The organism is Dyadobacter sp., assembly GCF_039919315.1.
GTDB lineage: Bacteria > Bacteroidota > Bacteroidia > Cytophagales > Spirosomataceae > Dyadobacter.
Genome location: NZ_JBDSFX010000039.1, coordinates 1 through 57,671 on the forward strand (window position 1 = coordinate 1; position 57,671 = coordinate 57,671).

At 43.5% G+C, this 57,671-nt stretch carries 55 protein-coding genes and 1 tRNA gene (1 of these 56 running past the window's edge); 30 read left to right on the plus strand and 26 right to left on the minus strand.

All coding sequences use genetic code 11. The features are described 5' to 3' along the window. The 9 genes from ABIO93_RS10830 to ABIO93_RS10870 all read left to right on the plus strand — a co-directional run. Positions 1–554 (plus strand): aminotransferase class IV (locus ABIO93_RS10830; protein WP_348067404.1); only part of this gene is annotated, 554 nt, incomplete at its 5' end. Positions 555–642: 88 nt separating this feature from the next. After that, a complete protein-coding gene (locus tag ABIO93_RS10835; protein WP_348067406.1) occupies positions 643–864 on the plus strand; it encodes a hypothetical protein in 222 nt (73 codons plus the stop codon). Beyond that, positions 864–1,331 (plus strand): type II toxin-antitoxin system VapC family toxin, encoded by a 468-nt coding sequence (locus ABIO93_RS10840; protein WP_348067408.1) that lies wholly within the window; start codon positions 864–866, stop codon positions 1,329–1,331. Before ABIO93_RS10835 ends, ABIO93_RS10840 begins: the two co-directional genes overlap by 1 nt. A 14-nt stretch (positions 1,332–1,345) precedes the next feature. Further along, positions 1,346–3,841: a primosomal protein N' gene (gene priA / locus ABIO93_RS10845; protein WP_348067410.1), complete on the plus strand. Its 2,496-nt coding sequence runs from the start codon at positions 1,346–1,348 to the stop codon at positions 3,839–3,841. Positions 3,842–3,868: 27 nt separating this feature from the next. After that, positions 3,869–5,308, plus strand: coding sequence for a pyruvate kinase (gene pyk, locus ABIO93_RS10850; protein WP_348067412.1), 1,440 nt, complete (start codon positions 3,869–3,871; stop codon positions 5,306–5,308). Between the two features lie 137 nt (positions 5,309–5,445). Next, complete coding sequence (locus ABIO93_RS10855) at positions 5,446–6,090, plus strand: Uma2 family endonuclease (RefSeq protein WP_348067414.1); 645 nt, start codon at positions 5,446–5,448, stop codon at positions 6,088–6,090. A gap of 149 nt (positions 6,091–6,239) precedes the next feature. After that, positions 6,240–6,614 carry a BlaI/MecI/CopY family transcriptional regulator gene (locus ABIO93_RS10860; RefSeq protein ID WP_348067416.1) on the plus strand — a complete coding sequence of 125 codons (375 nt, stop codon included), beginning with the start codon at positions 6,240–6,242 and terminating at the stop codon, positions 6,612–6,614. A gap of 12 nt (positions 6,615–6,626) precedes the next feature. Continuing rightward, entirely contained in the window at positions 6,627–8,087 is a 1,461-nt protein-coding gene (locus ABIO93_RS10865) for a M56 family metallopeptidase (RefSeq protein ID WP_348067418.1), read from the plus strand. Positions 8,088–8,202: 115 nt separating this feature from the next. Then, complete coding sequence (locus tag ABIO93_RS10870) at positions 8,203–9,228, plus strand: Gfo/Idh/MocA family oxidoreductase (RefSeq protein WP_348067420.1); 1,026 nt, start codon at positions 8,203–8,205, stop codon at positions 9,226–9,228. 72 nt (positions 9,229–9,300) lie between these two features. On the opposite strand, the gene ABIO93_RS10875 is transcribed toward ABIO93_RS10870, so the two are convergent. Together ABIO93_RS10875 and ABIO93_RS10880 are read right to left on the minus strand one after the other, a co-directional pair. Next, positions 9,301–9,693, minus strand: a complete 393-nt coding sequence (locus tag ABIO93_RS10875) for a biopolymer transporter ExbD (protein WP_348067422.1) — start codon at positions 9,691–9,693, stop codon at positions 9,301–9,303. A gap of 63 nt (positions 9,694–9,756) precedes the next feature. Beyond that, a complete protein-coding gene (locus tag ABIO93_RS10880; RefSeq protein ID WP_348067424.1) occupies positions 9,757–10,437 on the minus strand; it encodes a MotA/TolQ/ExbB proton channel family protein in 681 nt (226 codons plus the stop codon). 280 nt (positions 10,438–10,717) lie between these two features. Between ABIO93_RS10880 and ABIO93_RS10885 the strand changes: the two genes are divergently transcribed. The 11 genes from ABIO93_RS10885 to ABIO93_RS10935 all read left to right on the plus strand — a co-directional run bounded on the left by ABIO93_RS10885 (position 10,718) and on the right by ABIO93_RS10935 (position 22,204). After that, positions 10,718–11,152 (plus strand): hypothetical protein, encoded by a 435-nt coding sequence (locus ABIO93_RS10885; protein ID WP_348067426.1) that lies wholly within the window; start codon positions 10,718–10,720, stop codon positions 11,150–11,152. A gap of 81 nt (positions 11,153–11,233) precedes the next feature. Next, positions 11,234–12,058 carry an MbnP family protein gene (locus ABIO93_RS10890; RefSeq protein WP_348067428.1) on the plus strand — a complete coding sequence of 275 codons (825 nt, stop codon included), beginning with the start codon at positions 11,234–11,236 and terminating at the stop codon, positions 12,056–12,058. A 15-nt stretch (positions 12,059–12,073) separates the two neighbouring features. Then, positions 12,074–13,204 (plus strand): cytochrome c peroxidase, encoded by a 1,131-nt coding sequence (locus ABIO93_RS10895; protein ID WP_348067430.1) that lies wholly within the window; start codon positions 12,074–12,076, stop codon positions 13,202–13,204. A 43-nt stretch (positions 13,205–13,247) separates the two neighbouring features. Continuing rightward, the gene (locus ABIO93_RS10900) at positions 13,248–13,586 is read left to right on the plus strand and encodes a hypothetical protein (protein WP_348067432.1); all 339 of its coding nucleotides are present in this window, start codon (positions 13,248–13,250) and stop codon (positions 13,584–13,586) included. A gap of 53 nt (positions 13,587–13,639) precedes the next feature. Next, complete coding sequence (locus tag ABIO93_RS10905) at positions 13,640–15,994, plus strand: TonB-dependent receptor (RefSeq protein WP_348067434.1); 2,355 nt, start codon at positions 13,640–13,642, stop codon at positions 15,992–15,994. Next, positions 15,991–17,523 (plus strand): PepSY-associated TM helix domain-containing protein, encoded by a 1,533-nt coding sequence (locus ABIO93_RS10910; RefSeq protein ID WP_348067436.1) that lies wholly within the window; start codon positions 15,991–15,993, stop codon positions 17,521–17,523. The genes ABIO93_RS10905 and ABIO93_RS10910 overlap by 4 nt, the downstream gene beginning before the upstream one ends. A gap of 106 nt (positions 17,524–17,629) precedes the next feature. Continuing rightward, complete coding sequence (locus tag ABIO93_RS10915; protein ID WP_348067438.1) at positions 17,630–17,959, plus strand: DUF6787 family protein; 330 nt, start codon at positions 17,630–17,632, stop codon at positions 17,957–17,959. Between the two features lie 202 nt (positions 17,960–18,161). Further along, the gene (locus tag ABIO93_RS10920; RefSeq protein WP_348067440.1) at positions 18,162–18,983 is read left to right on the plus strand and encodes a mechanosensitive ion channel domain-containing protein; all 822 of its coding nucleotides are present in this window, start codon (positions 18,162–18,164) and stop codon (positions 18,981–18,983) included. A gap of 45 nt (positions 18,984–19,028) precedes the next feature. Then, positions 19,029–20,351 carry a signal recognition particle protein gene (ffh, locus tag ABIO93_RS10925; RefSeq protein ID WP_348067442.1) on the plus strand — a complete coding sequence of 441 codons (1,323 nt, stop codon included), beginning with the start codon at positions 19,029–19,031 and terminating at the stop codon, positions 20,349–20,351. Positions 20,352–20,364: 13 nt separating this feature from the next. Beyond that, entirely contained in the window at positions 20,365–20,865 is a 501-nt protein-coding gene (locus ABIO93_RS10930; protein ID WP_348067444.1) for a hypothetical protein, read from the plus strand. 97 nt (positions 20,866–20,962) lie between these two features. After that, positions 20,963–22,204 carry an alkaline phosphatase family protein gene (locus tag ABIO93_RS10935; RefSeq protein WP_348067446.1) on the plus strand — a complete coding sequence of 414 codons (1,242 nt, stop codon included), beginning with the start codon at positions 20,963–20,965 and terminating at the stop codon, positions 22,202–22,204. On the opposite strand, the gene ABIO93_RS10940 is transcribed toward ABIO93_RS10935, so the two are convergent. Further along, a complete protein-coding gene (locus tag ABIO93_RS10940; protein WP_348067448.1) occupies positions 22,205–22,870 on the minus strand; it encodes a hypothetical protein in 666 nt (221 codons plus the stop codon). A gap of 103 nt (positions 22,871–22,973) precedes the next feature. On the opposite strand from ABIO93_RS10940, the gene ABIO93_RS10945 reads away from it, so the two are divergent. Next, positions 22,974–24,431: an NADH-quinone oxidoreductase subunit N gene (locus tag ABIO93_RS10945; RefSeq protein WP_348067450.1), complete on the plus strand. Its 1,458-nt coding sequence runs from the start codon at positions 22,974–22,976 to the stop codon at positions 24,429–24,431. Between the two features lie 447 nt (positions 24,432–24,878). On the opposite strand, the gene ABIO93_RS10950 is transcribed toward ABIO93_RS10945, so the two are convergent. From ABIO93_RS10950 to ABIO93_RS10995, 10 genes are all read right to left on the minus strand, one after another. Next, positions 24,879–24,955 (minus strand) — tRNA-Asp (locus tag ABIO93_RS10950). 257 nt (positions 24,956–25,212) lie between these two features. Further along, positions 25,213–26,643, minus strand: a complete 1,431-nt coding sequence (locus ABIO93_RS10955) for a T9SS type A sorting domain-containing protein (RefSeq protein WP_348067452.1) — start codon at positions 26,641–26,643, stop codon at positions 25,213–25,215. Positions 26,644–27,057: 414 nt separating this feature from the next. Then, the gene (locus ABIO93_RS10960) at positions 27,058–27,960 is read right to left on the minus strand and encodes a carbon-nitrogen hydrolase family protein (RefSeq protein WP_348067454.1); all 903 of its coding nucleotides are present in this window, start codon (positions 27,958–27,960) and stop codon (positions 27,058–27,060) included. A 13-nt stretch (positions 27,961–27,973) separates the two neighbouring features. Then, positions 27,974–28,570 (minus strand): GNAT family N-acetyltransferase, encoded by a 597-nt coding sequence (locus ABIO93_RS10965; RefSeq protein WP_348067456.1) that lies wholly within the window; start codon positions 28,568–28,570, stop codon positions 27,974–27,976. Next, the gene (locus ABIO93_RS10970) at positions 28,563–28,976 is read right to left on the minus strand and encodes a nuclear transport factor 2 family protein (protein ID WP_348067457.1); all 414 of its coding nucleotides are present in this window, start codon (positions 28,974–28,976) and stop codon (positions 28,563–28,565) included. Before ABIO93_RS10970 ends, ABIO93_RS10965 begins: the two co-directional genes overlap by 8 nt. A 47-nt stretch (positions 28,977–29,023) precedes the next feature. Continuing rightward, a complete protein-coding gene (locus tag ABIO93_RS10975) occupies positions 29,024–31,009 on the minus strand; it encodes a glycosyltransferase family 39 protein (protein WP_348067459.1) in 1,986 nt (661 codons plus the stop codon). Beyond that, entirely contained in the window at positions 31,006–32,043 is a 1,038-nt protein-coding gene (locus tag ABIO93_RS10980) for an ABC transporter ATP-binding protein (RefSeq protein WP_348067460.1), read from the minus strand. Before ABIO93_RS10980 ends, ABIO93_RS10975 begins: the two co-directional genes overlap by 4 nt. Further along, positions 32,040–33,134, minus strand: coding sequence for an iron ABC transporter permease (locus tag ABIO93_RS10985; RefSeq protein ID WP_348067462.1), 1,095 nt, complete (start codon positions 33,132–33,134; stop codon positions 32,040–32,042). Before ABIO93_RS10985 ends, ABIO93_RS10980 begins: the two co-directional genes overlap by 4 nt. Next, positions 33,131–34,297 carry an ABC transporter substrate-binding protein gene (locus ABIO93_RS10990; RefSeq protein ID WP_348067464.1) on the minus strand — a complete coding sequence of 389 codons (1,167 nt, stop codon included), beginning with the start codon at positions 34,295–34,297 and terminating at the stop codon, positions 33,131–33,133. The genes ABIO93_RS10985 and ABIO93_RS10990 overlap by 4 nt, the downstream gene beginning before the upstream one ends. A gap of 51 nt (positions 34,298–34,348) precedes the next feature. Beyond that, positions 34,349–34,744, minus strand: coding sequence for a DUF5618 family protein (locus tag ABIO93_RS10995; RefSeq protein WP_348067466.1), 396 nt, complete (start codon positions 34,742–34,744; stop codon positions 34,349–34,351). Between the two features lie 134 nt (positions 34,745–34,878). Here ABIO93_RS10995 and ABIO93_RS11000 point away from each other — a divergent pair, with 134 nt between their 5' ends. Together ABIO93_RS11000 and ABIO93_RS11005 are read left to right on the plus strand one after the other, a co-directional pair. Further along, entirely contained in the window at positions 34,879–35,991 is a 1,113-nt protein-coding gene (locus tag ABIO93_RS11000) for a ligase-associated DNA damage response exonuclease (RefSeq protein ID WP_348067468.1), read from the plus strand. Continuing rightward, positions 35,988–37,586, plus strand: coding sequence for an ATP-dependent DNA ligase (locus tag ABIO93_RS11005; RefSeq protein ID WP_348067470.1), 1,599 nt, complete (start codon positions 35,988–35,990; stop codon positions 37,584–37,586). The genes ABIO93_RS11000 and ABIO93_RS11005 overlap by 4 nt, the downstream gene beginning before the upstream one ends. A gap of 11 nt (positions 37,587–37,597) precedes the next feature. On the opposite strand, the gene ABIO93_RS11010 is transcribed toward ABIO93_RS11005, so the two are convergent. Next, positions 37,598–38,629, minus strand: coding sequence for an acyltransferase (locus ABIO93_RS11010; RefSeq protein WP_348067472.1), 1,032 nt, complete (start codon positions 38,627–38,629; stop codon positions 37,598–37,600). Between the two features lie 177 nt (positions 38,630–38,806). Here ABIO93_RS11010 and ABIO93_RS11015 point away from each other — a divergent pair, with 177 nt between their 5' ends. Further along, positions 38,807–41,269, plus strand: coding sequence for a ligase-associated DNA damage response DEXH box helicase (locus ABIO93_RS11015; RefSeq protein ID WP_348067474.1), 2,463 nt, complete (start codon positions 38,807–38,809; stop codon positions 41,267–41,269). Beyond that, positions 41,259–41,900, plus strand: coding sequence for a ligase-associated DNA damage response endonuclease PdeM (gene pdeM, locus ABIO93_RS11020; RefSeq protein WP_348067476.1), 642 nt, complete (start codon positions 41,259–41,261; stop codon positions 41,898–41,900). Before ABIO93_RS11015 ends, pdeM begins: the two co-directional genes overlap by 11 nt. Before the next feature lie 104 nt (positions 41,901–42,004). Here pdeM and ABIO93_RS11025 read toward each other — a convergent pair whose 3' ends face one another. From ABIO93_RS11025 to ABIO93_RS11070, 10 genes are all read right to left on the minus strand, one after another. After that, the gene (locus ABIO93_RS11025; RefSeq protein WP_348067478.1) at positions 42,005–42,295 is read right to left on the minus strand and encodes a hypothetical protein; all 291 of its coding nucleotides are present in this window, start codon (positions 42,293–42,295) and stop codon (positions 42,005–42,007) included. A 129-nt stretch (positions 42,296–42,424) separates the two neighbouring features. After that, complete coding sequence (locus ABIO93_RS11030) at positions 42,425–42,637, minus strand: hypothetical protein (RefSeq protein WP_348067480.1); 213 nt, start codon at positions 42,635–42,637, stop codon at positions 42,425–42,427. A 39-nt stretch (positions 42,638–42,676) separates the two neighbouring features. Then, positions 42,677–43,327 (minus strand): HIRAN domain-containing protein, encoded by a 651-nt coding sequence (locus ABIO93_RS11035; RefSeq protein WP_348067482.1) that lies wholly within the window; start codon positions 43,325–43,327, stop codon positions 42,677–42,679. Beyond that, positions 43,317–44,330: a hypothetical protein gene (locus tag ABIO93_RS11040; RefSeq protein ID WP_348067483.1), complete on the minus strand. Its 1,014-nt coding sequence runs from the start codon at positions 44,328–44,330 to the stop codon at positions 43,317–43,319. The genes ABIO93_RS11035 and ABIO93_RS11040 overlap by 11 nt, the downstream gene beginning before the upstream one ends. Positions 44,331–44,586: 256 nt before the next feature. After that, entirely contained in the window at positions 44,587–45,522 is a 936-nt protein-coding gene (locus ABIO93_RS11045) for an alpha/beta hydrolase (protein ID WP_348067485.1), read from the minus strand. 39 nt (positions 45,523–45,561) lie between these two features. Further along, entirely contained in the window at positions 45,562–47,565 is a 2,004-nt protein-coding gene (locus tag ABIO93_RS11050; RefSeq protein WP_348067487.1) for a response regulator, read from the minus strand. A gap of 16 nt (positions 47,566–47,581) precedes the next feature. Continuing rightward, positions 47,582–47,989, minus strand: a complete 408-nt coding sequence (locus ABIO93_RS11055) for a response regulator (protein ID WP_348067489.1) — start codon at positions 47,987–47,989, stop codon at positions 47,582–47,584. A 67-nt stretch (positions 47,990–48,056) separates the two neighbouring features. Next, entirely contained in the window at positions 48,057–49,397 is a 1,341-nt protein-coding gene (locus ABIO93_RS11060) for an ATP-binding protein (protein ID WP_348067491.1), read from the minus strand. A 1-nt stretch (position 49,398) separates the two neighbouring features. Further along, the gene (locus ABIO93_RS11065; protein ID WP_348067493.1) at positions 49,399–50,523 is read right to left on the minus strand and encodes an FIST N-terminal domain-containing protein; all 1,125 of its coding nucleotides are present in this window, start codon (positions 50,521–50,523) and stop codon (positions 49,399–49,401) included. 108 nt (positions 50,524–50,631) lie between these two features. Next, complete coding sequence (locus ABIO93_RS11070; protein ID WP_348067495.1) at positions 50,632–51,978, minus strand: deoxyguanosinetriphosphate triphosphohydrolase; 1,347 nt, start codon at positions 51,976–51,978, stop codon at positions 50,632–50,634. A 160-nt stretch (positions 51,979–52,138) separates the two neighbouring features. Here ABIO93_RS11070 and ABIO93_RS11075 point away from each other — a divergent pair, with 160 nt between their 5' ends. The 5 genes from ABIO93_RS11075 to ABIO93_RS11095 all read left to right on the plus strand — a co-directional run bounded on the left by ABIO93_RS11075 (position 52,139) and on the right by ABIO93_RS11095 (position 55,687). Further along, positions 52,139–53,188 carry a DUF3500 domain-containing protein gene (locus ABIO93_RS11075; RefSeq protein ID WP_348067497.1) on the plus strand — a complete coding sequence of 350 codons (1,050 nt, stop codon included), beginning with the start codon at positions 52,139–52,141 and terminating at the stop codon, positions 53,186–53,188. A gap of 50 nt (positions 53,189–53,238) precedes the next feature. Continuing rightward, positions 53,239–53,475 (plus strand): hypothetical protein, encoded by a 237-nt coding sequence (locus ABIO93_RS11080; protein ID WP_348067499.1) that lies wholly within the window; start codon positions 53,239–53,241, stop codon positions 53,473–53,475. A gap of 123 nt (positions 53,476–53,598) precedes the next feature. Further along, the gene (locus ABIO93_RS11085) at positions 53,599–54,261 is read left to right on the plus strand and encodes a pseudouridine synthase (protein ID WP_348067501.1); all 663 of its coding nucleotides are present in this window, start codon (positions 53,599–53,601) and stop codon (positions 54,259–54,261) included. Positions 54,262–54,318: 57 nt separating this feature from the next. After that, entirely contained in the window at positions 54,319–54,687 is a 369-nt protein-coding gene (locus ABIO93_RS11090; protein ID WP_348067503.1) for a YccF domain-containing protein, read from the plus strand. Between the two features lie 22 nt (positions 54,688–54,709). Next, positions 54,710–55,687 carry an NAD(P)H-quinone oxidoreductase gene (locus tag ABIO93_RS11095; protein WP_348067505.1) on the plus strand — a complete coding sequence of 326 codons (978 nt, stop codon included), beginning with the start codon at positions 54,710–54,712 and terminating at the stop codon, positions 55,685–55,687. 13 nt (positions 55,688–55,700) lie between these two features. Here the strand turns inward: ABIO93_RS11095 and ABIO93_RS11100 are convergent, their stop codons facing one another. Together ABIO93_RS11100 and ABIO93_RS11105 are read right to left on the minus strand one after the other, a co-directional pair. After that, positions 55,701–56,477, minus strand: coding sequence for an alpha/beta hydrolase (locus ABIO93_RS11100; RefSeq protein WP_348067507.1), 777 nt, complete (start codon positions 56,475–56,477; stop codon positions 55,701–55,703). A 58-nt stretch (positions 56,478–56,535) separates the two neighbouring features. Then, positions 56,536–57,671, minus strand: partial view of a TonB-dependent receptor gene (locus tag ABIO93_RS11105; RefSeq protein ID WP_348067509.1) — the 3' portion only. It continues 826 nt past the right edge of the window; only the last 1,136 of its 1,962 coding nucleotides appear in the window; its start codon lies beyond the right edge, outside the window — the gene reads right to left on this strand; the stop codon is at positions 56,536–56,538.

Here is a 57,671-nt window from a genome sequence, read left to right on the forward strand (position 1 = left end):
TAATTAATTTATCTTATCACGAAGCGCGTCTGAATAAAACCAGAACAGAGCTGTTTGGTTTTACTGATTCCTGGAATTTATCAGAATTGATTTCGATTCCTGATGATGTTACTGATGCATATTACAAATGCAGATTAGCTTATTCAAAAACAATCGATAACATAAAATGGGAACCCTATAATTTTCGGACGATCACAAAAATCCAGCGCGTGTATGATGATGCAATTAATTATTCATACAAATACGATGATCGAACTTCGTTGAATAATCTTTTTGAAAAGCGAGGTGATGCCGAGGAAATTCTGACCATCAAAAATGGAATGGTTACGGATACGTTATACTGTAACGTTGCTTTTTTGAAAGATGGTCGATGGTTCACACCTGATACGCCTTTGCTACCAGGAACACAAAGAGCATTTCTTTTAGATTCCGAAATTATTGAAGAAGTCCAAATTCCGGAATCTGGTATTTCTCAGTATAGTCATATCAGATTATTTAATGCGATGGTTAACTGGGACAATTCGACTGTTTTAGGAATCAAAACAATATTCTAATCGTGATAATAGCTGAAAGACATCATTAACTAACATCCTTAATTGATTTACATTTTTGTATATTTGATTATAAAACAACTAAATCAACATGAGAACTAAGTTGTCTTCGTCTAAAACCAGTCTGTTTAAAACACATACTTCACATTCTCCTGAGGAAATTCTGGCTTCGGGAGGTGCTACCGCTTTTGGTAGGAAGACTGGAAAAAGTAATGAAACATTAATTAGCGCGCTTAAAAACGCGGAACCGGCCGAACCCTTTACAGCAGAAGAATGGGGGAAAATAATGACCCAGCTTGATGCTACCAAATAATGAATCTTCTATTTGATACCAATATCATCCTTGCCATTGTAAGAGCTCTTGACAGGCCAGGCATAATTCAATTTCTCAATCCGGAGAACTTACCAATTTACATTTCGGTTGTTTCAGAAGGAGAAATTAAATCCATAGCATTACAGAATAACTGGGGAAGTAAAAGAAGAGCATTACTTGACACTTTTTTAGAAGAGATCACCATTGTTGACATTAGTCATTTTAACGTTGATATTTACACGGAGATTGACGCATATTCTCAGGTATCAAATTCTGCATTTAAAAGTTTCCCCTTTGAAACCCCTAGAAATATGGGCAAAAATGATCTTTGGATTGCTTCTCTCGCTGCCCTTCTAGGACTTCAGCTTATCACAACAGATTCCGATTTCGATCATTTGAACAATGTCTTTTTTGATATTAGAAAAATTGATCAGAAGGATCTTTTACCCTTTTTTAAAAGTAAATAAACTAGATTTTGCCAATGACCTCCCTTTTTGAGGACGAAATTACCTTATTCGCCGATTTGATTCTTCCTGTTCCTGTGCCCCGGCTCTTTACTTACAGAGTTCCGCGGACGATGGCTGAGATGATTAAGGTTGGTGCTAGGGTAATTGTACAATTTGGCAAAAAGCGGGTGATTACAGCCGTTGTTGCCAATATTCACGCTAATCCTCCCGCCTTATACCAGGCAAAATATATTCTTGAATTACTGGATGACGAACCGATTGTCACGACCAAACAGCTCGAACTTTTCAACTGGATTTCAGAATATTACCTATGTAATATCGGCGAAGTTTTAAATGTTGCGTTACCGGCAGGACTGAAAATCACCAGTGAGTCACGGATACAGCACAATCCTGAATTTGATTATGAAGAATTGCTAACGGATCAGGAGCGGTTTATTCTGGATGAAATAAAAAAATATGCTACGCTTTCCTATGAAGAAGTGGCCAGGCTGGTCAATCAGACTAACATTACGTCCGTAATAAAATCTTTGGTTGGAAAACGTGCGATTATTCTTTTTGAAGAGGTAAAAGAAAGATATAAGCCAAAAGTTGTCAAGAAAATACGTTTGACTTCTGCATTTGTTTCTGAGAAATCATTGGTTGAATTAACCTCTTCTCTTGACAAAATCCCGAAGCAGCAGGATATTCTGATGCGTTATTTAAGCCATGTACCGGTCTATAATCACGAAGAACTAAATCAAAAAGGACTCGACAAATCGATCTTTTCGCAAGACGATGGTTTATCAGATTCTGCGTTACAAACACTTATCAAAAAAGGTATTTTCGAACAATTTGACATTATCGTTTCCCGCTTTGCTGATATTCCACTTGGCCCGCCAGCGGTTGTCAACTTAACGGAATCACAGCAAACTGCTTTCAAGGAAATTCATGAAGCTTTTTCTGAAAAAGAAGTTGTGCTTTTGCATGGTATTACCGGAAGCGGAAAAACGGAAGTGTATATTGAACTGATCAAACAGGCCATGGAAAGCGGATCGCAGGTTTTGTTTTTGCTGCCAGAAATCGCTTTAACAACACAAATCGTTACCCGTTTACGAAAAGTATTCGGTGATGCGATGGGCATTTATCATTCCAAGTTCTCCGATAACGAACGTGTAGAAGTCTGGAAAGGAATCCTGGATGGAAAATTCCAGTTTGTAGTCGGTGTTCGTTCTGCCATCTTTTTACCTTTTGACAATCTGGGATTGATCATTGTGGATGAAGAACATGAAACTTCCTACAAACAACACGATCCGGCTCCGCGCTATCATGCCCGTGATGTAGCCGTATTTATGGCCTATATGCATAAGGCAAAAACTTTGCTTGGCTCTGCGACACCTTCACTTGAAAGTTACTACCACGCCCGAAATGGTCGTTACGGATTGGTTGAAATAACACAACGATTTGGTAATGCAGCTTTGCCTACTTTTGTTTTAATTGACACGAAAAAAGAAAAAAAGCAGAAAAAGATGAAAAATGAATTTTCATCCGTTTTGCTAGAACATCTTGAATCGAATTTAAATAATAAAGAACAAACGATATTATTTCAAAATCGTCGTGGCTATTCTCCTTATATGCAATGTGAGGAATGTAGCTGGATTTCCGAATGTGCAAATTGCGACGTAAGCCTTACCTATCACATGAAGGTGCGGGAACTGCGCTGTCATTATTGCGGACATAAAGAGGAAGTGCCAAGAACGTGTCCGGCTTGTGGTTCCACACGTGTGAAAACCGTTGGATACGGAACGGAAAAAATTGAAGAAGAATTGCATTTGCTATTGCCAACCGCGAGAGTTCAACGAATGGATTTTGATACCACGCGTGCAAAAAACGCTTATCAGCAGATTATTCAGGAATTTGAAGAAGGCGGAACTGATATTTTAGTTGGCACTCAAATGGTTAGTAAAGGCCTGGATTTTGATAATGTAAGTATGGTTGGTATTTTTGATGCCGACAGGATCATTCACTTTCCGGAATTCAGAGCTTCCGAACGCGCTTTTCAGATGCTGACCCAGGTAAGCGGAAGAGCTGGACGACGAGCTGATAAACCTGGAAAAGTTTTAATCCAAACCGCAAATCCGGCTCAGAAAATTCTGGAAAGAATTATCCAGAATGATTACACAGGCATGTATGACGCGGAAATTGTGGAACGTGAACAATATCATTATCCGCCGTTTACACGGTTAATAAAGATTACAATAAAACATATGGATGAGGCGACTTCAAAGCGTGCCGCAGTCGTTTTGGCAGAAAAACTAACAGCCAATTTAGGCGCCAGCCGTGTACTCGGACCGGAGCCTCCGTTGGTTGAAAGAGTAAGAAATCAGTTTTTGTTCGACATTCTCATTAAACTTGAGCGAGAAAAGATTAATTTTAAGGCGGCAAAGTCATTTATACAGGAAAAAGTGATCGACACTTTAACCGATAAGACGCTAAAAAGCATCCAGGTCGTGATCGACGTGGACTGTTTATAAAAAATCATTCTTACTGCATATTCATCTATGTCTTCCAAAAAAACCAGAATTGTTGCTACCGTAGGTCCGGCCTCAGAAACTAAAGAAACATTACACGCATTGGCAAAAGCCGGAGTTAACGTTTTTCGCCTAAACTTCTCCCATGGAACCCACGCAGATCACCTTTTAAGATTAAATACCATTCGGGAACTCAATGCAGAATACGGACTGAATCTTGCAATATTACAGGATTTGCAAGGTCCTAAAATTCGTATCGGGTTGGTTGCCGAAAAGGATGGCGTTCTTCTTGAACCTGGTAAAAAACTGATCCTTTCCAATACAGAAGTACTTGGTACTGCCGAAAAAGTAAGTACACCTTACGATGGTATGTACAACGATGTAAAAGTCGGAGACCGTATTTTGATGGATGATGGTAAGCTGGAAGTACTGGTAACCGGAATGGACGGTACTGACGTGGTTACAGAAGTAATTTACGGAGGTTACCTGAAATCAAAAAAAGGCGTTAACCTGCCTAACACGAAGGTTTCTATGCCATCGGTAACTGCAAAAGATTACGAAGATCTGGATTTCGGCCTTGAACATAATGTTGAATGGGTCGCACTGTCTTTCGTTCGCACTGCTGCTGAGGTTATTAAAGTAAAAGAATACATTGCCAATAAAGGTAAAACTGCTCGTCTTGTTGCTAAAATCGAGAAGCCGGAAGCTATCCTGAATATTGACGAGATCATTGAAGCAACTGACGCTATCATGGTAGCCCGCGGTGATCTTGGCGTTGAGCTTCCTGATGAAGAAGTACCGATGATCCAGAAAATGATCGTTGAGAAATGTAACAAAGCAGGCAAGCCTGTTATCGTTGCCACACAAATGCTGGAAAGCATGATCGACAGCCCGCGCGCAACCCGTGCCGAGCTCAATGATGTCGCGAACTCAGTGTTGGACGGCGCTGACGCGGTAATGCTAAGTGCTGAGACTGCTTCCGGTAAATATCCTTTGCTGGCCGTTGAAAGTATGACCCGTACGATTGAGAAGGTAGAGTCTTCTACCAACAGTGTTTACTTTAAACACCACGCTGCCGTAAATGAGAATGTAAGTGCTAACAAACTGAACGACAATGTTGTGATGAGCGCCTGCCGTTTGGCCCGCGATACGCATGCTACTGCGATCATTGGTATCACACGTTCGGGATATACCTCTTTCCGTCTTTCACATCACCGTCCGAAGGCAAGTTTGTTCATCTTCACATCCAATCGGGTGTTAATGAATCAACTAGCATTGTATTGGGGAACGAAAGTATACTATTACGACCGTGACCAGGATGTATCGACTGATGATCTGATCGAAGATATCAAACAAATTCTGGTTGAAAAAGGTGAATTGACAAAGGGAGATGTTTTCATCAATACCCTGAGTATCCCGGTTTCAAGACAACGTAAGACTAACACTGTGAAGTTGAGCGTAGTAGAATAGGAACTCCATTTTTTGGAATAGAAGGCAGCCGGAAGATTTTTCCTGCTGCCTTTGTTTTTTGTTACCGTTTGAAAATTTGAACCAGGCCGATGACAAATATATTTCATACTGGAAAGTCAAATTGATTATATTTACTTATGAGCAAATCGACCGGCATCATGATAGCTTCAACTACTCCGCGCAAGGTTTTACCAAAAATCCCTGCAAGTAAAATACCTAACGTTCTGATCCATGAAATAATCGACGGAAAACCTTTATACCGCAAGGGCTACCGCGACGTATTGGCCAAAACGAAAACGGTAGAAGATATTATGGGTTCAAGTTCATTACAGGCATTTTTAATTACTTATCTGACCATTTGGATCGGAAAACAAATTGATGACGACAAGTACCATATATTGACCAATGAAGCCGGCCTGCATTTAGATCGAAAGAACAATCTTGCCGGAGATTTATTGATTTTTGACAGTCAAAAGCTGACAATTGATAAAATCAATAAAAACTACGCCGATGTAGCTCCTAAGATTTCGATTGAGGTAGATATTGACATTGCATTGGAAGAGATTTCAGAATACAGCTATATGACAATTAAAACCAATAAACTGCTCGATTTCGGTGCAGAAAAGGTAATCTGGTTTTTGACAGAATCAAAAAAAGTGATGATCGCAACGCCAGGTGGTGACTGGCAGATGCGGGACTGGGACAAGGACGTTGAGATCACGGACGGCATTAGCTGCAATATTGGAAAATACCTGAAAGAAAAGGGCTCAGAGTTTGCCTGATATATTACACACACAGAGCCAAAACAGCGATTTAACATCTCGCTGTTTTTTTATTTTTGATATAACTAATAAAATAGTTTTGAAACTAAATGAATAGTATTAACTTTGAATTACCCACTGACACATATAGTAATCAAATAGTAACAACAATGGAGATTAGAACCCTGACACGCGCTGAAGAAGAGATCATGAGGATACTTTGGCAATTAAAAAAAGCATTTGTAAAAGACATACTGGCCGAAATGCCCGAACCCAAACCGGCGTACAATACCGTTTCAACCATTATCCGGATTCTTGAAAAAAAGGAAGTGGTAGGTTACAATGCTTATGGCAAGACGCATGAATATTTCCCGTTGATTAGTGAGGAGGAGTATAAGCGTTACGAGATGAAGCAGCTGATGGTCAACTACTTCGATAATTCCCTCCCCAACCTGGTTTCCTTTTTCGTAAAAGACAATGATCTCAAAACCAAAGATCTAGACGAGATCATGAAATTGATAAACGATCATAAAAACGAACAATAAAATCTGTTAGCCATGAAACTGCTACTATATGCCGGAGAAGTAAGTCTGTATTGGATCATGCTGTACGCCTGTTATTGGCTGATGCTTCGTAGCCATACTTTTTTCAAATGGAACCGGTACTATCTGGTCGGTTCTCTGTTCGCAGCTTTTGCTTTACCATTCGTGATCTACCCGGAAACAGCCCCGCAACTTCCTGCTATCTACGGCATTAATGCGGAGGCGTTTACAGTTTCAGGATCTGAGCCAGAACAGAGTGATACACTCAGCTGGATTCAGGCGATCGGCATCATTTATGGAATTGGGCTCATCATAGCTATATATAAACTCACACTCAATTTTGTCCAACTTAAAAGCTATTTGTCTGCTGGGGAATTGATCGAACTTGATGACTGCAAAGTGGTAATCATGGACTCCAATCACATCGGATCCTTTTCTTTTCTACAATGGATCGTCATCAATCGTAATGACTATGAAAACCATTTCGATGCCATCTTACGACATGAAATGGTGCATACCAGGCAACTGCACAGCATTGATATCCTGCTGATTGAGTTGTTCAAAACGATTTTCTGGTTTAATCCTGTGCTCCTGCTTTACAAACATTCATTACAGGAAGTGCATGAATACCTGGCCGATGCGCAAGCCCCTAACCGGGAGTATTATGCCAAATTCCTGGTAGCCTACGCATTGAATGCCCCGACAGTTTCGGTTACCAATCATTTTTTCAATCCGTCGCAGATCAAAAATCGCATTCAGATGATTTACAAAAATAGAACTTCGAAATGGTTGCTTAGTACTTATGTATTTTCAGTTGCAATGATCGGAACAGCGGCCATACTGATCGCTGGATGTGAGGGCAAAGAATACAACGAGCTCACATTTGAAAAGAAAGTCCTGACCAAGGAAGACCTTGCTAATAAACCGATTTTTACGGTTGTAGAAGAGCAACCTGAGTTCCCGGGTGGTATACAGGAAATGTATAAGTTCCTCGGGGAAAATATCAAATATCCGGAAAAGGCGACGAGGGCTAATGTAAGCGGCCGCGTATTTCTTTCTTTCGTTGTGACGGAAGATGGGGCCATAGGCGATATCCAGGTTTTGAAAGGGCTTGGTTTCGACTGCGACGAAGAAGCAGTACGCGTACTTTCAAAATTTCCAAAATGGACACCAGGTAAACAGAATGGCATACCTGTAAACGTAAGATATAATCTGCCCATCAATTTTCAGTTGGAAGAAAGCGACAAAACCTCAGCAGCTAAGCCGGATGCCAACATAGAATTGCGCAACACCACATCTCTGAACAAACCTTTAATTATTGTCAACGGTGTTGTTGCAACGGATCACGATATTGTAAAAAAGCTGGATCCGAATAGTATTAAGTCGGTTTCGGTACATAAAGATCAGGATGCTCTTGATGCGTACGGAGAGAAAGGTAAAAATGGCGTGATCAGTATTATAACTAACAAGATCTAACACCTGACTTTCCATTATATTTATCCAAATGCCCGCTCTGTTTCGAGTCGGGCATTTTTTGTTTATGCATCTTTCAATACTTTTACCGTCAACGACATCACTAAACCTGACCCAAATGCCAATTCTAAAAGCAGCCATCATCGGTGGAGGTAACATTGCTGATAAAAACCATATCCCTACATTAAAAGAACTATCTGAACAGGTGGAGGTGGTAGCTATTTGCAGCAGGGACATTCAAAAAGCCCGCGCGCTAGCCGACAAACATAGCATTGCGCATGCCTTTGATAATGCAGAGGAAATGTATCAAAGTGATAGCAAACCCGATGTAATCATCAATTGCACGGCGAATAACCTTCACTACCCGTTCACGATGCAGGCATTGGAACATCATTGTCATGTACTATGCGAGAAACCACCTGCTATCAGCTCACAGGAAGCACGTGAAATGGCTCAACTTGCAGCTAGTAAAGGGAAAGTGCTTGCTTACAATTTCCAGTTAAGGCAAACCCCTGAGTATACATTATTGAAGAAATGCCTCACGAGCGGTCAACTAGGTGAGATTTATCATATCAAAGCGCGATTCTTGCGCCGGAGAGGTATTCCAGGTTGGGGAAATTTTACTAATAAAACGATTCAGGGCGGCGGAGCGCTGATGGACTTAGGCGTGCACATTCTGGATCTCGCGCTTGGCTTGCTCGACTACCGCATGCCGGATAAGATTTTGGCCAATACCTACGATTTTATCGGTAAAGCAGGCGGAAAAGGATTGATGGGAAGCTGGGATGCTTCTAAATTTGAAGTAGAAGATGCGTGCTTTGCACATTTGTCATTCCCTGATAACGCCAGCATTGAGCTTTCAACATCATTTGCATTAAATACCAAAGAACAAAAAAATGTGAACCTGGAAGTATTCGGCACCCACGCCGGCGCTGTACTGAACCCATTTTCGCTATACGGTGAATTAGCTGGTGAACTGACTGATACCGAATTTCCGCACCTGGAAGAAATAGACATTCAACTTCAAAATACGAAAGCATTTCTGGATGCCTGCAATGGACAGCCCAGCAACATTTGTACAGCCGAACAGGGCGCCGTGTTGCAGGAGATCATTGAAAAAATATACCAAAGCGCTGAGAAATAGCTCTTATTAAAACAGTAATGCCCTGGAAGTGGTATTTCCAGGGCATTACTGTTTTATACTTAATCGCTAAAATTACTTAGCAGTGGCCATGACCATTTTGATCTCGTTTTTTGCGCCAATTTCCAAAACGTCCACCAGGTCCTGAACAGCAAGATTTTTATCTACTCTCAATACAATAGTCTTATCCTCCACATTGGCAAAAATATTTTGCAATTCTGCTTCCAGACGATCAAACGGAATAGGTTCTTTATCAATGAAATAACCCTTGTTTTCGTCGATCGATAACGTAATTTGTTTCTTATACATCTGCTGCGTCGCCGATGCCTTAGGAAGCATCAACTTGATCACATTCGGATTTGACATCGTTGAAATGATCAAAAAGAACAGCAGAAGGAAAAACATAATGTCGTTGAGTGAGTGCGTGAACACCTCAGGGGCAAAACGAGCCTTACGACGTATTTTCATAATTGGGGGAAATATTTAGTGTCTAGACTTGGTAAGTTTTAAACTTGCCAAGTCTCAGCAAATCTATTTAGCAGCAACTGGCTTTTGCAGGACGTCCAGGAAGTCGGAAGCTGCCATTTGCAATCTCAAAGCGAAACGGTCAATTTTCATGTTCAGCAAGTGATAACCTGCGTATGCGATCAAACCAATGATCAGACCGGAACCTGAGGTAATCATTTTCTCGTACATACCTCCCGCAATGGTACTGATATTGAAGTCATTAGAGATCGATATATCGTAGAAAATACGAATAATCCCAGAAATCGTACCCACAAACCCAAGCATAGGCGCGATACCCGCGATCACACCCAGGTAAGGTAAATTACCCTCCATTCTCTGTATTTCGATCTGGCTGGCGTTTTCAATGGTTGTTTCAATGTCCTTGATAGGGTACCCGATACGCCCGATAGCACGTTCAAGGATCCTACCTGATGCATTGCGCTGATTCCGGCACAATGATTCGGCAGATTTAAGATTTCCCTGCTGGATAAAATCCTTCACATTATCTATCACCTGCGGCTCTATTTTTCCATTAGCGCCGATTCCCAGAAAACGTTCGATGATCAGGAAAAGAGTTGCCAGAAATAACAGTCCCAAAGGCAACATTACCCATCCCCCTTTTGCGAGCAGATCAATAATAGAAAGCCCCTGAGCAGCAACGGGCGCAGCCGCAGTAGAGTCTGTAAGTGCTTGTAGAAGCATCATATTAAATATAAAAAGTGAAAGTTAAGCTAATGAAACAGAGGTCCGTTTTGCGTAAAAACAACTACGAACATAAACGGCACAAGTGCCCCCTTATTGTTTAAAGGGCAAATATAGAAAAATTACTCTTTGGGAGCAGCCCCGCGGCAACCTTAATCCCATCGATATCTTCATTCCCGGAGCATAAAATCCCAATGGGCTTGACAGGCCGATTATTTCAACTCATAAAAAAACACAACTAGGAAAGTTATCCTGACGGTTCTTGCTTACATTTGAAGTGTGAATGGAATGCGTATTGAAAATTCCGCCAACCAATGCTACTTTGAGCAGTTCAAAAAACACATGGATCTCCCTAAGCCTGCTGAGCCTCATGCTTGTGAAAGTGTGGGTGATACCGTTGTTGTACCTGGACTTTGAAATTCGCCGCGACTACATTGTGGCCAATCTCTGCGAAAACCGCAATCGTCCACAACTCAATTGCGATGGCAAATGTTATCTGGCCAAGCGTATAGCCGCGCTCGACGAGCAGGAAAAGCGCCAGGCTGAAAAGAATTACATGGCCCAGCTGCTTGATCATGTGATGGATCAGCGTACCTATTATAGTTTTGATTCACAGGTTGCCACATTTGAAGACTTAATTAGTTTAAATTTCAATTATTCCTCTCCTTTCGCGGCATTAGTCACCGCCGATGATATTTTTCATCCGCCGCTGGGCTGATTTTCGCATAAATCCTACCATTCTTCAGTTCTATGAACTGAGTAGGTCTCTTTTTATCTTCTTTTTATAAACCATAGAATCATGAAAAGGATATTTTCATTTCTATTGCCGCTCTCATTGATAGCTGCGGTTAGTCTATTTGTATGGTCCTGCGATAACGATGACGATCCGGGCACTACGCCTACCGAAAATGGGCGGCTCCGGGTAGCATTCAGCAACAAAATGGGTTCCAAAGAGTTGAAATTAGGTACCGAAACCTATGTAAATCAAGCAGGAGAGCCATTTACGGTTAGTAAACTCAATTATTTCGTTTCCAATATTAAGCTGATCAAAACTGACGGAAGTAATTTCGTTGTACCACAGGATTCGAGCTATTTTCTGATCAGAGAGGCTAATGAAGCGTCCCAATTGGTCACCATTAATCACGTACCTGTCGGCGAATATTCTGGCATTGAATTCACTATTGGTGTCGACAGTTTGAGAAGCGTGTCTGACATCTCGAAACGAAAGGGTATTCTGGATAAAGACTCAGGACCTACCAATCAGGAAGAGATGTACTGGGACTGGAATCCGGGCTATATTTTTCTAAAACTGGAAGGAAGTTCCGACTCCGCAACTTCCTCAAATGGTAAATTTTACTACCATATTGGTGGATTTGGCGGTCTGGTCGAAAAAACGTTGAACAACATTCGTACAACGAAAATCGATTTCGGAAGTAAAAAAGCGAAAGTAACTGACACGGCAATTCCGGAAATTCATTTAAATGCGGACATTTTGAAAGTTTTCAATGGCCCTACAACGCTGAGCATTAAAGCGAATACCAGTGTGATGTATTTGCCAATTTCCAAAAACATTGCAGACAATTATGTGAATATGTTCAGTCTGGATCAAATAGATGCCAATTAGGAACCTGATCATTGCATGAAAAAAGTTGTATTTCTTTTTGGTCTTTTGATTTTCCTCTCGCAGGTAATGAACTCCTGTGGCAAGAGATCCGAAAACCCCGAACCTGAGCCGACCGGAAACACACCTACGCTGCTGCAATGGACTAAGCCTGCCTATTTTCCTGACCCTGTTTATGATCTGTCTAAAAATCCATTAACCGTTGAAGGTGTCGAGCTGGGCCGCTTTCTGTTTTACGATGGTATCCTCTCCCGGACGGACAAGATCGGTTGTGGAACCTGCCACCAGCAGGTTGCCGCGTTCACACATCACGGACATGACCTTAGCCACGGTGTCGATGATCAGTTGGGAACCAGAAATTCGCCATCAGTTCAAAACCTGGCTTGGAATAAGTCATTCTTTTGGGATGGAGGCGTACATGATATGGATCTTGTTCCGCCAGTACCGATCCAAAACCCGGTAGAAATGGGTGAGCGTGTTGGTAATGTCATTGAAAAACTCCGTAAAACGCCAGTAGCCGGTGCAGCTAAACAGGTTAACTACCCTAAAATGTTTAAAGCAGCATTTGGCACCGACGAAATCAATGCGGACCGAATGATGAAAGCATTGTCGCAATTTATGATGACGATCGTTTCAGCTACTTCTAAATACGATTATTACCTGAAAGGCGATGCCTCTGCATTAACCGCTCAGGAAAAAGCGGGAATGACGCTTTTCAAACAAAAATGTGGTTCCTGCCACAGCAGCGAACTATTTACAGATTTCAGTTTTCGGAATAATGGATTGATCCCAAACAAAATCAATGACCAGGGAAGGTACGCGATCACATTGAATGAGAATGACCGGCTTAAATTTAAGGTGCCGAGCCTGCGCAATGTCGGGTTGACGGCGCCGTACATGCACGACGGACGTTTCACAACTTTGCAGGAGGTGCTGGACCATTATGCCAATGATCAGAACAGTGGACAAGACAGCATTTATATGTCGCCCACATTAGATCCTATATTAAATGCAGCAGGCCAGAAACATGGAATAGCGCTTTCAAATGCAGAAAAGCAATCCATTATTGCATTTTTGCGAACGCTCAATGATGATCAGTTAATGAATGATAAACGTTTTTCAGATCCCGGAGTAGGGACATCCTTTTAGGCTGTTGAGACCCATTATATCCTACATATTGCTCTTTTCAATCATGCTACCCACGCTCAGCCCGTGGGGAACGATCGCGTATTTCAAATTGAACCGGGATTACATTGCCAAAGTGCTGTGCGAGAACCGTGCGAGGCCACAATTGAATTGTAACGGTAAATGTTATCTCGCCAAAAAACTGAAACAGCAACAGGAAAAACAAGACAAGGAAACTTCGGAAAAAGTACAGAATACACCTATTATTCAGTTGTTTAGTTCATCTTTCCATTCTTACAGTTTTGAAGCTTCGCCGGTTGTTTTTCTGGAAAAAGTCCGGTTTTTCCATCAGCTTCAATTTTACACTGCTCCTGCAGCCAAGCTTCTGCGTCCGCCCAAAAGATAAATTCAAAGGTCAAATAACACCTAACTGAATTTTTATCTTTTATTCAAATCTCAATGAACCTGAAAATATTTTTACAGGCCATAATCCTGTATACCTGCGCCTTAACAACACATGCCCAGACCATAGAAGGCAAAGTGTTCGACTCGCAAACCAAAGAACCCGTACCAGGAGCAACCGTGCAACTAACCACTTCCAAAGTCGGTACTACGACGGATAACAATGGTCATTTCCTGCTAAATAGCGACCAGACAAATGTGACCATCAAGATTTCAAGCATTGGTTTTTCTGCCAGAGAAATCGTCGTCAATGATTCTAAACCTATTACGATCGGGCTGGAAGCTGCTTCGGAAAATCTGCAATCCGTTGTGGTAACCGGTAACCGGGAGGCTGCATTGCGGACGGAGAGTCCGATAGCGATCTCCAAACTGACGCCGAGAATGATTGACGAAGCAAAACCTACCGCCATGTACGAGATCGTCAATAAAGTACCGGGCGTGATGATGGTAAACCTTGGAAACGAGCAGCATTCCATGGCCATTCGTCAGCCGTTCACGACCAATTCCTACTTTCTTTATATGGAAGACGGCGTACCGATTCGGCCGATGGGCGTTTTCAATCACAATTCCATTCTGGAATTCAACCAGTTTGCGATCAGTTCTGTGGAAGTGGTGAAGGGACCGGTCTCCTCCATTTATGGTCCGGAAGCCGTGGGTGGTGCGATCAACTTTATTACCCAGCGTCCTACCATTTTACCGGTTGCCAAAATCGGCATTCAGGCTGATCAATGGGGTTACCAGCGGCTGCAATATGGTGCCGGCGCGATGATGGGCAAATTTGGAGTGTACGTGGGTGGCTTTACCGCGCGTCAGAGAGACGCCTGGATGAAAAGCTCTGACTATGACAAGAACTCGATCAATGCGAGACTGGAATATCATTTCTCGCCTTCAACACGGCTCATTTACACGCTGGCTTACAGTAAATATGATTCGCAAACCAGTGGAAGTGTAGACAGCGTGGCTTTTTATTCAAGGCAATATGTGAGTACCACGGATTTTACTTACCGCAAATCCAATTCTTTGCGAAGCAGATTAACTTTTGAAAAAGACTGGAAAAATGGTTCTCAATCATTCATTACGGCTTTTGCCAGAAAAAATGAGCACGGACAAAATCCCAATTACGGGATCAGATGGACAACCGGGCAAACAACGGCCCGTGGCGAGATCAATTCCAGTGATTTTAAAAGTCTGGGCCTGATTGCCCAGCATAGCCACCGATTCAATTTCCTGAACTCCAAACTAATTACCGGGGCAGTTTTCGATTTCTCACCATCCAGCTACTGGTCCTATCAGGTTGATATGGCCGCTCAGTTGAGGCCGGACATGAAATCGGTTGAGAAATATACCATTATTAAGGAACGCCCGGAAATCAGGAATTCGGATTATGATGCTGATATCAAAAATACGGCGGCTTATGCGCAGTATGATTTCGAGATTTTGCCAAAGCTGCGGATTTCTGCCGGGGTACGTTACGACCGGATGTCATTCAGCTATACCAATTTTCTGGACAGCACCTCAGGTAGTAAATCTTACAGCAAAGTCACGCCGAAGATCGGGGCTACCTATGATCTGGGTAAAGGAAAAGGTATTTATGCTAATTATTCCAGAGGTTTTTCACCTCCCGGTTTGACTTCTGTTTTCAGGAAACGTACAGTTCCGCTGCCAAATGGCGATTTGTTTTATTACAATCTGCAACCTGCTCAGTTCAACAATGCTGAAATCGGTGGCTGGGCTTCTGTTTTGAACAACAAAATCTATCTTGATCTGGCATTTTATCAAATGAATGGTCGTAATGAGTTGCTGAATGTGCGGTTGCCTGATAATTCCTATGACTATCAGTCTGCCGGAAAAACTTTACACCGGGGTGTTGAATTTGGCGTAACCTACAAACCTTCCAAAGAGTATTTCTTCCGTTTTGGAGGCACCAGCGCCATTCACCGATATGAGGAATTTATCCTGAGCAGCAAGGAATCCGATGCATTGAAAAACGTAAACGGCAAAGACATGCCGTCTGCTCCTCGCTGGATGTGGAACTCAGAATTCAGTTACTATCCCAAATGGTTTAAGAATTTCCGGAGCTCAGTGGAATGGCAACATGTCGCTTCCTACTATCAAAACCAGATCAATTCTGTAAAATATGAGGGTTACGACATTCTCAATTTTCGGGTAGGGTATCAATGGAAAGGTGTCGAGGTATTTTCTAACATCCTGAACCTCACAGACGTGCTTTACGCGACCAATGCTACGCGTGGAAACAATGCTACTGACCGCACAACTTATAATGCTGCTGCACCAAGAACATTTGTTTTTGGGATCCAGTACACATTCACCGGTAAAAAAGAACTGTTATGATCGATGAAATCAATGTAAGACCGAAAGATTCTTTCAAAAAGAAAATTGAAAGTACAGTCCGGAAGAATATATACCGCTGGCACAAAACGCTGGGACTATTTGCCATTATCCCTACCCTGTTCTGGACAATGTCGGGCCTGATGCATCCATTCATGTCGCATTGGTTTAAAACCAGTATTCCCAATGAGTTTTACAAAGCAGAAGTTGTGCTTCCTGCCGACGTGAAACAATCTCTGGGAGATGTTTTAAAACACAATCAGGTGACCGAATTCAAGAATTTCCGGCTCGTGAAGTTTGACGGGAACAGCTACTACCAGGTAAAAGACATTGAAGACAAGCTACATTACTTCAATTCCGCGACTGGTACCGAGCTCGAAAACGGCGATGAAGAATACGCGCAGCACATGGCCCGCTTCATGCTCGGAGATCAGAAATCGAAAATCATTTCGAGCACCCACCTGACCGAATTTACGGATCAGTATAAGTACGTAAACCGCTTTTTACCCGTTTGGAAAGTCAGTTTTGATGATGAACGTAAAATGGATGTGTACGTAGAAACCGGCCAGAGCCGCTTTGCGACTTTCAATGATAGCGGCAGAAAAGCTTTCATCTGGATTTTCGGTACATTTCACAACTGGGGATTTATGGACGCGATCGCTAATAACACGGTGCGGATTACGATTATATTGTTATTTCTAAGCCTGATTGTTTTTTCAGCAGTAGCAGGTGTTGTTATTTACGGTTTAATGTGGAAGAAGTTCAGGCCCGCGAAGCCAGGCAATCAGCGTGGACTTTTGCGTAAGTACCACCGCTCCATTGGTATCTGGACCAGCATTGTCACATTTACTTTTGCCTTTTCGGGTGCATATCATGTCTTGCAAAAACTTGATCCCGACGAGCGATTGAAATATGTGTACGATCCGGTGATCAAAACCGGTTCCGTCGCACAAGCCTCTATGATCGATCTGACGGGTGTTTCCAACATTGGATTGATCAAATGGGGAGAAAATATCTTCTGGCAAACTGTAAAAAAGGATTGGGAAACTGACGAAACGGTAGTGGAATACACCAATATCAAGGATGGCAAAAAGCTGGAAGACGGGAACATTCGTTTTGCAAAATACCTGTCCCGGAAGTTTGCCGCCCAGGAAGATCGCAACGCTGCGAGCTGTTGCGATCTCATGGAAGCCCAGATTTCATCGCCAATCTCCGGCGCAGATCTGGACAAGGCTTCCACGGTAACTAGCTTCGCGGGTGAGTATGGCTTTGTAAATAAGCGGCTCCCGGTTGTAAAACTGGCTTACGACACGCCGGAGCATACTACCTACTACATTGAAACGACTACCAGCAGATTATCCACCAAGGTGGAGGACCGCAACCGGCGCGAAGGTTTCAGTTTTGCTTTTTTACACAAATACAATGCATTGGATTTTCTCGGCAAAAATGCCCGTGACGGCGTTATGACCTTCGCGGCTTTTGGAGTTTTGGTAGTGAGTATTTTAGGGCTGCTCGTATTTTTGAAAAAGTGAGACTACCGATGACGAAAGTCATGATTAAACATTCATTAAAATCAAGGAAAATTGAGGGACGAATCGTTTCTTTGCAGAAAATTAAAAGCAGGCAATTAAAATAAATATGCAAAGCGGAGAAAAAAGCGCACAGCCCTGGTTGGGTAAAATGCAGGAAAAATGGGGATTGGAAACAACCAGGCAGGTTTTGTTGGTATTGGCTGTTTTTAGTCTTTCAGGTTCATCAGTGGTTTGGCTCAGAAAAGGACTTTTTTATCTTCTGGGTTACGACGAAACCACTCCGCTGTGGCTGAAAACCATCACTTATATCCTCTTTATTTTCCCTACATATCAGAGTCTTTTACTGCTTTACGGTTTTCTGCTTGGTCAATTTTCATTCTTTTGGGAAAAAGAAAAGAAAATGTTCCGCTGGGTCAAGGCGAAATTCAGCAAATAAAAAGAGGCCATTATTTTTGAAAAGGGTGAATCAGCAGACTTTCTGCGGGTTCACCCTTTCGTCGTTTCAGCTGTTCAGTACCGAAGAATTTCAGTTGCAGGATTTACGTATAGTATTAGGTAATGTGTTAATAATGACGGATTTTGCATTATAAAACCGTATCAACACTCAACCAAATCCTTATCTCAAAACTTCTACCAACATGAATTTAGACAGTCTAGACATAGCCCGGGCCCAGATTGGAGCCGCAATTACATTGTATGGGGCCAAAATCGCCCTTGCCTTAGTTGCATTCATCGTCGGAAGACTCATCATTGGAAAAATCAGTTCTATTGTTTCCAAGGCGATGAACAGGAGAAAAGTAGAAGCTGATGTACAACCTTTTTTGACGTCTTTGCTAGTGGTACTGCTGAATGTAATGCTGCTTTTGAGCATTGCCGGTATCATTGGTATTGAAACTTCTTCGTTCGTAGCCGTACTGGGAGCCGCAGGTCTGGCGGTTGGTTTAGCATTACAAGGCAGTCTGGCCAATTTTGCGGGTGGTGTTCTGATATTAATTTTCAAACCTTATCGCGTCGGCGACCTGATCAGTGCGCAGGGTTTTACGGGTACGGTCGAAGGCGTGCAAATTTTCAATACCATCCTCGTCACACCCGATAACAGAACAATCATATTACCAAATGGCTCACTTTCCACTTCTCCGATCACCAATATTTCGGGCAAAGGTAAAATACGGGTCGATATGGTTTTTGCAGCGGGCAGTCAGAATGGAGTGGATAAAATCAGGACAACTTTACAAAAGGTGGTGGATGAATGCCCTACCGCGCTGAAAGAAATTTCACATGATATATTAGTTACCAAACTGACCGAGAATGCCATTTTCTTTGATGTCCGGGTATGGACTCCGAGCGTTACGTACTGGGAAACCTACTATTATGTGCATGAAGGAATCAGTCGGCAATTCGCATTGGATGGCATAGAAGCGCCCAAACCAGCAGAGGTTAGCGTCGCATTAAAACAGTAAAAGCAGTACATTTGTGAATTCGAATAAAATCATACATAATATTCCATGTTTGAAAACTTACAGGACAAGCTTAATAATGCCTTTCGCACACTAAAAGGAAAGGATAGGATTTCAGATATAAATGTTGCCGCAACTACCAAAGAGGTCCGCAAAGCATTAGTCGATGCCGACGTTAACTTCAAGGTTGCCAAGGAAATAACAGACCGGATCAGGGAAAAAGCCCTCGACAGAAAAATATTAATCTCTGTTGAACCGGGACAAATGTTCGTGAAGATCGTTCAGGAAGAATTGACTGAACTGATGGGCGGCCAGGCTGAGGGGATTAACATCAAAGGAGACCCCGCTGTTATTTTGATCGCCGGTTTGCAAGGTTCGGGTAAGACTACTTTTTCAGGGAAACTTGCCGCGTTATTAAAAAAACAAGGACGTCAGGTATTGCTGACCGCCTGCGACGTTTACCGTCCCGCTGCGATTGACCAGTTGAAGGTACTGGGCGAGCAGGTGGGTGTGGAAGTATACTCAGAGCCGGAAAATAAAAATCCTGTCAGCATCGCTCAGAATGCAGTAGCTCACGCCAGGAAGATTGGAAAAAAGATTGTGATCGTCGATACTGCCGGACGTTTGGCTGTGGATGAGGTCATGATGCAGGAGGTTCAGGACATTAAATCGGCTGTCAAACCTTCCGAAATTTTGTTCGTCGTGGATTCCATGACAGGACAGGATGCTGTAAACACTGCCAAAACTTTCAATGAGAGACTGAATTTTGATGGTGTCGTGCTAACCAAGCTTGACGGTGACGCACGCGGTGGAGCAGCGCTTTCCATTCGTCAGATTGTCGATAAGCCTATCAAATACATCAGTACCGGTGAAAAAATGGAAGCCCTGGATTCTTTCTATCCGGATAGGATGGCGAGCAGGATTCTGGGTATGGGTGACGTGATATCCCTTGTGGAACGCGCTCAGCAGGCATTCGATGAAGATGAAGCCAAACGCATTAACGCCAAAATGCGTCAGAATAAATTTGATTTTGACGACTTTTTGGGCCAGTTACAGCAGATCAAAAAAATGGGTAACGTCAAAGATCTGATCGGAATGATCCCTGGAATGGGTAGTGCCATGAAAGATCTGGATATTGATAATGAGTCTTTCAAGCCGATCGAAGCTATTATCCAATCCATGACCAAAAAGGAAAGAGAAAATCCGGATATGATCGACGGAAGCAGGAAAAAGAGAATTGCTACCGGTAGCGGGACGTCCATTTTGCAGGTAAACAATCTGATCAAACAATTTGACGAGATGCGCAAAATGATGAAGAAAATGAATACCATGCAAGCAGCAGGCAAGCTGGGCAAAGCAATGCGTCGCTAATCAATTCTCTTCGATGAAAAGGATCATTTTTGTACTGACTTTACTGCTCTTTTTAAGTCACGAAAAACTGAGAGCGCAGGGGTCGGTGGGTTACTATCCGTGGAGCAGCCTGCTTTCGGTGAGCACAAATCCTGAAAAAGCAGTTTGGCTCGACGCTCGCTTTCAGACTAATTCGCTTTTCAGCAGTCTGAGCGTGGACATTCTACCGATCGTGAATCTAAAAAGAGGCGAGGTGGTTCAATGGTATCTGGGAGGCGGTTTGCGGCTCAATCCATTATACAGGATCGCCGACGCGGATGCAGATTTGATCACGATTGATGGCTACTCTATCAATGTAGGTGTCAGGATTGCACCCTTACCGCAAAACAGGCGGATAAAACTGATATTAGAGCTAAACCCTTATGTGAAAGATGATTTTGCGAGCGGGGTTTTGAAAAGCCATTTTGGACTCGCTTATGTTTTTGGTAAAAAGAAGAAAGAAGCGCCGGTTACAGAACAACCTGCCAACCCATAAATTTTAATAATTTCTTAGTCTTGGAATGCTCCCTAATCCGGCGAAATTGCCGTTAATTTGGGAGCATTTTTATTTCCCCCGAAATCTTAATTTCAACATGAAAAGCCCGGCCATTCTGTTCGTCTTGTTTGCATTGCTCACTTTTGAGCACAATGCTTTTTGTCAAACCAAAACAAAAAAGACGCTATTTGTGATTGTAGATGGCATTTCGAGCGACAGTAAGGAAAAAATCCCTACGCCTAACCTGGACGCGATTGCGAAGGTAGGAGGCTACACGCGTGCCCATGTAGGCGGCGACAAGGATACCTATTCTCAAACACCTACTATTTCCGCGGTAGGATACAACAGTCTTCTGACTGGCACCTGGGTGAACAAGCATAATGTTTGGGACAATGACATTAAAGACCCGAACTATCACTACTGGACCATTTTCCGCTTTTTGGAAGAACAATATCCTCAAAAAAGAACAGCCGTTTTCTCCACCTGGCTGGATAACAGGACCAAACTCGTAGGAGAAGGCCTGCCTCAGACTGACAAATTGCAGCTGGACTATTCTTTCGACGGTTTTGAGCTGGATACCATTCATTTCAAACATGATAAGGAAGCTCAGTACATTCACAAGATTGATGAAAAGGTAGTAGATGAAGCTGCGTCGTACATTCAGGACAAAGCGCCTGACATGTCGTGGGTTTACCTGGAATTCACCGACGATATGGGGCATCGGTATGGCGACAGCGAACAATTTCACAAAGCCATTCAAACGATGGACGATCAAATGGGCAGACTGTGGAAAGCTGTTTCATTTCGTGAAAAGAACTTTAATGAAGACTGGCTTATCGTAGTCACGACGGATCATGGGAGAGACAGCAAAACCGGAAAGGGCCACGGCGGGCAGTCTGATCGCGAGCGGGGAACCTGGATCGTTACCAATGCAAAGGATTTGAATGCGAGTTTCAAGGAAAACCCCGGAATCGTGAGCATTATGCCTACTGTCGCCCGGCAAATGGGCGTTTCCATCCCAAAAGAGCAGGCATTTGAAGTAGACGGCGTTTCGTTCACCGGGAAGATTTCCATCATTAACCCTACTATTACCAAAGAATCAGGCAAAATCAATCTTGGCTGGAAATCCTTAAGCAATGAGGGCAAAGTAAAGATCTGGCTTACGACTACCAATCATTTCAAAACGGGCGGGCACGACCTGTACTTTCTGATGGACGAAGTGAATGTGACCAATGAAAAAGCCGAACTGGATATTTCGAAATATCCGTCCGGCTTTTTTAAAATCGTATTGGAAGCTAAATACAACAATCTGAATACATGGATTGTGGAGAAGCCTTGATCAGTTTCCGCCGCGGCCCGCTTTGTAAGAGTCGTATTCTTCCAGCAAAGCTCTCAGGTCGTCATCCGCGGCAAAATCCAGTTGCTGTTCTCTGATCACATACCCCATTTTGTTTTTTTCGTCTGTCAATAGTTTGAGAAAACTGTTTCTGTTGTTCAATTGAACAGGATTCAATTTATCGTCTTTCAAAATGTACAGCTTCGCACTAGGCTCCAATGTCCGGGTTGCGCTCGCTTTTTCCACCTTAATCGGCGCAGTATATTTCTTCAAAAGTTTGGTATTACCATCATACATGACCCGGTAAAAGCTTTTTTGAGTCTGTCCGGCAACGGAGGGGTAGCCATTCTTGAAGATATAAAGGTCTGTCCCGGTAGGAATTGAAAACTCCGTAACGCCAGTGGAAATTCTAAACAGACCATATGCATTTTTGTATTCTATCTCGTCCTTAGCCAGGTCATAGCGCATTTGGACGCCGTCGTGTACCTTATCGTCGCTGGTTCTGATCGTACCCGAATACCATTCTTTAAATAAATAGGGAGAATGCTCACCGGCAGCCAATGTAACCTCCTGGTAGGGTGTACCCGCAAGACCCGTTGAATCCTGCGCGAGTACTACCTGACCCAGTAGCAATGGTGATAACAAAAAAATTCTTCGTAAACATTTCATGATTTAAGTTGGTTAATTTGATAAGTTCGAAGTCTGGAAACCGGAGGGGTTAGATTCCCTGCCATCTTTCAGTACTTTTGCCAAAAAAATTGTACCCGCTCCATTGGATATCAACGATCAGCTAATACATATACGCCAAAGTCTGGCCGGAATAGCTCCTGAAATATTTCTGGTGTTTCTTTTTTGCTTCTTCCTTCTGGCTGAATTGCTGCTGTTGAGACGGTTTGATAAGGAAAAAGTTTCAGCTTATTTACAAAACATTGCGCTTACTGGCGGCCTGATCACACTTTTACTGATCATAGGTCAATGGAATTCCGAACCAGCGTTCCGTTTTCAGCCGTTGCTATTCCTCGACAGGCAGGCCGTATTTTTCAAGATCCTGATTACCGTTTCATGGATTTTTACACTGATCCACATTCGAATTCTTAAATATGATTTTCCTCCTGAATACAATGCATTGCTCATTGCGGCAGTGGCGGGGATGAATCTGTTGAGTATGTCCACACATTTATTGTCAATATACCTTTCTCTCGAACTCATATCAATCAGTTCTTATTTACTGGTAGCATTGTCGCCGTACAAAAAAGCAGCGGAAGGCGCGATCAAGTATTTGCTGTTTGGCGCAGCCAGTTCGGCGGTGATGCTATACGGAATATCGCTGATCTACGGGCTTACCGGCACCATGGATATCACCAGTGAAGCGCTCACAATCGGGTTGAGCAATAATCCCGATCTGGTAGTAACGGTTACCATTGTACTTACGCTTGCCGGTTTGCTTTTTAAGCTTTCGCTCGTGCCTTTTCACGTATGGACGCCTGATGTGTACGAGGCAGCGCCCACGCCTCTGGTTTCGTTTTTATCGGTTGCGCCGAAGGCGGCAGTGATATTGGTACTAATGCGGCTGGCTGGGATTTTGCCCGCTCAATATTTCCCGGTACTCGGCGGAATTGCATTGATCAGTATGACGATTGGTAATGTGGCCGCGTTATGGCAAACCAATGCGCGTCGGCTATTGGCATACTCCTCGATCGCACAGGCTGGTTATTTGTTAGTGGGTATAGCGGCTTACAGTCGTTTCGGATTCGAATCGGCGGTATTTTACACGGCAGCATATCTGGTGATCAATCTGTCTGCATTCTTCATGATTGATTTATTGCAACCAAAAATAGAAACCCAACTGGCTCACTATGAAGGACTGGGACGCAGAAATATCTGGATTTCGGTGGCTGTCACCGTGGTAATGGTCGCATTGGCAGGGTTACCTCCCACCGCAGGATTTACTTCCAAACTGCTCGTTTTTTCTGCACTTTGGGAGAGCTACCACCAGCAACAATTCCCCTGGATGCTATGGCTGTTTATTGGCGGGATCTTGAATGCAGCTATTTCGCTGGCCTACTACATGCGGCTGCCTTATCTGCTTTTCTTCAAAAGTACAAATACCAAATCCATTAAGACCAATAACGGGATCCCCGGCAAAGTCATCGCCGGTTTGCTGATTGCTACCTTACTGCTGCTATTTTTTAATCCACAGTGGCTAACGAAATGGATTTCGGCGTTTTAGGCTTTAATGTACCTCAACTTTCTTTGAGTTTTTAAGCAGCTCCTCTGGAATCGGGTGCTTTTTTAGAAAATCCTTGGCTCTTTGCTTTTTCCTTTGTCAAAATGGGTCGTTTGATCAATCAGGCTCGTTCCAATCTCTTATGGACAACTTTGCCAGTCTTGGTACGGTTCATCTTGGGGATCGGATCGACGAAGCGAATAACCTTTGGAAAGTAAGTCTGCGTTTCTTGGATCAGATTCTGGAAAATTTTTCTCTTTCGAATAGAAATGATAACGTTCCTATGACTTCTCTACATGGGTCAGTAAGTCATTCTCTATTGTAAAATCCGGTAAGATCAACTCAATAAATGGCAAGAAACGCCTCTGCCGCACAACTTGAATAGGCGGGCAATAAAAAAAGCCTACAAATGTTTGATTTGTAGGCTTTTACTAATTTTGACTTACTTAGTGGCGGTCTGGACGGGACTCGAACCCGCGACCCCATGCGTGACAGGCATGTATTCTAACCAACTGAACTACCAAACCATTTGAATTTGTTTCACAGCGCTTTCCTGTAAAACGTCTGCAAAACTACGATTTTTCTCGGTTGGAGCAATAAATGAAGCGGTAATTTTGCAGGATATTTTTTTAATAAGTGGGAGATGAGCCGGAATATTCTGAAAATGAAACAGTTGAACAGGAGCCTTTGCTGATTCGAAAATCCCTCAGCAAGTTGATATCTGCAGAGAAAGGCCGTGAAAAAAACTTTCACGGCCCCTGTATGTATAGTGGTAGACTAGCTACTATGGAACAAGGATTTTTTTTGTTTGAACTCCCTGGTCGGATCCCAGCGAGAGAATATAAAGCCCTGTCGGAATAGTGCTGTTAGGCTTCAATGTATAAGTGTTTCCTGACTGGTTCAACTTGAAATGTATCTGTTTGCCACTCAGATCATATAAGCGGGCAGTTTCGATCCGCTCATTTTTCAGAACAAACTTAATCTCACGATTGACTACAGGGTTTCCTAATAATTCAAATGCGACGCTGTTGCTATTGTTGGCAACCGAAATAATGCGGGAATGCTCGGAACTTCCATTCAGGTCGACCATTTTCAAGCGATAATAGTTGTTGCCTTTCAATGGGGATTTGTCCAGGAAATTATAACGTTGCGTGACATTGGTAGTGCCTTGCGACTGAATCCGCCCCAATGCGATAAACTCGGACAAATCAGCACTGCGTTCAACATCAAAATAGCTGCTACCTTCCTCCTCTGTCGTAATCCAGGAGAGTGTCACCGCGTCTTCGAGTAAGTCGCCGCTAAATTTCGCAAGCTTCACAGGGAGTGTAGTAATACAATTATTTTTTAACTCAGCGACGATCGCATTAGGGAGGCTTATCCCGGTCACTACAACCCAAATGGATCTTTTATCCTCCAAAAGTCCGTAGGTGTAAGGCTCCCCTTTACTATTAACCGGCAATGATGAAGAGAGGTTAGTAGGAGGGCTGGTGTAGATAAGCTGATCATTGGAAGTAAAAGCGGCATTCCCTCCGGTCAGAACACCGTCGTCGAGATAAAGTTTATACTCGATCTGAAATGCAATCGGGTTGGTGGTAGTAATGTCAAGGTCGTATGTCCTCGGGCCATCCGGATCATTGCAATTGATAACGCCGGAGGCAAGCGGGTCATTGATAGACAAATTAAACCCTTCCGCGAAGCAATGTACTGGTGGGTTTTTGCTTTGTGCTTGTGTTGACCAAACGTCTCCTTTTAATATCGGTAATGTCTCGCAGGCGCCCGGGACTTCAAATTGAATGTTGTCTATGGTGATTCGGGAAATGTCGCTTCCAAGGTCTTCCTCAGTGATGGTTAAACCCGTAGACAAAGGGATAACGTTACTCGGATCAGCACTGTACGTAGAAAGTAAAGAAACCACTCCGTCGGTGCTGATAGCAATCGTTGCCAGGACTGCTCCCAGGTCCGTCGCTGACGGTGCTTTTTTGTAATCAATATCAGGATAGCTGCCTGGTGTCCATAAATGTACGTACGTATACTTGTTGCCATTATTTCTATCGATTGTAAATGAGAGGTTTAGGTTGACGGTGCAATTTCCTCCGATGGGCGAAACGTAATTTAGTTCTACTGCTGGTTCCGTAAGTGAACATTGGGCGCTTACAGAAAAACTCGCGACGACAGCAATCAGTAATGCATAGAAGAGTTGATAAATAGTTTTCATAAAAAGAGGACGTTTAGTAGAGTAAAGATGCTATATGAATATATCATCAATTTCTTGAAATAATTAAAATTTGTCCTCTGTTTAACTAAAAACTTGAAAGGTTGTACACGTTATTTTTTTTAGATAAAACTACTTTTATTTTGTAAGAAACTAATACGGATGATATGTAGAAATACAAGTATATACAATCGTAGATATACATTTAACTGGTTGATTGTAAGTATTATTATGTTGAAGTTAACAAATAATATAGTATCTAATAGTGACAAATAAGCTGCATTGAAAACAAATTTCTTTATGCTCGGTTAATGCTAAGAGCTTGAATAAATAAACTTTAAAAAGTTATATTTTTATGGAGATGGCTAAACTGGTAGAGTACAATTTTTCATGATAACCAACTATCAGGCATGAGCTTCACGCTAGTTTATTGATTGCTATATGAATGTGGTCTTCTTTTATAGCGGTTTGGAGTCGTTGATGATCCTTGAAATTAAAAACTGCACCGTCATCCCGTACCGAATTGATTTTAGAAAAATCGAGCTCCTGGATAAGCCAGCCGTCTTCTTGCGGGATTTTTGTCGAGATGATGCCCTGCTCGGGTAGGTCTTTATCAGGAGTGGAGTAGAATGCCGCCTGACCATAGTTAATATCGACTGCGGGGGACCACTCGGCATTTCCGACAGTTTGTGATACGACCGTATATGCTTGATTTTCCAAGGCACGGGCACGGGCGCCTACGTGTACGCGGGTTGCGCCCTGGATCGTCTCTGTACAGCTCGGTGCCAAAATGAGCAATGCACCTGCCGAGCAAAGTAGTTGTGAACCTATTGCAAATTCGACGTCGTAGCATATCTGGATGCCAAATTTTCCCCAGGCTGCTTCGAATACTGTGAGCGTTTTGGGAGCGCTTTCGATTCCCCAATGTTCATTCTCAAAGCGAGTTGTGAAAAACTTGTCTTGATAACCAGCCAGTCCCGCAGCGGAAAAGACATACGCGCGGTTCAGGTTTTTGCCCGAATCGATGACAGGAATACTCGGAGCGATAATGATGACATCGTATTTCTTAGCCAATTTTTCGAACACCTGGCAAAAATCGGCGTTTATCGCATTCAGTTCTTTAATCTGTCGCCGGATATCGTTTCGGATCTCTTCGGAGAAAATACTGACCAGCTCCATTGCCCCATATTCTGGAAAAAGAAGCAGACCAGCGCCCTGTGAGGCTGCGTCAGCTACCCAGGATTCGATATGGTTTTGCCAGCCGTTGAAGTCTGAATGTTCGGTGATCGGGTACTGGGCAGAGGCTATGGTTACGCGCATGAATCATGGTTCGTTAAATGGATTTGGTCCAGAAGATCATGTTTTTGGAAGTTGGTTCGACTTCACCAATGTCCGGCCATTCCATTATGGTTTGCAATGTTGGGTCCTTTTTGTAACCGCGTTTGAGCCAGAATGCATCATTAGGACGGTAACCGGCAGGTTTTAGACAATGGTTGTCTCCACGATCAACAGAGCAGAAGCAGCACGATGTATAGTGTCCCAGGTTTCGCGCATGATTTTCGCGTTCGTCAAAAAAACGATGGCCTAAGCCAAGTCCTCTGTACTCGGGAAGTAAAATGCTTTCTCCAAAATAGAAGACCGAATCGACCTGCAAGCTGGCCTCTACAAACGGTTTTTGGACTTCCGCAGTTTCGTCCTTCAACGGGATGCATGTAGTCGCACCAACCATTTTTGCCCCATCATAAACAGCAAACAAAAAGGCCTGTTCAGCCTGAATGTAGGTTTTCAGATAGTTTTTTTCATATTCCAATGTTCCTTCGTACAAGTAAGGATAGTCATGAAAGACCGCTATCCTTAGCTGCGACAGATCATCTACCACGGATCCAATTTCGGGGCCTTTCTTTTGGATATAGGTAAGCTGGTCAGTCATTTTTGGGTGTGGAAACCAGTTCTATCCAAAGTGGCAGGTTGTAATAAGTAGTTACCCGGCTGATTTTTCCTTCTTTCAATTCCAGAAATGCTGCCGCCGGAAGCACATAAGATTGTCCATAAGCCTCAGGAAGTCCTTCTTCGGCTTTTTTATAAATCCCGTTAACCACAAATTCCACGGCAACCCGGGAGTCTGTCGGTTCGGAGAAGAAAACCATGTCGGTCAATGTTTCTTCGTACGATTCGTCCATTATAGCCAGAAACTTAGTAAACTGTTCGATACCGATCCGCACATCGCCCTGGTTTGCCTCGTGCCTGATTTCGGTATGCAGGAGTGCAAGCATTCCTTCCCAATTTCTTTGGTTAAAACTCTGATAATATTGTTTTACGGTTTCCAGTGCAGACATTTTATAAGCAGGTTAATTTCAATTTGGTTGTTTTAATCAATACAAATCTAAGGTTCCGCGACATAAATCCATTTATCGGTTGCCCTCCATTTTATCAGGTAGCTTCTTCCGTTGTAATTGAAATGCTCGCCTTCGTAATTTTCAGCAATGATCAGATCAGGTTGAAATGCCGGATCTTCCAGTATTTTGGACGGGTTTTTAACCGCAACATGTCCGAAGGTTCGGCCCGGTTTTCTTAGCGAGAATTGATAGGCATAGTCATAGCTGGCCTCCTTGATATCTAATCCTATCTTTTTAGGATCTACGGAATTGACAAAATTTTTCAGTTTTTCGGTTTCATCCCAATTATCCCCCCACATTATTTTTTCGGGACTCGCGAATAAAATGCTCTCCTGTTTCAGGTTCTGCATATTATTGGCGTCAATCTGGATGTTTAAATGCAACCGGGAATTGATGGGTGGAAAGACTTTCTCAAAAAACCATTTGGTGGAGAGTAATGGATGCGTCACGCTTAGCAATGCAAAAGGCAATGCGCTAAGCCAGAGTAGCACTGTGAATATTTTTGAAAAAAAGATTGAAAAAACAGAACTGTAAACCAGCCCGATCACTGGGGAAGCCAACAAAAAAAACGGAATGTGCAAACGCGAACCGTAGATTTGATAGCCGATAAAAAAACAGAAGATCAAAAAACTCGCAAACGCCAAACCTGTGTACCATTTTCCTCTGGCCGTAAGCCTTGCAAAAAACAGGAGCGGAATGGAAAAAAGTATCAACCACATTCCGAAAAAGTTATGCGCGAAATCCTCATTAAAATTCAGTTTGTTCATTTTGAAATCCATCCCGGTCTCGGGCGCATCGATCGGCACACCGATCGCATGGTGTAACCCTTTGAGTGCGTTTTCCATCCTGATATTGTAGCTGTTACCGGGGGAAACAAAACCGAGATGGAGGAAAATATGCTTGGAAGCAGAGGATAAATAGTAAGCCGGGTTTAGGATTTTGGTCTTATTTCCGTTACTCATGTTGCCGATAGGAGACTCAAACACCTGGTAAGTACGGTACCAGAAAGGCGCATTGAGCAGTAATACCACCACAATGGTACCCGTAATAAGCGCCGCGAGTGGTTTCCGAAGTGAGGGTTTCGCAACCATTGAAATGAAGAGGTAGCCGCCAAAAGGAAGCGCGTAAAAAACGAATGTTCCTTTGGTCATCATGCCCAATGCAGCGCTCAATACGATCAGGACAAGTGTACTCTGGTGCTGCTCCTTCACATAGTCAAACACGTAGTATGCAGTGCCAACGATGAAGAATGACACGACCAGGTCATTTTGCGTCGTCATGGATTCGAGGATGACGATCGGGAGCGTTGCGGCAAAGCAAAGTGCAATGCGCATGGCTTGTTTCGACCCCGAAAGAATTTCTATTAAAAGGGAAATGTATGCCAGAATTCCGATCAGGCAGGACCATTGCAGTAGCTGAAAAGCATGCTCATTGCCTAATAACAAAAATGTATGAAGATGGACGTATTCGGAGAAAGGGCTGAATGAAATGGACCGCTCGATATGCGTGGCATAATGTTCAATATTGCCATTCTGGATCCAGTAACCAAGTCTGCTCAAATGGTAACTCAGCGAATCGAGGTTGTTGGGCGTGGCAACTATTGCAACAACCAGGGTAATGGAGGACAGCGAAGCAAGTATGAACACGGTCAGGCCACCCAGATTTTGTAAAAATATGCGGGCTGACGATATCCAGCAGCTATTTACCTGCCTGATTGTGAGGCCACTTTTGATGCAGCGTTTACGACAAAGAAGAAAAAGGATGATATCCAAAATGGCCCAGCTTGCCGAAACGACGACGCTATTGATCAGGTTTACGGTACTGAGCAGCTCAGTAATAACAGCTATAAAAAAGAAAACGGCGATCCCAGCAGTTAGAAAGGAGCGACGGAACGACTGGGTTGAATCTTTGTAAAAAGCCAGGTAGCAGTAAACGGCGCAAAGCCATAATGCTATTGGAATAAGCAGTATCATGTGGTGGAGTATTTGTTTGCTACCGACTTGACAGAATCAATCAGCATTTCAATAGTAGTGAATTTTGAAGCGAATTCTCCATTTAAAAATTTCCACACGGGCGTTCCATTGTCAGTACTAACGATAATTTGGTACTCGAAATCCTCTTGATGATTGCTTCGGAAACCTTCCCGTTGCAATGCCCTGTTGGTCCAGAAAACCATCTTTGGATCACCAGAAAGCCCGATATTAACCGAACCTGGGTCGTGGTGGATCGTGAAAGTACCAGTTGCATTATCAAAAAAGAAACCGGTTTTGGCAAATGCGGATTCGAATGCACCATTCAGTACCAGATCTTCCGGTACTCCCGTCACCAGTTTGCCATCGGGCTGCATCAGCCAGAGATTATCCGCGGCCTGTAATGCTAAATCCAGTTCATGGGTACTGAGCAGAATCGCTTTGTTTGTTTTCCTGGCCAGTGTGTGCAGCAAGCGCATCATTTCGACACGGTTTGGCAAGTCCAGATGGGCCGTCGGTTCATCCAGTAAAATCAGTTCGGTATCCTGCGCCAATGCACGCGCGAGCATGATCTTCTGCCTTTCACCGTCACTCAGCTGATGCATACGTTGAGTGAGCAACGGTACCACATCCGCCGATTGAATGGCCCGATGTATTTTTTCATGATCTGATTCACTCAGTTTTCCCAACCAGCCGGTGTAAGGAGTTCGTCCAAGTTCGATCACTTCTTTGGCTGTGAGATTACCGGCTTCGACCCTCTCGGTCAGTACAAGACTTAGTTTTTGGGCCAAATCTGCCGCTTTTAATGTCGAAAGCAAATGATGGTCAATGATCACCTCACCTTTCAAAGCAGGCTGCAAACCGGCCAACGTGCGCATGAGTGTAGATTTTCCGGTACCATTAGAGCCAAGAAGGCATACCAGCTGTCCGGGCCATAATTGCAGGTTCAAATTTTCCGCAATCATCCTGGCCGATTTTTTGGAGGCATAACCAATCGTCAGGTTCCGGGTTTCAAGAAGAGGGAAAGTGCCACTCATGAGAAAGACGAACGAAGGTTATTGCGACTAATAATGATCCAGATCACGACGGGCGCGCCCAGTAGTGAGGTCACTACATTGATAGGAATAACGGTTTGTGTGCCTGGTAGCTGAGCTATAATGTCGCATAATAACATCAAAACGGTTCCCATCAGGCAGGTGCCCGGGATAAGTATCCGGTGATTGGCAGTGCCTAACAAAGATCGCGTGATATGTGGAATGGCGATACCAATAAAGCCAATGGGCCCGCAGAAAGCGGTAATGCTTCCGGTAAGCAGACTGGTACTGGCCATAATAATTAGCCGCGTCCTACCTATGGACAGGCCCATGCTCCTTGCATAATTTTCACCCAGCAATAATGCATTCAAAGATTTGGACGAAATGTAAGCCAGCAGCAACCCAAAAGATACGACTCCGCTCAATGCATACAAGTGATACTGCGTCACGCCGCCCAATGAGCCGAACGTCCACATAATGTATTCCTGCAATTGCTCAGGCTGGCTGAAATACTGCCAGATACTAATGATCGACAGTGTGATCGTTCCGATCATCACCCCTACAATGAGCAGAATTACGTTGTCCCTGATCCTTCCGGCGATTAATAATATCAAGGACAAAACCAGGGCCGAGCCCAGTGAAGCCATCGCAATGATGAGCCAGCTGCCTGAAATGCCCAATTGGCTGATTGCATAAATACTCGCGCTGCTCCCTCCCGCCAACATCACCGCTGCCACCCCGAGACCAGCTCCGGCGGTAATGCCGAGTTCAGAAGGACCGGCCAGGGGATTTCGGAACAATGTCTGCATTTGTAAGCCACTGACCGACAGTCCACAGCCGACCAAAACGGCGGTTAAGGCTTTGGGGATACGTATTTTTTGAATGATGAACAGCCAGGCCTGATTGTCAGATTTTTGAAGAAAAATAATTTTGAAAACCTCCCGAAATGGAATTTCAACAGATCCCAGCATGATATCGAGTACAAAAAAAATGAGCGCCAGTACTGCAAGGAAAATCATAAGTACGCTGCGGTTTTTCTCTGCCCCGGATAATGTCGGTAGTTCCAATGTCCTCTTTTCTGATAGCGCCATCATTTCAGCTGTTTGTAATAAACCAGTTCGTGACCGGGCAGAAGTTCTGGATGCACGATTTTAATCAGATCGGACAAGACGATATGCGGATTTACATTCCCCGACTCGAAGAAATCGTTGGAATCCTGTTCGTTGACCCGATTATTATAACTGAATATTTTTCCGGTTTTATATGCATTGAAATCAGCGTAGCGCGAGTCCTGAGCCAGAATGTCCTTTCGTGTATCGTTTTTCCCAAAACCTACATTGACCCAATAATCGGCCTTCAATGCAACCGGGTACACCGACTCGAAGTTGAGAGGGAGGCTGCCGGACGATTTATTGTTGCTCCAATGATAATCAGCGCCCGCGTCCCTGAAAAATTGGGCCATATAGCCATCGCCGCTTGGCAAAAACCACGCGTCTTTGGTATTCAGGCCGGAAATGATCGAGGGTTTCGTCTTGGTACCCGCTGCCAGTTTACGCAGTCGCTCGTATTCTGATTCAATTTTGTCAAATTTCTTATTGACCAGTTTTTCTTTGTTGAGCAATGCCGCCAGCAGTTTAACCCATTCTGCCCGGGCCAACGGTGTTTTTTCTATCCATTCCGAATTGATGAGTACCGGGATTTCTGCTTGTTTTAATGTCTGGTAATGGTCGGTTTTACTTCCCGGACTGCCGATGGTCATGACCAAATCAGGATGCATTTCTACCAGTTTCTCTTCATTCAAACCCTGATCGCGGCCTATTTCAGCCACTTTCCCAGCCTTGATCATGGCAATGACTTTGCGCGAATAAACGTATTGTAGACTACCTAGCCCAGTCAGTACATCTTCCGACCCGAGAAATTCAAGCAATCCCACATGCATCGAAGACATCGCTGCCAGGCTGCGTACCGGAATGTAAATCAGCTGGGCATTGGCATATCCCTGTGGCCGGGGTGTATCTTTTTCCAGTAAAACGTATTGCAAAGTGTCAGCCGTTTTTTCAAAAGAGTTGATGATGTTGAGTATTTTATAATCGGGAAAGTATTCAATGGTAAAACCCTTCGCATGCTTTACCTCGATTTTGTCGGTATATGTACTATTTCCGTTGTTTGACTCTTTGGTTTTTTCGGACGATTTTTCGGAATTACAACCGAGAATAATGAGTATTAGAAAAGGAATTAAGAAGAACTTTTTTATCATCAGAAAATGGTATGGAACGTTGGGTAAGGGATCAAACTATTAACGCGGAGATTAAATGTAAGTGAGCATCTGTGTTACATTCGCCAATCCGGTCTGAATTATTTCAACTGATTGGGTTCCATGATAATAACCCACGATGTGCAATTCGTCATAAACATTGACCAGCAGCCTGAGTAGTTTTTTGTCGTGTTTCCGAAGCCGGTTCGTGTAATCCTCGATACTTTTCGGCTTGGTGAAGTGAATGCCTTCTTTTTGTTTCAAATACTCGTCCAAGATTAATAGCGCTGCGGAGTAGGCAGTTCCTGCGGCCATTTTAACGTATTTGATGTCAGCGTATAAACCGTCTTTTTTGCCTGCTTTTTCGGTGAGAATCTGGCGGGCGTTTTCGAGGTATCGTGCTGCTTCGTCGGCGGGAGATAGTAAATTTTCGATGCTTTTCTTTGACATAGTAGTGTGATAAAATTGGTTTGTATGGAGACGGAGGTTTGCTAATAAAGTAATTTCAAATTTAAGACAAATTTCCGGAAGCCATTCATTGCCCAAAACATAACATTGGCACACTTTTAATGTTTCCTCCTCTTATGCCAACACAGCCGCTTTTACAATTTACAGGAAAAAGTATATACTGCACCGTTGCAGACGCACACATAGATCCGTGGATACCCGTGGACCGCGCGATCATTACACATGCGCACAGCGACCATGCGCGTTGGGGAAGCAAGCATTATCTTGCCCATAAAGACAGTGAGCCGATTTTACGCCTGAGATTGGGCCAGGACATTTCGTTGCAAACAGTCGAGTATGGCGAGAAATTTGTGATCAATGGTGTTACTTTTTCAATGCACCCTGCGGGACATATCATTGGTTCAGCCCAGGTTAGGGTGGAACACAAAGGAGAGGTTTGGGTTGCCAGCGGCGACTATAAGCTGGAAGATGATCATTTCGCGCCTCCATTTGAACCGGTGAGGTGCCATGTGTTTATCACCGAATCTACTTTTGGGTTACCTATTTATAAATGGCAGCCCCAACACGAAATCATGACGGAGATTGATAACTGGTGGGCTCAAAATAAAGCGGAAGGCAAAGCGAGTGTGTTAATGGGCTACTCGCTGGGCAAAATGCAGCGAATTTTGAAGAATATTCAATTGCAGGACAAAACAATTTACGCACACGGGGCAATTTATACATTGAATGAAAGATTGAGACAAGCAGGGTTTGACCTGCCTGAACTGACCTTGGTAACCAAAGAAACAGATCGAAAACTATTCAAAGGCTCGCTAGTACTGGCGCCACCCTCCGTGGATAGCAGTACCTGGATCAAGAAATTTAATCCCTACTCCTTAGGCTACTGCTCGGGCTGGATGGCATTGCGTGGGGCGAAAAACCGTCGGGCGGTAGATCAGGGATTTGTGCTGAGCGATCATGTCGACTGGCCGGATCTGAACACGGCGGTGAGAGAGACCGGGGCTGAGAAAGTTTACGTCACCCACGGGTATACCAGTATTTTTTCAAGATGGTTGAACGAAAACGGCATTGAGGCGGGAGAAGTGACCACCATGTATGGGAATGAGGATGAAAACGAAGAGGAGGAAACGGTCCAGGATGCCACTGTGGCGCAGGATGCTTATCAGCAGCACAAAGATGCGCTGAATGATACCGAAGTTATCAATGATCAAACGGAAACCGGCGCATGAAACAATTCGCAGAACTTTTCATGAACCTGGACCGTACCAACAAAACCAACGCAAAGGTGGAGTTGATGAAAAACTATTTCCTTACCGCCTCGGACGAGGATAAACTTTGGGCGCTGACGCTTTTTACCGGCAGAAGACCCTCCTTCAAAGTAAACCGGACGATGGTAAAAGAATGGGCGGCGCAGGAAGCCGCGATTCCAATGTGGCTGTTTCAGGAAAGTTATCAGAGTGTAGGGGATCTGGGCGAAACGATTTCGCTGCTTTTGCCGAGAAATCAAACTTTGGCTTCTGATAAATCACTGACCGAATGGTTTCACTATCTCGGACTTTTACCGGCAATGACGGACGAGGAAAAGCATGATCACATTGTGCAGGCCTGGATGCAACTTTCACAGCATGAGACTTTTGTATTCAACAAACTTTTAATGGGCAGTTTCCGTATCGGCGTGTCACAAACTCTGGTCGTAAGAGCATTGGCCGAGGCGACCGAGACGGATTCCAATATCATTGCTCACCGGGTAATGGGGCAATGGGACCCGCGGGATACGACTTTTGAAAAACTCATTCTGGATAAGGGGGAAAACGATAATGCTTCCAGACCATATCCTTTCTTTCTGGCTTACCCCATTGAAGGTGACGTATCGGATTTGGGGGAGGCAAATGACTGGTTTGCAGAGTGGAAATGGGACGGCATTCGGTCGCAGATCATTTATAGGAACAATGAACTGTTCATCTGGACGCGTGGGGAGGAATTATCGACCGAGAAGTTTCCGGAACTGCATTTCTTGAGTGAGGTTTTGCCGAATGGTACTGTTTTGGATGGTGAAATCGTCAGTTATATGGATGATAAACCCATGCCTTTCAATGTGTTGCAAACCCGCATTGGTCGAAAAAATCTTTCAAAAAAAGTATTGGAAGAAGCACCAGTGGCATTTCTTGCTTATGACATTTTGGAAGCCAATGGTGTTGATATCAGAGGTTTGACACAGGAGCAGCGTCGGGCAGAATTGGAGTTGGTCCATCAGAATGTCCCAAAACAGTTTGTGTTCAACTTATCTCCGCTTATCGATTTCAGGGAATGGCCGGTACTGAGTGAGTTGCACGGACTTTCCAGGCAGAATATTGCGGAAGGTTTTATGATCAAAAGGAAAAGCAGTATCTATCAGGTTGGTCGTAAAAAGGGAGATTGGTGGAAGTGGAAAATCAATCCGCTGAGCGTGGATGCCGTACTGATATATGCCCAAAAAGGCTCCGGGCGTCGAGCAGAGCTTTTTACCGATTATACTTTCGCAGTTTGGGGAGAGGATGGTAAGCTGGTACCATTTGCCAAAGCCTATTCCGGCCTGACAGATGTTGAAATCGGGCAGGTGGATTATTTTATTAAACGAAATATCCTTGAAAAATTCGGCCCGGTTAGAACCGTGAAGCCAGAACTGGTTTTTGAAATTGGTTTTGAAGGCATTAACGAATCTTCAAGACATAAATCAGGAATCGCAGTGCGGTTTCCTAGGATATTGCGGTGGAGGAGGGATAAGAAAGCAGAGGAGGCTGATACTCTGGAAGGGTTGAAAGATATTTTGGAAATGTATAAATAAGTTCTTATCACCTACTTTAAAGAGGTTGCGTATTTTTTGGAGTCAAATATTTTGTCTAACAACCGCTTCAATTTCTTCATAACCGGCTTTTCGAACCATCTGTGAATAGCAATGCTGACAAGGCAGACAATGATCAATGTGACAATGAGTTCTGTCAGTTCAAAAGCAATACCCTCGACCTTAAAACGCTTAAAAACCAGCCGAATAAAGGCATATATGACAAATGGATGAACCAGGTACATCGCATAGCTGGCATCGCCGAGCAGGATTGCAAGCGCGTGGAGCTTATTTTTCGGATTAACCCTCCGTTCCAAAACCAGGAACATGTTGGTCACAAAAAATGCGGGAATTCCAAAAACTAAAAAACGATAAACGCGGGGGTCGTAAAGATGATCGGCGATAATTAAAAACCCAAACGAAAGGACTCCCAGAACGATTCCTAAACTTTGAACAGATGAGGATGGGGCAACTTTCTGCTGTGTCCAATAGTAAAATAGCAGGCTTCCGATCACAAATTCCAAAACAATGCTTCCACTGTAAAAAGACAGAACATAATTGGTGGGTGGATAGATATTGAAAGCCAATACAAACAGAGACAGGAATAACAGGCAAATGGTCATGCCTTTTTTGCCTCCTAAAAAGCCAGTGCAAATAGCAATGACCACATAAAAAAACATCTCATAATTCAATGTCCATCCCAATGAAAGTATAGGGCCGCTGCCTTTCATCCGGTAAGGAATAAATAGCAATGATTTTATGATAGCGTCAGAATTTATGATGACATTTCGAAACCAGGTAGGTTTAAATATAAATAATACGACTGTCAGCAATGTCATGAACCAATAAATGGGCACAATTCGGACAAGGCGGCGGTATAAAAATGCGTCAGGGTTTTTATCAATGATGTAAGCCATAATAAAGCCGCTGATAATGAAGAATATATCTACCCCAAAGCTGCCAACGGCTGGTTTTACAAATTCAAAATGTGCGAAAACAACGAGCAGGGCAGCAATGGCACGAAGAATTTGGATACTATTTAGCATAATGGTCCGATTGAATTGGCGTTAGTGTGTTTATTTATAAATCCTGTGACGATGTGATGGCTACCCTCAGAATTTGAACAAAAGTAGTTATTTTGGTTTCAATTGGACAATGCAGAATTTCTGCAAATGGTATGGTATTTGAGTATTTCGATCAATTTAACTTCAATTTCAAATCCTTTGGCCAAATCCCCAGGACATACCCTCGCTGAACAATGGTTTAAATCCAAAAAATGGAAATGGGCGACATTTCAAAAAGAAGCGGCGGAGGCTTATCTGGATGGGAAAAGCGGCCTGGTGAATGCGCCGACGGGAAGCGGGAAGACTTACTCGCTCTGGGTTCCCATTCTGATCCGCCATATAAATGAAAAAGCCAACAAAGAGCTTAAAGCAAAGCGGGGATTACAGGTACTCTGGATCACACCTTTGCGAGCACTTTCCAAAGACTTATTCCGTAATATGGAAACTGCTGCGTTGGAGATGAACCTTACCTGGCGGGTTGGAATCCGGACTGGCGACACTAATACCAAAGACAAAAACGACCAGAAAAAGCAGATGCCGGATGCGCTGATCATTACGCCCGAAAGTCTCCACATTCTTTTTGCGCAAAAAAACAGTTCTGAAATCTTCAAAAACCTGCATACGGTTGTCGTTGATGAATGGCATGAACTGATGGGAAGCAAGCGCGGAACGCAGACGGAGCTTGCATTGGCAAGGTTAAGAAGCATGATACCCGATTTGCAAACCTGGGGTATTTCGGCGACCATTGGAAATTTGGATGAGGCGAAACATGTTTTGCTGGGCATGAAATTTCCGGTTGCAAAATCCGTAGTGATCAAAGCAAATACTGATAAAAAGATATTAGTCGAAAGCATTATTCCCGAGAGAGTTCAGACATTGCCCTGGTCGGGTTATATGGGCACTAGACTGGTGGACCAGGTTGTGGAGGTTGTGAATCAGAGCAAAACGACTTTGCTTTTTACCAATACCCGCTCAGGAACGGAGATATGGTACCGAACGATCATTGATAAGTATCCTGAATTCGCCGGTATTATGGCATTACACCACGCCTCGCTCGATCGGGAAATTCGGGATTGGGTGGAGGAGGCTTTGCACGATGAAAGATTAAAATTGGTGATCTGTACGGCAAGTCTGGATTTGGGTGTGGATTTCCGGCCAGTCGATACAGTTATACAGGTAGGTAGCCCGAAAAGCATAGCCCGGTTTATACAGCGTGCGGGACGTAGCGGGCACCGGCCTGGTGTGGATAGTAAAATTTATTTCTGTCCTACTAATGCTTTGGAGCTGATTGAAGCCGTTTCGCTACGGGAAGGAGTAAAGAAAAACATTTTGGAAGATCGTCCGCCGGTCGCGCATGCATTTGATGTATTGGCGCAATGGATGATGACTTTGGCCGTGGGGGAGGGTTTTGATGAAGCGCAGTTGTTTGAGGAAGTTTGTGATGCCTATGGTTATCAATATCTAAATCGGCAGGAATGGGAGTGGCTTTTAGGATACATTACCACCGGAAGTTCATCGCTGTTGGTTTATGACGAATACAAAAAAGTGGAACGAATTGACGGGTTGTATAAGGTTACCAGTCGGCGTGTTGCCTTGCGTCACAGGCTGAGCATGGGAACGATCGTTTCGGAAACCGGCATTAAGGTTAAATTACAATCCGGAAAATATCTTGGAACTGTTGAAGAATCGTTCGTCACCTGGATGAAAACCGGGGACGTATTCACATTTGCGGGAATGACTGTCGAGTTCGTGAGGCTGCACGAAATGACCGTTACCGTTAAAAAAGCCGAAGGTAAAAAAGGATTTTTAGTGCGTTGGGCTGGCGGGCGGATGCCACTTTCTTCCCAACTATCCGCATTTATCCGAGAGCGATTAGCTGATGCGATTGAAAACCCGCATAAGGAATTAGAATTGGCCAAAATGCAGCCATTATTAGAATTGCAAAGAGACCGTTCGATGATCCCGAAAACGGACGAGCTTCTCATCGAGCAATGCGAAACGCGGGAAGGTTACCATGTTTTTATTTTCCCGTTTGAAGGACGTTTGGTACATGAAGGAATGTCGATCATTTTAGCGTACCGCATCAGTAAGCTGACGCCCATTACATTCTCAGTGGCAATGAATGATTACGGATTTGAGTTGCTGAGTGATCAATATGTTGATTTTGAAAAGATTATGAAAGAGGTAGATCTCTTTTCGACCAAACATTTGGTGGATGATATATATCAAAGTGTAAATGCGACGGAAATGGCGAAAAGGAAATTCAGGGAAATTGCAGCGATTTCGGGGTTAATGTTTCAAGGCTATCCGGGAAAGAATATGAAAACGAGACAGTTGCAGGCTTCCAGTTCGCTGCTTTTTAATGTAGTGAGCAAGTATGAAGACAATAATCTGCTCGTCAAGCAGGCATATCAGGAGGTTTTGACGTATCAATTAGAGGAAGTGCGTATGCGGCAGGCGCTGGACAGGATCGCAAATCAGAAAATTATTGTTAAACAAACCAGTAAACCCACGCCTTTCTCATTCCCTATTATGGTGGACAGGTTGCGGGAGCAATTAACGTCGGAAAAGCTGGATGACCGTATCCAGAAAATGATCAAACAGTACAGTGATGCAGATTGAAATCAGAGAAAACCATTTTTTACTACTTACACAAAGGGCCATTTTTTGGCAAGAAACACAGACATTATTGATTGGAGACCTTCATTTAGGCAAAATCACCCATTTCAGAAAGGAAGGCATCGCGGTACCAGCCAATGCAATTGAAAACAATTTCAAAAGACTGAACGAGCTAGTCCAAAATACCGGCGCAACCCGCATTATCTTTCTCGGTGACTTATTTCATGCCCAATACAATGCGGAATGGGAGCTTTTTAAAAACTGGCGCACGGAGCATCATTACATTGAAATGCTGATCGTGATTGGGAACCACGATATTTTGCCGGTAAGTCTTTTTCTGGAAGCTGATATGGAAGTGTATCTTAATGATTTCGAAGAAGGTAATTTCGTCTTCACTCACCACCCGAAAGTCGAAGCGATTTTAGATAAATTCATCTTCGCCGGCCACGTACATCCTGTTTTTACAACTCACGGGAAGGGGCGCCAAAGTGTGCGGCTTCCCTGCTTTGTCATCGATAATCACCAAGCCATTGTTCCAAGTTTTGGGGTATTTACAGGAGGTTTTCAAATGGAGCTAGCTAAGAACAGGAAGATTTACATTACGACGGAAACAAAGGTTTTTTCTGTTTGTTAGGAGTTGACATTCAATTAGTTATATTAAAACCGGAAAAATATGGAATCTGATTCCATATTTTTCCGGTTTTTTCAATTGGTTGATTATAAGGTATTTAAATTAAGTCACATACCTTTCATATCATTATAATTCTTCTCCAACTTAGCAATAAAAGTCACGACAAGTAGCTGGCTTACAATGTCTTCGCGCATGGCAGGTGTTACATTCGCTAAGTTTTCGGAAAATAAAAAGTACTCAACCATTGCATTCAACGACGTGATTACTTCGCTCGCATGGTCGGTCAGGAAAAACGCACGAATGATTTCAAACTGCTGCTTTAATGCGTGTTCGCTGCCGTTAGAAAAATCAAATGCGCCGATTGCTGACTGTGTTTTGGAATTGGGTAGTGTGTTCATAATATAGTTAGAAGTTTGGTTAATGTTTGATTAAGCTTAGCCCGGATGTTCATGTGTCAGACGTAGCTCCGGGCTTTTTCTGACCGTGATTTTGTTGTTTTTTTACGACAAAATTTAGATAAAAAAATATTATTTCGGACGGTAGCTGACTACCGTTTTGATTTCTATATCTCCATATTCTTCAAGTATTTGTCTCATTCTTTTTTCAGTTATACTACCACCGTGCGTATAGTCTCGCCAAGCATAAGTTAGTCTACCTTTCTTCTGATCTGCGGGAAGATTTTTGTAAATATTTTCCAGAAACCATTTGAATGCCTCGTCAATCGAAGAAAAAGTAATCATGATGATAAAAGTAATTGTTTTGTTGAAAAAAACAACAAATTATTTAAAATGCACCGAAACAAATATTTGTTTGATACGACCATTCTGATCAACTCCTTTTACTTTTAGCTCAGGGGAAGGAGTATCTTCATTGATAAACACTTGATTATGAATCTGTTTAATGTAGCCAACTTTTATGTTCCCTTTAAAAAGCGCGATCGCATGTTTGTCATGTTTATTTTCAGGCTCTCTCTTAAAAGTTAGAATATCATCTTTTTGGACACAGCCTCTGGGTAAATTCAAATGAGAAATACCCGCTAAATCAGTGACGAAATGAAGACCTCGTTTGGGATAATAAACGGCAAGAAATTCAAAGTTATCAGTTGGCGATTTGCCTTGGGTAAGAGCTAGTATGTCAAAAGTATCGGCTATCTCGGCTGCCTCCCAAAACGATAAAAGCTCTTTTCTGTCGGGTCTTTCCTTTGATATTACTCTTTGTACGAGTAATTGCTCTACCTGATCAGGGGATAATTCCGGGGCATTCTTAAATCCAAAGAAAAATTCAAGCCCCCGTTTTTTGGCGCTTTCAAATCCATCATCACAATACTCAAAGGTTATCCCTTCCGATTTATTGCGTTTGATCTTCGCAATGATAAATCTTCGTGAACCCTCCGCCTCTTTCCAGGCAATAAAAATTTTTCTAGCTAACACTTAAATATTCTTTTAAACGCTCAAACCGCGCAACAAGCAAAGCTTTTATCAATGATTTACGAGGCAAACTTAGGTAGGTTTCTCCGACCTTTCCAACAACTTCACTGTCAATGTCATCAATCGTCTTAATCATTTTTTTAGCTGTAATGTTCCCGAAAAACAAATCACTGACCTCTTGAAATATTTCAGGTTCAGCCTTGGCGACATTGCAAACCAACTCAAAAGAATTGATCTTCTTATCATTCCAACAAATTTCGTGTTTACTCCGGTCGAGATATGAAGACAACTGCCTTTTGTTTGTCAACAGTTCATGCATTCGTTGATCTGTAAGTTCTCTTCCTAGACAAGACCCGGAATCGTAAATCGGAGAGAAACTCGCCGTGCGTTTAACTTTCAAGTCTAGTCGTCCTTCTAAATCATAGGTTATTTTTGATTTAAGGAAAGGAATATAATTGCGCCAGCTTCTTTTAGGAATTAATTTAAAATCTGTTGGTTTCTGAGGTATAAAGTGCAACTCGATGATAAATGCCCAATTCTCTGTATGTCTGTCAGTATTTCCTATTAGTGCATCAAACAGAATGATTTGAATGAAATTCTTCTTGAAAGGTCTAAATTCCCCCGTTTGCTCACAAAGTGTCATGATTTGCTGGAAAGAATGAACCGGCTTGTTCGACATTTGAAAACCGGGCAAATAATCCCTCAAAACATCTATACCATGATATAATTGATGTAGCGTATTGGGAACCATGGACTTTGATAAGCAACCTAAAGTGCCATGATAGGAAGCGGCGTCATATGTTAGTAAAGGAAATCCTGCCAGCAACCCTATCTCACTGGCAATGATTTCGGACCAGAATTCCGCAGGATATTTAGCGGATGATTGTTTGAAAAAGTATTCTTCATCTGTTTCTGGATTTGAGAATATTTTTTGAGGACGAGATCCCTTTGACGGAGAACTCCATTCATTATTTGTCCAACCGGAAATATCAATAAATCTGGCCAAAATTTTCTGAGCGTGTGATGGATTTACTCAAATAAGTGGCGGCCTAAAATGTTGACGGTTGTCTTAATTCATCCGCAGTGATCTTATTCCGGCAGTCAGGTTTGCAAATCCTCTGTGAATTGCAAATATATCATTTTACTTGCCAAATGAATCACCATTCAGTGCGCCACAAAAACCAAAGTCGGGAAGTTAAAAAGCCAGCTAGCGGTAAAATTTGTCGATTTTACCGTTAGCTGGCTTTTGATATAATAACTACTCAATTCCCAATCGCCGCATCCCGCACACCCTCGCGCAACGGTTTCTTTATACCAACTCCCCCCATCCACTCCACAATCTCCCCATACCTCCCATTCCACGGGTTAAAAAATTGCGTGATCATGGGTATGTGTTTTTTCTTCTCCTGAATGTGATACGGAGTTCCAGGAGCGTATTGTTGCAAAGCTTTAATGAACTTTTCATTGCTTGTCATGATCGAAGGATAACTTCTGCCACCACGATAAATGATCATAGGCGGCATATTTTTATGCAAATGATAAAGTGGTGTTGCTTTTTTCCAGGTTCCGGGATTGTTTGTAAACGTATTGAGATAGGTATTGCCCGGCGGAAATTTTTCGTCCATAAGATAGCCATACATATCCAGTCCGGCTGCGTCGATCAGGATTATTCCGGCGACTGGATTTTCGATCCCGAGATTTTGGAAATACTGATCGTCAATGGAAACCAATGCTGCCAGATGGCCACCTGCTGAATGTCCCGACAGGAATATCCGTTCTGGATTGCCTCCGTATTGTGCGATATTTTCCTTCACCCATTTTACAGACCTGGCTGTGGACTCGGCCATTTCATCATATTTGGCTAAGGGGCTGAGCGGGTAATCGATAATGACATAAACCACACCTTTCTTTGCCCAGTGATTTCCAATGATATTGTATTGTGATTTCTTGCCTGAATTCCAGTTGCCGCCATGAACAAAGATGATCACGTCGTGCGGTTTCTTTTTCTTTTTTGGAGCGAAAATGCTGAGTTGCTGTTCGGGAATGGATTTCCCGGCTGGCTGGTACACAATATCTTTTGACCTCGTAATCCTCTTGAAAGAACAGCCGGAAAGTGTCAGCAAAAAAGCGCCCAGAATAATGGTCAGGACTATTAATGTAACCCTGGCCTCACTTTTGATTTGTTGATGTCTAGTCATAATACAAGACATACGTACAAGTGCATACGAAAGATTAAATCAGCTAATAGTGAGTGGCTGTGAGCCGCTGTCCATGACAAGGTGCCGGGTAATGGCCTTAATTAATTCCTCGGCTTTAAATGGCTTTGTGACAAAACCATTAAAATTACACGCGATAATTTCAGGCGTTTCTTCTGCGAATGTGTCGGCCGTAAATGCGATAACCGGCACGTGCGCATGTCGTGGAAAAAAGGTTTGGATCTTTTTCATCGCCGTGATACCATCCATTACCGGCATTTGAATATCCATTAAAATCAGGTCGAATTCGCCTCCTTCTAACGCGCCAAGAACCTCTTTGCCATTATTGCAGATCACGAATTTGGCCTCCCATTTGGTCAGCAGGTGCCTGAGTAAAATCTGGTTGGCGAGAATGTCTTCTGCGGCCAGGATCCGGTAGCCTCGCAATGATAAGCTGGCAGGGTGGCTCACTTTTTCTTCCTCATACGAAGTACTTCCTTTTCCAAAATTCAATATGACACTGAAAGTCGTACCTTCTCCAAGCTTGCTTTTGGCCGATATCGAGCCCTTCATTAGTTCGGTTATTTTCCGGGTGATGGTCAAACCCAGGCCGGTTCCGCCAAAATAATGGGTAGCGTCGTTGTGATGTGCCTGAGCAAAACTATCGAAAATCATGCTGAGCTTATCTTCTGAAATACCGATTCCCGAGTCAGAGACCTCGATTCTCAGGTCTACATTTTCCCTATGATCCTCCTGCAAATGGACTGAAACCGTGATAATGCCGCCATCCTCAGTGAATTTGATGGAGTTGCCGATCAGATTCACCAGTATCTGGTTTAGGCGATAAGCATCACCCATGATGATCTGTGGAACATCATCTTCAAAATGGAAACTAAGGTCAATCGCTTTTTCCTTTGCCTGCATCTCAAAGGTTTTATGCAGGTAGCTGAGCTTTTCCCGGAGATCAAATTCGAATTTTTCGAGTAAAAACTTACCTGCCTCAATCTTGGAAAAATCAAGAATATCATTCAGGATCACCATTAGATTATCAGCCGAATATTTGATGGTTTTAAGATGCTGTCGGTCTTGTTCCGAAAAATCGCTGGTCAGCAGCAAATCCGTAAACCCTATGATCGCATTCATCGGGGTCCGGATCTCGTGGCTCATGGTCGATAAAAAATCAGACTTGATCCGGGTAGCTTCTTCGGCGTCCTTTTTGGCCTGTATCAATTCTTTTTCCACCTGTTTCCGGCTGGTAATGTCAATTGCTGTGCCCAAAACTTCCTGAACCGCCCCTTTTTCGTTTCGTTTGAAAGGTACTTCCCGGGTAATGATCCAGATTTCCGCTCCGCTCTTGTGTTTCAACCGAAATTCCTTTTCAACAATTTCGCCATCCTTTACCCACCGCCGCATATAATGATAATGCTTGTGGAAAATCAGCTGATCCTGAGTATTAATAATCTTGGAAAAACCATTGTTGGCATCTACAATAAGATCGTCTTCTGTGTAGCCTAATATCTTCCTGATTTGTTTATTATGAAAAATATTAGTCCATTTTTCAATATCAATCACATAAATGATGTTGGGGGAGAGTAAGGCTACTTTATTGATAAATTCTTCTTTTTCAGCGAGTTCGTGCTGAGCGGCGTCTCTTCTCTTCTCCACTTCGAGCATCTGAAACATGGTGTGAAAGGCCTTGGCAAGCTTCTCAGGCGTTATCCCGGACTTAGGAAAATAGTCCAGCGCTCCTGCTTTCATCATGTCTACCGCAATCCGCTCGTCACCTTGCGGCGTCAGTATAATGACCGGCAACTGCGTGGCTATCTTTTTGATCCTTTTCAGCAGTTCCAACCCATTGGTTCTGGGCAACTGATAGTCAAGGAAAATACAGTCGGGAGTCCAGTCTTCGAGGGTTTTTAATGCATCCTCCGCAGATTTACAAACTTTTATTTCCCTAACTTCTACCCCCGATTTATTGATTGCACTGCAAAATTCCATCGCATCAATATCATCATCTTCAACAAGCAGAATGTTAAGTGGAGTCATGCATTTTGTTTTTAAATTATTCAGGAAATTCGCAAAGGGTCCAGTAGCTATTCAATGTAGAAACAGCAGAGATGAACCTGTCCATCGACAATGGTTTCAATATATAACCCGCTACATTCAAATTGAACGCTTCAATTTTGTCGCTATCCTCGTTAGAAGTAGTCATTACAAATACCGAGAGTGAGCTGAGTTCGGGGTCCTGCCGGATTTCTTTCAGAAATTCGATACCGCCCATTTTAGGCATATTGAGGTCGAGCAGCACGATTTTGGGACGCGGATTTTCGGGCGTATTTGCCCGGAGTACTGCCAGTGCTTCAATGCCGTTTTGGGCGACAATGAGCTTATTGGAGATGTTATTTTTCTTGAATGCACGTTTTACGTTCATTACATCTACTTCATCATCTTCTACCAGGAGTATGGTCATGGGAACCGGGTTTGAAAAAGACATCATTTGGTTTTTTAATCTTATATGTTCGGTTATCAAATATGGGTTATGCAATGGTTTCTGTGTGTTTTAATTCATTTTTTGGCCAGGTAAAAAAGAAGATAGTTCCCTCATTCATAGTAGTTTCAATGCGTATCACGCCGCCTTTTTCGTCAATGATCTTTTTTACAATTGCCAACCCGACACCGGTGCTTTCCAATACGTCCCGGGCTTGTAAAGTCTGGAAAATGACAAAGATTTTTTCATGATACTCCGGACTGATTCCCGGGCCATTATCTCCTACAAAAAATTCATATTCCGACTCGTTTTCCGTCCAGCCGATCGTCATTTCCACTTCCGGCTTATCATTGTATTTAATGCCATTGGAGATCAGGTTCTGCAAAATCTGGGTAAGCGTGATCTTCTCGGTTTCTATTTCAAGATTTTGGTTGCCTTTGACGGAAAAGCGGACAGGTTTTTTGGTACCAAAAGTCTCACAAAGGTCATCCACAAGGTTTTTGACAAGGAATTTTTCTTTGACCGTTTTAATGCGGCCTGCCCTCGAATAGGATAAAATTCCATTGATCAGGTTTTCCATTCTGTGTACCCGCGCGCGCAGCAACCTGAATTGATCCTTGTTCTCCTGGCTAAGCAAATCAGTAATGTCTTCCTCGATCCATTCCGACAAATTGTGGATCGCCCTCAGTGGCGCCTTCAGGTCATGACTTACCACGTAGGCAAACTGGTCCAGCTCAGCATTAATACGTTCCAGGTCGCGCATATAAGATTTTAGCCTCTTTTCCGCATTGACCCTTGCCGTTACATCGGAGAAAGTACCATTGTACCCAGCATGCTCATCATTCATAAACTGCGGACTCAATGATACGCCAAGCCATTTTTCCTCGCCCCGCGGTGTAGTGATCTGAACTGTATCATTCACAGTCTGCATTTTGGAATTTAAAATTTCAGCCACTTTCTCCTTTGAGTCCTGACTGGAAAAGAAATCCACCCAGTTGCGGCCAAGACTTTCATGTACAGGATAGCCCGTAATCGTTTTCCAGGCTTCATTCAGGTAAATAATGTTTCCATCCCGGTCCATCTGTACCAATACCTCCGAAATGCTGCTAACCACTTCCGCCAACCTTTTATTGGTCAACGCGGCTTCTTCCGTTTTTTCCTGTGCAATACGGGTTAGCTCACGGTTAGCTTTGAATAATTCACCTGAACTTTGTTCTAATATTAATTCCACACGGCCCAGATCGTCCTGGTATTCGGTATAAGCCTGGTGAACGGACAATAGAAAATCATGCATACCCGGATGTTCTGCCAGCTCGGGTGGCAATGATTTTCTGATCTGTCTTTTTAATAACCTATGATAATTAGTGTCTGTTATCTCAATCGTTGACATGCTACTGTTCCCTGAAAGTGGTAATGGTCATGGTTTGGTTATGAAGCTCACATAATGAGTCGCGGTTGAATGGCGCCAGCTCTCCGTATGAATAAAAACCAGTCATCACCGGTCCACCCAGTACTTCTGACACGCTCTCAACTTCTTCTTCTACCATTTGTTTGAGTACCAGTTTTCGGCCCACACAACTGACAAGAATGGCGAATTCAGGACTGTTAGTCAGCCCTTTGGATGCCGCATGTGCCGCTTCTTCTGCACCTGAGATCAGTCTGTCGTTATTTGCTTTCATCAATCTTACGAATGATCCTTGCGGTATATCGCCTGCAAATGTCAGGCTTTTGTCATCTTCGTTGATTCCCAGGATGGTCCGAACAACCGGTGCGCGCTCTTCGCTATCCCGCATGCTGAGTGGAAAAAGCAGTCCGGAAGAAGGAAGGTCCTTCGCTTTATCTCCCAAAAATGATTTGTAAAGGTCAAGTGCTGGCTGTCCGTCTATCTCAAAAAGCACATTCTCGGTAGACTTCGTAACCAGCCTGTCCAGTCCGAAGCTATCCCAGCCTCCGCGAGAACCAAAGCCAATAGAAAGAGCGTCTCCGTAAAAACCAATCGCTGCAACCGATTCACTTGCAATAACGCCGTCTGGTTCAACGATCAGGGTTTTTGAAAATTTTGCCCCGTCGCCAGCCAGTCCGCCGGTGAGGGTTACCTCGCTTTCGAGCCCTTCTAGCATTCCCTTAACCAGGTCTGTACCATTAACCCTGAGCCCGTCGGAAACGACAAATACGTGTTTTAATCCTTCGGTTGGAAGCTTGGCAACCAGTTGCCGCCCCGCCTCGATACTGCTATACTGAATGCTGCTCAGCGCTATTTTTGAACTTTTGACAGCTGTATTTTCAAAATGAATCCCCGTAATAATGATAGTATGATCCTTTACAAATTCGTTAGCGATTTCTCCTGCTGTGGAGCATCCCGAAAAGATTGCGTACGGGTACTTTTTTGCTAGCTGATTAATAATGTCACTTGTTTCCAGCAATTCCCTGTGCCCGAAAATAAAGAATAGCTGAGGAGTAAAAGAAAATCTTATTGGGGATGAATTGTCTGTATAAACGAACTGCTCAATGTTCATAAATAGGCATATTTTGGGACTTTAAGTTCGAACTACAATTTAAGGAAAACTTTTGACAGACGAATTAATTTTACAGCTAACTCTATGTAAATCTAGTAAATACGTCGTCTAGGCGATCGAAGGGAAAGAGATTCCCTTGATCTTTCTGAACAGTTCTACCGCGTACAAGTCTGTCATTCCTGATACAAAATCCAGTACCGTCTGGATCTTCGAATATTCATCGGTTTTCGAAGTAATGAACTGCTTGGGAATCAGGTCCACCAGCTTTCTAGTGTAGTGTGAATGATTATTCAGGTAGGCCGGAATAAATTCTTCTAGCAAGCCGCCCATTACCTTATAACCTGCCACTTCAATCTGCACAACGGAGGAATAGTTATAAATTTTGCTGACAGAAATCTTGGCAATGTCCTTCATCACCGCCCGGTAAGGTTCTGCAATTCCATCGATCAGGCTGAGATTGAAGTTTCCATCGAGTATTGGTTGTTGTTCGTTATAAAATAGTTCTGAACATGCACCGATCAATGTATTAATGGATTTTGCCCTGAGAAGACTGATTTTGGCGTCATCGTCATCAATGTCAGCTAATCTTTCGGGCATTTTCGGATCATTACAAAGCCTGAGCAAAAGTGTTTCTACATCATGGTATGACAGGATTTTGAGACGGTGAGCATCTTCGAGGTCAATGATGTTGTAGCAGATATCGTCGGCAGCTTCTACCAGATAAACCAGCGGGTGCCGTTTGTAAACCAGCGGAGAGTCCGTCACCTTGTCCAATTCTAAGTCATCCGCTATTTTTTGAAAACCCGATTGTTCCGACTGGAAAAAGCCGTACTTCTTGGTATGGATTTGTGACTTATTATGTCCCGCCAGCGACTCGCAGGGATATTTGGCAATAGACGCCAGCGTCGAATACGTGAGGGCGAAACTGCCGTAACCTTTTCCTGCGTAGGGATGCGTCAGAATGCGAAAAGCATTAGCATTTCCTTCAAAATGTATCAGGTCGGTCCATTGCGCTTCCGTTACGATGTTTTTGTATTTCAATCCGGCATCGTCGGTGAAGTAATGTGAAATAGCAGCTTCGCCAGAATGCCCGAATGCGGGATTACCCAGGTCATGCGCCAGGCATGCAGCCGAAACAATGTTACCTATCTCGCTAATAAGCGGCAATTGGTTGTCGATATCCGGGTCGTCACTTTTCAATTTATTATAAAAAATCCTTCCGAGTGACTTTCCTACACTGGCTACTTCCAGGCTGTGTGTAAGCCGGTTATGAACAAAAACGCTGCCCGGAAGCGGGAAAACCTGTGTTTTATTCTGCAACCTGCGGAATGGAGAAGAAAATATCAGCCGGTCGTAATCACGCTGAAATTCAGATCGGGCCTCAGCGGGATCAGGATTGTACTTGTCTTCACTTCCCCAACGCTTGGCAGAAAGTAATTTTTCCCACTTCATCATCTTTAAAATTTGTGCGTGGCAAAGCTAACTGCTTTCGGCAATTACTGAAAATTACAGCATGTAATCAGGCGGTACAAAGTATGGCGGCAATGGTAGTTTCAAACAGCCTGTCCCTTTTACTTTTATCAGAATGAATTGTAAAATCCCAAATAGCCTGTGTATGAAAAAGATATCGATACTAGCCTGTCTGATCAGCCTCATGATCATTTCCGGTGCTTTTGCATTTGAAAATAAAGAGGAGAAACTGGCGCGGCAAATGGCGGAAACAGCGAATGCTTTCCTGAAATCACTTTCACCGGAACAGCAAAAAGAAACAGTGCTGTCCTACACCGATCCGGCCCGGTTTGATTGGAACTTTACACCCCGGGCACGCAAGGGACTGACATTTAAAGGAATGGATGCCAATCAGCGAAAAGCTGCTATGGCGATGGTCAGCCTGGTTTTGAGTCAGGAAGGTTACAGTAAGGCGGAGCAGATCATTGATCTGGAAAATGTGCTGAGAGTAGTGGAAACCCGCCCGGCGAATGATTCTTACCGCGATCCTGAAAACTATGCATTCCTTGTTTTTGGCACACCTGGTAACAATCTCTGGGGCTGGCGCATGGAAGGCCATCATTTATCCCTGCATTTTTCGTCCATGAATGGTCAGGTTACTTACACGCCGAGCTTTATGGGCAGTAATCCGGGGCAGGTCCTGGCGGAAGTGCCTCAGAAAGGGAAACGGATATTGAAAGCAGAGCAGGACCTGGCATTTGAACTGCTCAACAGCCTCAATGAATCTCAGGCACAAAAGGCGTCGCTGGGGGCAAAGGCTCCTAACGAAATGTTTACTTCCAATTCCAGAAAAGCCTCATTAGAGAAAATGGAAGGGATTCCAATGGGCGAAATGACTGCCGCGCAGAAGGCGATGTTCAAAAACCTGATCATGGCTTATCTGCAGCGTTATCACGTTACCCTGAAAAATCAGCAGTGGAGCCAGCTTGAAAAAGGTGACCTGAACCAAATACATTTTGCCTGGATGGGGGATCAAAAACCAGAAATAGGGATGGGACACGGACATTACTACCGCATTCACGGCCCTACTTTCCTCATTGAGTTCGATAATACCCAAAACGGAGGCAACCATATCCATTCAGTTGTGAGAGATCTTACCAATGATTTTGGAGAAGATATGTTGAAGGCGCATTATGAAAAGGGGCATGGGAAGTAGCGAGCAGACTGAAAAGTTTTGTATTTTCGGATAACCAAAATCATAGTAGTATGTCCACAGTCGATTTGAAAGAACGGTTGATTAGCAAAATTCAGGAAATTGAGAATGAAGATCTTCTCGCTGAGGCGTACCGTCTGCTGGGTATGGAAACTGGAATTGAAGAGCCTTTTAAATTAACCGCTGATCAAAGAACTGCTATCAACACTGGACGAGAACAAATTAAAACCGGAGAATTTTTAACTGATCAGGAGGCAAATGATAATATGGAAGAATGGCTAAAAATGTAAAATGGTCCCTACAAGCACTGAATGATCGTAAACATATTTTAAGCTATTGGATTAGAAAAAATAAACTATTTGGAATACTCATCAGGATCCCGAAAATTTGGGATGGGAATTCTAAACACATTAATGACCCCAACAACATTCCGTTATTTTATAATCAACAAGCCTGCGAACATGGTTTCGCAGTTTGTCAGCTCCGACGATGTGGGCTTGCTGGGTGATCTGGACTATGATTTTCCGGAGGGGACGCATGCGATCGGGCGGCTCGACAGCCATTCTGAGGGGCTTTTGATCCTTACTACTAATAAAAGAGTAACTAATCTGCTTTTTCAGGGCGAGGTGCCGCATAAGCGTACTTATTGGGTCAATGTGGGTTACCACGTCAGTCAGGAAACATTGCAGCTCCTGCGCACAGGCATTGCTATCCGGGTGAAAGGTGGAGGCGATTATGTTACAGCACCTTGCGAAGTTGAGATCATTGAGAGACCGCCGATTTTATCGAAAATTGAAAATGAGGCCAACCAAAATGTGCCACATACCTGGCTGAGCATTACTTTGACTGAGGGTAAATATCACCAGGTAAGGAAAATGGTACGAACTGCGGGCCATCGCTGCAAAAGATTGGTCAGGGCGAGTATTGAGGACCTGGAACTGGGAGACCTGGCACCGGGAGGCGTGAAGGAACTGGAAGAGGTAGAGTTTTTCAGATTATTGAAGATCAACAACTGGAATTCAGCGAATTCTTCCGATCGTTTGTTACCTGTGCCGTCTGTCAAAAACATCGGCTAGCAGCTTACACAGCCGTTAGATTTACTTCCATTCTTACTCATTAAACCCATTTTGAAAATGAATCTGATCGGAAATATTATCTGGCTGGTTTTTGGGGGCTTCATCGTTTTCCTCGAATACATGATCTCCGGCCTCATTCTCTGTGCCACTATTATTGGAATTCCATTTGGCCTTCAATGTTTCAAAATTGGTATCCTGGCCCTGTTTCCGTTTGGACGCCAGGTACGTGAAGTGCCCATGAATACAGGTTGCCTGTCCACATTGTTCAACATCGCCTGGATTTTCCTCGGCGGTATCTGGATTGCGCTCACGCATCTTGTTTTTGGAATAATTTTGGCCATCACCATCATCGGCCTTCCATTTGCAAAACAGCATTTCAAATTGATGAGCCTGTCTTTCACTCCTTTTGGTAAGGAAGTTTACTAATTTGTTTTCTTAAAATGCTTATATGAAAGCCGTTGTCATCACGCAGCCCGGCGCTCCTGAGGTCTTGCAGATCAGGGAAACCGACATTCCGAAGCCTGGGGCAAATCAGGTACTGATCAAAGTTTATGCCGCAGGAGTTAACCGCCCGGACGTTTATCAGCGAAAAGGAAATTATCCGCCCCCACCCGGCGCACCGAAAGATATTCCTGGACTGGAAGTGGCAGGAATTATTGAGCAAACCGGCGATCTGGTAACAGATTGGAAAATAGGCGATCGGGTTTGTGCATTACTCACAGGAGGCGGCTACGCGGAATATGCGCTAGCGCACGCAGGACATTGCCTTCCAGTACCCCGGGGTTTTGACATTGTACAGGCTGCATCTCTGCCGGAGACCGTGTTTACCGTGTGGCATAATGTGTTTCAGCGAGGAGCATTGCAGGCGGGCGAAAATTTTCTGGTACATGGCGGAAGCAGCGGCATTGGAATTACGGCCATTCAGCTAGCGAAAGCATTTGGCGCACAGGTTTTTACGACTGCCGGTACCGATGAGAAATGCAGGGCGTGTGATGAACTGGGTGCTGATCTTAGCATTAACTACAAAAAAGAAGAGTTCGAGGAAGTTCTGAAAAACATTGGAATTGATGTAATCCTTGATATGGTGGGAGGAAGTTACATTCTCAAAAATATAAGGTTATTACGTGCCGACGGGAGACTTGTTTTTATCAATATGATGGATGGAAACAAAGTAGACCATGTTGATTTTGGCCTCATTATGAAAAACCGGCTGACCATTACCGGCAGTACGCTACGAAATCGCGAACCGGAATTTAAATCCAAACTGGCGGGGGAAATAAAACAGCACGTATGGCCGCTTTTGGAAAATGGAAAATTCAAAGCCGTGATATCCCATCAGTTCCCGCTCTCGGAAGCAGCCAGGGCACATACTTTAATGGAGGATAGCGGGCATATCGGGAAAATTATCCTGGTCAATAATGGGTAGAAACTAGGTTTGACTAATACTCCTCACTTTTCAGTTTTTTGTTCAAAATCGCAGATATCTGTTCAGCCTGCGCGTACACCATTAAATGTCCTCCGCCCTCAATCACCACATCCGGTTTGACTAATTTAATGTCAATAAGCCGGTCAGCCGACCCGTGAATGTGATACAGATTCTCAGCCTTACTTTTCCTGTCCCAGCTGCTCATACGAATGAGCGCCCATTTTAGAAATTTGCTATCGGTATCGTGCAAAATGTCTTTCAATAAGGTTTTAAGCTCCGGTGTATTGGCTCCGAAAAATTTGTAAGTAAACGAATTGGTTGATTTTAGAAGTGGCGCGGAAAATGGAGAAAGGAGCAGAAATTTAACCAAACCCCTGTAAAATTTCGAAATTGGAACACCAGTCGGCGTACTTGAAATGATGACGATTTGTTCGGGATGGGTGATATTGGAGAGTTCGGAAGCGATAATCCCTCCGAAAGAAAGCCCTACCAGCTGAAATGGCTGGGTAGTATCCATTTGCGGGACCAGCCGGGCGGCATAATGTGCCAGAGGTTCTTTTTTTTGCGGCTCAATCCATTCAATGTGATGAATGATAAACTGATCGTCTAGTTTAAGTTGGCTGAAAACCCGTTTATCCGCACCCAGACCGCTTAAAAAGTACACATTCATTTTCGTTCTGGTTATCGGCTGATGAGAATCCTTGACAGTACTTTGGCTAAAGTGATGGTGACTGTAAAGCAACAGGCTGATAAACAGGAATGTACAGGGAATCCGAATATTCGAAGGCATAAGTTTAAAACTCGCTGGCTTCCGAATATACGAACTCCTGTACCATTAAGATTCGCGGCTACCTGGATAAGTTATAACGCAACCCTCCCATCAGCCATCTTCCTGGCATTTTGGAACCCAGCAGATCACTATATTGAATATCGAAAGCATTGTCGGCCTGGACGAAAACCGCCAGTGTGCGATTGATAAATGCATACTCAGCTTTCGCATTCAGGAGAAAATAGTTTTTGGTGATAGAAGCTTCGATGGCGGTAGCTTCCCGTGCTGCGCGTTTTTTGTACAATCCATTGAGGCTTAATGAAAATCCTGACACTTGGTACACTGCCGAGAAATTGGTTAGGAACTTGGCATGAGACGAAACATAGAATGATTGAACTGAGCTGCTGTTTTTGCTGTCGAGCCAGGTTAATCCAGCATTAAGGAGCAATTTCTGGCTTTCGCTTATTGTGTTAACAGATTGAAAATCAATTTCAAAGCCGGTTGTATTCACTTCTGCGATGTTTAATGCTAGTCCAAAACTTCCGGTCGGTGAAAGGTTATCTTTTCTGGGCATATTGGCGTACGGCGTGGTAACATAGTCGATCAGGTCATTTTGAAGGCGCTGGAAAAATGTACCAGAAATTTTAAGCTGAGAAGTGCCGCTATTACCTGCAAACCAGTCCGCTCCTGCTTCATAGCTGAATGAACTCTCCGCTTTCAGGTTCGGGTTACCAACATTGCCGCCGGTAACCAGTTTTTTATTGTAGTTATTAAATCTCTCCGTAAAATCAGCGTCCCTGATCGTTTTACCAGCGCTTCCGCGAAGTTGCCAGCTGTCCTTTTTGAATGAAATATTAATCTGCGGAACAGCTTCCGTACCGATACTTTCACGCCAGTCTACCCGGATGGACGGTGTTACCGTAAAGTACTGACCAAAGCTTTGAACCAATGAAACAAATGGGGCAAACTGATTTAATGAATGGTCGCCGCGGTCATTGGACGCAATATTTCTGTTCTGATAATTCAATCCCGAGATCAGGTTACTATTTTGGGTCAATGCTTGCTGCCAAACTAATAGCCCTTGCCAAAGCTGTGATTTGCTGCTGTTGGCAATAGAATGTGGGTTAAAGAGATAATGGTCACGCACGAATTTGTAGCCGCCATCGAAGGTAACCGTCGTTTTGTTCTTTTTATAGCCCAGCCTCAACTGGTTCC

Bases quoted from the DNA above. Each gene is read 5' to 3' on its own strand.
- ABIO93_RS10835 (WP_348067406.1), top strand. From the start codon at position 643: ATGAGAACTAAGTTGTCTTCGTCTAAAACCAGTCTGTTTAAAACACAT.
- ABIO93_RS10840 (WP_348067408.1), top strand. From the start codon at position 864: ATGAATCTTCTATTTGATACCAATATCATCCTTGCCATTGTAAGAGCT.
- priA (WP_348067410.1), top strand. From the start codon at position 1,346: ATGACCTCCCTTTTTGAGGACGAAATTACCTTATTCGCCGATTTGATT.
- pyk (WP_348067412.1), top strand. From the start codon at position 3,869: ATGTCTTCCAAAAAAACCAGAATTGTTGCTACCGTAGGTCCGGCCTCA.
- ABIO93_RS10855 (WP_348067414.1), top strand. From the start codon at position 5,446: ATGAGCAAATCGACCGGCATCATGATAGCTTCAACTACTCCGCGCAAG.
- ABIO93_RS10860 (WP_348067416.1), top strand. From the start codon at position 6,240: ATGGAGATTAGAACCCTGACACGCGCTGAAGAAGAGATCATGAGGATA.
- ABIO93_RS10865 (WP_348067418.1), top strand. From the start codon at position 6,627: ATGAAACTGCTACTATATGCCGGAGAAGTAAGTCTGTATTGGATCATG.
- ABIO93_RS10870 (WP_348067420.1), top strand. From the start codon at position 8,203: ATGCCAATTCTAAAAGCAGCCATCATCGGTGGAGGTAACATTGCTGAT.
- ABIO93_RS10875 (WP_348067422.1), bottom strand. From the start codon at position 9,693: ATGAAAATACGTCGTAAGGCTCGTTTTGCCCCTGAGGTGTTCACGCAC.
- ABIO93_RS10880 (WP_348067424.1), bottom strand. From the start codon at position 10,437: ATGATGCTTCTACAAGCACTTACAGACTCTACTGCGGCTGCGCCCGTT.
- ABIO93_RS10885 (WP_348067426.1), top strand. From the start codon at position 10,718: ATGGAATGCGTATTGAAAATTCCGCCAACCAATGCTACTTTGAGCAGT.
- ABIO93_RS10890 (WP_348067428.1), top strand. From the start codon at position 11,234: ATGAAAAGGATATTTTCATTTCTATTGCCGCTCTCATTGATAGCTGCG.
- ABIO93_RS10895 (WP_348067430.1), top strand. From the start codon at position 12,074: ATGAAAAAAGTTGTATTTCTTTTTGGTCTTTTGATTTTCCTCTCGCAG.
- ABIO93_RS10900 (WP_348067432.1), top strand. From the start codon at position 13,248: ATGCTACCCACGCTCAGCCCGTGGGGAACGATCGCGTATTTCAAATTG.
- ABIO93_RS10905 (WP_348067434.1), top strand. From the start codon at position 13,640: ATGAACCTGAAAATATTTTTACAGGCCATAATCCTGTATACCTGCGCC.
- ABIO93_RS10910 (WP_348067436.1), top strand. From the start codon at position 15,991: ATGATCGATGAAATCAATGTAAGACCGAAAGATTCTTTCAAAAAGAAA.
- ABIO93_RS10915 (WP_348067438.1), top strand. From the start codon at position 17,630: ATGCAAAGCGGAGAAAAAAGCGCACAGCCCTGGTTGGGTAAAATGCAG.
- ABIO93_RS10920 (WP_348067440.1), top strand. From the start codon at position 18,162: ATGAATTTAGACAGTCTAGACATAGCCCGGGCCCAGATTGGAGCCGCA.
- ffh (WP_348067442.1), top strand. From the start codon at position 19,029: ATGTTTGAAAACTTACAGGACAAGCTTAATAATGCCTTTCGCACACTA.
- ABIO93_RS10930 (WP_348067444.1), top strand. From the start codon at position 20,365: ATGAAAAGGATCATTTTTGTACTGACTTTACTGCTCTTTTTAAGTCAC.
- ABIO93_RS10935 (WP_348067446.1), top strand. From the start codon at position 20,963: ATGAAAAGCCCGGCCATTCTGTTCGTCTTGTTTGCATTGCTCACTTTT.
- ABIO93_RS10940 (WP_348067448.1), bottom strand. From the start codon at position 22,870: ATGAAATGTTTACGAAGAATTTTTTTGTTATCACCATTGCTACTGGGT.
- ABIO93_RS10955 (WP_348067452.1), bottom strand. From the start codon at position 26,643: ATGAAAACTATTTATCAACTCTTCTATGCATTACTGATTGCTGTCGTC.
- ABIO93_RS10960 (WP_348067454.1), bottom strand. From the start codon at position 27,960: ATGCGCGTAACCATAGCCTCTGCCCAGTACCCGATCACCGAACATTCA.
- ABIO93_RS10965 (WP_348067456.1), bottom strand. From the start codon at position 28,570: ATGACTGACCAGCTTACCTATATCCAAAAGAAAGGCCCCGAAATTGGA.
- ABIO93_RS10970 (WP_348067457.1), bottom strand. From the start codon at position 28,976: ATGTCTGCACTGGAAACCGTAAAACAATATTATCAGAGTTTTAACCAA.
- ABIO93_RS10975 (WP_348067459.1), bottom strand. From the start codon at position 31,009: ATGATACTGCTTATTCCAATAGCATTATGGCTTTGCGCCGTTTACTGC.
- ABIO93_RS10980 (WP_348067460.1), bottom strand. From the start codon at position 32,043: ATGAGTGGCACTTTCCCTCTTCTTGAAACCCGGAACCTGACGATTGGT.
- ABIO93_RS10985 (WP_348067462.1), bottom strand. From the start codon at position 33,134: ATGATGGCGCTATCAGAAAAGAGGACATTGGAACTACCGACATTATCC.
- ABIO93_RS10990 (WP_348067464.1), bottom strand. From the start codon at position 34,297: ATGATAAAAAAGTTCTTCTTAATTCCTTTTCTAATACTCATTATTCTC.
- ABIO93_RS10995 (WP_348067466.1), bottom strand. From the start codon at position 34,744: ATGTCAAAGAAAAGCATCGAAAATTTACTATCTCCCGCCGACGAAGCA.
- ABIO93_RS11000 (WP_348067468.1), top strand. From the start codon at position 34,879: ATGCCAACACAGCCGCTTTTACAATTTACAGGAAAAAGTATATACTGC.
- ABIO93_RS11005 (WP_348067470.1), top strand. From the start codon at position 35,988: ATGAAACAATTCGCAGAACTTTTCATGAACCTGGACCGTACCAACAAA.
- ABIO93_RS11010 (WP_348067472.1), bottom strand. From the start codon at position 38,629: ATGCTAAATAGTATCCAAATTCTTCGTGCCATTGCTGCCCTGCTCGTT.
- pdeM (WP_348067476.1), top strand. From the start codon at position 41,259: ATGCAGATTGAAATCAGAGAAAACCATTTTTTACTACTTACACAAAGG.
- ABIO93_RS11025 (WP_348067478.1), bottom strand. From the start codon at position 42,295: ATGAACACACTACCCAATTCCAAAACACAGTCAGCAATCGGCGCATTT.
- ABIO93_RS11030 (WP_348067480.1), bottom strand. From the start codon at position 42,637: ATGATTACTTTTTCTTCGATTGACGAGGCATTCAAATGGTTTCTGGAA.
- ABIO93_RS11045 (WP_348067485.1), bottom strand. From the start codon at position 45,522: ATGACTAGACATCAACAAATCAAAAGTGAGGCCAGGGTTACATTAATA.
- ABIO93_RS11050 (WP_348067487.1), bottom strand. From the start codon at position 47,565: ATGACTCCACTTAACATTCTGCTTGTTGAAGATGATGATATTGATGCG.
- ABIO93_RS11055 (WP_348067489.1), bottom strand. From the start codon at position 47,989: ATGACCATACTCCTGGTAGAAGATGATGAAGTAGATGTAATGAACGTA.
- ABIO93_RS11060 (WP_348067491.1), bottom strand. From the start codon at position 49,397: ATGTCAACGATTGAGATAACAGACACTAATTATCATAGGTTATTAAAA.
- ABIO93_RS11065 (WP_348067493.1), bottom strand. From the start codon at position 50,523: ATGAACATTGAGCAGTTCGTTTATACAGACAATTCATCCCCAATAAGA.
- ABIO93_RS11070 (WP_348067495.1), bottom strand. From the start codon at position 51,978: ATGATGAAGTGGGAAAAATTACTTTCTGCCAAGCGTTGGGGAAGTGAA.
- ABIO93_RS11075 (WP_348067497.1), top strand. From the start codon at position 52,139: ATGAAAAAGATATCGATACTAGCCTGTCTGATCAGCCTCATGATCATT.
- ABIO93_RS11080 (WP_348067499.1), top strand. From the start codon at position 53,239: ATGTCCACAGTCGATTTGAAAGAACGGTTGATTAGCAAAATTCAGGAA.
- ABIO93_RS11085 (WP_348067501.1), top strand. From the start codon at position 53,599: ATGACCCCAACAACATTCCGTTATTTTATAATCAACAAGCCTGCGAAC.
- ABIO93_RS11090 (WP_348067503.1), top strand. From the start codon at position 54,319: ATGAATCTGATCGGAAATATTATCTGGCTGGTTTTTGGGGGCTTCATC.
- ABIO93_RS11095 (WP_348067505.1), top strand. From the start codon at position 54,710: ATGAAAGCCGTTGTCATCACGCAGCCCGGCGCTCCTGAGGTCTTGCAG.
- ABIO93_RS11100 (WP_348067507.1), bottom strand. From the start codon at position 56,477: ATGCCTTCGAATATTCGGATTCCCTGTACATTCCTGTTTATCAGCCTG.